The 42,074-nt window shown below is 44.6% G+C and carries 36 protein-coding genes, 1 other RNA gene and 1 pseudogene; 10 read left to right on the top strand and 28 right to left on the bottom strand.

The window, feature by feature from the left end; all coding sequences use genetic code 11:
• The 6 genes and pseudogenes from QUA36_RS24750 to QUA36_RS24725 form a co-directional block, all read right to left on the bottom strand.
• A partial coding sequence (locus QUA36_RS24750) for a transposase (protein WP_333459414.1) occupies positions 1-238 on the bottom strand: 238 nt, incomplete at its 3' end.
• An 89-nt stretch (positions 239-327) separates the two neighbouring features.
• Positions 328-528: a hypothetical protein gene (locus tag QUA36_RS24745; RefSeq protein ID WP_333459413.1), complete on the bottom strand. Its 201-nt coding sequence runs from the start codon at positions 526-528 to the stop codon at positions 328-330.
• A gap of 585 nt (positions 529-1,113) precedes the next feature.
• A pseudogene (locus QUA36_RS24740) lies at positions 1,114-2,309 on the bottom strand (ISAs1 family transposase).
• Between the two features lie 337 nt (positions 2,310-2,646).
• Positions 2,647-4,374 (bottom strand): hypothetical protein, encoded by a 1,728-nt coding sequence (locus tag QUA36_RS24735; RefSeq protein ID WP_333459412.1) that lies wholly within the window; start codon positions 4,372-4,374, stop codon positions 2,647-2,649.
• Positions 4,375-4,533: 159 nt separating this feature from the next.
• Complete coding sequence (locus QUA36_RS24730) at positions 4,534-5,511, bottom strand: SMP-30/gluconolactonase/LRE family protein (protein ID WP_333459411.1); 978 nt, start codon at positions 5,509-5,511, stop codon at positions 4,534-4,536.
• A 265-nt stretch (positions 5,512-5,776) separates the two neighbouring features.
• The gene (locus tag QUA36_RS24725) at positions 5,777-7,501 is read right to left on the bottom strand and encodes a zinc metalloprotease HtpX (protein WP_333459410.1); all 1,725 of its coding nucleotides are present in this window, start codon (positions 7,499-7,501) and stop codon (positions 5,777-5,779) included.
• 226 nt (positions 7,502-7,727) lie between these two features.
• Between QUA36_RS24725 and QUA36_RS24720 the strand changes: the two genes are divergently transcribed.
• Positions 7,728-9,011, top strand: a complete 1,284-nt coding sequence (locus tag QUA36_RS24720) for a glutamate-5-semialdehyde dehydrogenase (RefSeq protein ID WP_333459409.1) — start codon at positions 7,728-7,730, stop codon at positions 9,009-9,011.
• On the opposite strand, the gene QUA36_RS24715 is transcribed toward QUA36_RS24720, so the two are convergent.
• Positions 8,996-10,021: a radical SAM protein gene (locus QUA36_RS24715; protein WP_333459408.1), complete on the bottom strand. Its 1,026-nt coding sequence runs from the start codon at positions 10,019-10,021 to the stop codon at positions 8,996-8,998. The two genes, QUA36_RS24720 and QUA36_RS24715, sit on opposite strands and share 16 nt — an antisense overlap.
• A gap of 46 nt (positions 10,022-10,067) precedes the next feature.
• On the bottom strand, positions 10,068-11,417 hold the full coding sequence (gene tcmP / locus QUA36_RS24710; RefSeq protein WP_333459407.1) for a three-Cys-motif partner protein TcmP: 1,350 nt from the start codon (positions 11,415-11,417) through the stop codon (positions 10,068-10,070).
• Positions 11,418-11,685: 268 nt separating this feature from the next.
• Between tcmP and QUA36_RS24705 the strand changes: the two genes are divergently transcribed.
• Both QUA36_RS24705 and folB read left to right on the top strand, forming a co-directional pair.
• Entirely contained in the window at positions 11,686-13,053 is a 1,368-nt protein-coding gene (locus QUA36_RS24705; RefSeq protein ID WP_333459406.1) for a serine/threonine-protein kinase, read from the top strand.
• Between the two features lie 152 nt (positions 13,054-13,205).
• Positions 13,206-13,562 carry a dihydroneopterin aldolase gene (folB, locus tag QUA36_RS24700; RefSeq protein WP_333070833.1) on the top strand — a complete coding sequence of 119 codons (357 nt, stop codon included), beginning with the start codon at positions 13,206-13,208 and terminating at the stop codon, positions 13,560-13,562.
• A 105-nt stretch (positions 13,563-13,667) separates the two neighbouring features.
• Here the strand turns inward: folB and nuoK are convergent, their stop codons facing one another.
• From nuoK to QUA36_RS24655, 9 genes are all read right to left on the bottom strand, one after another.
• A complete protein-coding gene (gene nuoK, locus QUA36_RS24695; RefSeq protein ID WP_199292736.1) occupies positions 13,668-13,973 on the bottom strand; it encodes an NADH-quinone oxidoreductase subunit NuoK in 306 nt (101 codons plus the stop codon).
• 79 nt (positions 13,974-14,052) lie between these two features.
• Positions 14,053-14,676 carry an NADH-quinone oxidoreductase subunit J gene (locus QUA36_RS24690; RefSeq protein WP_333070831.1) on the bottom strand — a complete coding sequence of 208 codons (624 nt, stop codon included), beginning with the start codon at positions 14,674-14,676 and terminating at the stop codon, positions 14,053-14,055.
• A 116-nt stretch (positions 14,677-14,792) separates the two neighbouring features.
• Complete coding sequence (gene ndhI / locus QUA36_RS24685) at positions 14,793-15,368, bottom strand: NAD(P)H-quinone oxidoreductase subunit I (protein ID WP_333160607.1); 576 nt, start codon at positions 15,366-15,368, stop codon at positions 14,793-14,795.
• Between the two features lie 101 nt (positions 15,369-15,469).
• Entirely contained in the window at positions 15,470-16,588 is a 1,119-nt protein-coding gene (gene nuoH / locus QUA36_RS24680; RefSeq protein ID WP_333075256.1) for an NADH-quinone oxidoreductase subunit NuoH, read from the bottom strand.
• A 621-nt stretch (positions 16,589-17,209) separates the two neighbouring features.
• Positions 17,210-17,600: a transfer-messenger RNA gene (gene ssrA / locus QUA36_RS24675) on the bottom strand.
• Positions 17,601-17,834: 234 nt separating this feature from the next.
• Positions 17,835-19,595 carry a protein kinase domain-containing protein gene (locus QUA36_RS24670; protein WP_333459405.1) on the bottom strand — a complete coding sequence of 587 codons (1,761 nt, stop codon included), beginning with the start codon at positions 19,593-19,595 and terminating at the stop codon, positions 17,835-17,837.
• Positions 19,583-19,726, bottom strand: a complete 144-nt coding sequence (locus QUA36_RS24665) for a hypothetical protein (protein WP_333459404.1) — start codon at positions 19,724-19,726, stop codon at positions 19,583-19,585. The genes QUA36_RS24670 and QUA36_RS24665 overlap by 13 nt, the downstream gene beginning before the upstream one ends.
• Before the next feature lie 4 nt (positions 19,727-19,730).
• Positions 19,731-20,000 (bottom strand): ParE family toxin-like protein, encoded by a 270-nt coding sequence (locus QUA36_RS24660; RefSeq protein WP_333459403.1) that lies wholly within the window; start codon positions 19,998-20,000, stop codon positions 19,731-19,733.
• Positions 19,997-20,215, bottom strand: coding sequence for a hypothetical protein (locus QUA36_RS24655; protein WP_333459402.1), 219 nt, complete (start codon positions 20,213-20,215; stop codon positions 19,997-19,999). Before QUA36_RS24655 ends, QUA36_RS24660 begins: the two co-directional genes overlap by 4 nt.
• Positions 20,216-20,239: 24 nt before the next feature.
• On the opposite strand from QUA36_RS24655, the gene QUA36_RS24650 reads away from it, so the two are divergent.
• The gene (locus QUA36_RS24650) at positions 20,240-20,851 is read left to right on the top strand and encodes a hypothetical protein (RefSeq protein WP_333459401.1); all 612 of its coding nucleotides are present in this window, start codon (positions 20,240-20,242) and stop codon (positions 20,849-20,851) included.
• Here the strand turns inward: QUA36_RS24650 and QUA36_RS24645 are convergent.
• The 4 genes from QUA36_RS24645 to QUA36_RS24630 all read right to left on the bottom strand — a co-directional run bounded on the left by QUA36_RS24645 (position 20,848) and on the right by QUA36_RS24630 (position 24,656).
• On the bottom strand, positions 20,848-21,117 hold the full coding sequence (locus QUA36_RS24645; protein ID WP_333459400.1) for a hypothetical protein: 270 nt from the start codon (positions 21,115-21,117) through the stop codon (positions 20,848-20,850). The two genes, QUA36_RS24650 and QUA36_RS24645, sit on opposite strands and share 4 nt — an antisense overlap.
• A 137-nt stretch (positions 21,118-21,254) precedes the next feature.
• On the bottom strand, positions 21,255-21,782 hold the full coding sequence (locus QUA36_RS24640; RefSeq protein ID WP_333459399.1) for a GNAT family N-acetyltransferase: 528 nt from the start codon (positions 21,780-21,782) through the stop codon (positions 21,255-21,257).
• A gap of 42 nt (positions 21,783-21,824) precedes the next feature.
• On the bottom strand, positions 21,825-23,810 hold the full coding sequence (locus QUA36_RS24635) for a glycosyltransferase family 39 protein (RefSeq protein WP_333459398.1): 1,986 nt from the start codon (positions 23,808-23,810) through the stop codon (positions 21,825-21,827).
• A gap of 267 nt (positions 23,811-24,077) precedes the next feature.
• Positions 24,078-24,656: a hypothetical protein gene (locus QUA36_RS24630; RefSeq protein ID WP_333160622.1), complete on the bottom strand. Its 579-nt coding sequence runs from the start codon at positions 24,654-24,656 to the stop codon at positions 24,078-24,080.
• Positions 24,657-25,017: 361 nt separating this feature from the next.
• Between QUA36_RS24630 and QUA36_RS24625 the strand changes: the two genes are divergently transcribed.
• Both QUA36_RS24625 and QUA36_RS24620 read left to right on the top strand, forming a co-directional pair.
• Positions 25,018-25,350: a DUF565 domain-containing protein gene (locus tag QUA36_RS24625; protein WP_333160624.1), complete on the top strand. Its 333-nt coding sequence runs from the start codon at positions 25,018-25,020 to the stop codon at positions 25,348-25,350.
• 312 nt (positions 25,351-25,662) lie between these two features.
• The gene (locus QUA36_RS24620) at positions 25,663-26,802 is read left to right on the top strand and encodes a glycerate kinase (RefSeq protein ID WP_333459397.1); all 1,140 of its coding nucleotides are present in this window, start codon (positions 25,663-25,665) and stop codon (positions 26,800-26,802) included.
• 232 nt (positions 26,803-27,034) lie between these two features.
• Here the strand turns inward: QUA36_RS24620 and QUA36_RS24615 are convergent, their stop codons facing one another.
• On the bottom strand, positions 27,035-27,403 hold the full coding sequence (locus QUA36_RS24615; protein ID WP_333160628.1) for a hypothetical protein: 369 nt from the start codon (positions 27,401-27,403) through the stop codon (positions 27,035-27,037).
• Positions 27,404-27,730: 327 nt separating this feature from the next.
• On the opposite strand from QUA36_RS24615, the gene QUA36_RS24610 reads away from it, so the two are divergent.
• Positions 27,731-28,258, top strand: a complete 528-nt coding sequence (locus QUA36_RS24610) for an orange carotenoid protein N-terminal domain-containing protein (protein WP_333459396.1) — start codon at positions 27,731-27,733, stop codon at positions 28,256-28,258.
• A 612-nt stretch (positions 28,259-28,870) separates the two neighbouring features.
• On the opposite strand, the gene QUA36_RS24605 is transcribed toward QUA36_RS24610, so the two are convergent.
• Entirely contained in the window at positions 28,871-30,739 is a 1,869-nt protein-coding gene (locus QUA36_RS24605) for a PAS domain-containing sensor histidine kinase (RefSeq protein WP_333459395.1), read from the bottom strand.
• A gap of 397 nt (positions 30,740-31,136) precedes the next feature.
• Between QUA36_RS24605 and QUA36_RS24600 the strand changes: the two genes are divergently transcribed.
• The gene (locus QUA36_RS24600) at positions 31,137-31,856 is read left to right on the top strand and encodes a response regulator transcription factor (RefSeq protein ID WP_333057024.1); all 720 of its coding nucleotides are present in this window, start codon (positions 31,137-31,139) and stop codon (positions 31,854-31,856) included.
• 484 nt (positions 31,857-32,340) lie between these two features.
• Positions 32,341-33,993 carry an alpha-amylase family glycosyl hydrolase gene (locus QUA36_RS24595; protein ID WP_333459394.1) on the top strand — a complete coding sequence of 551 codons (1,653 nt, stop codon included), beginning with the start codon at positions 32,341-32,343 and terminating at the stop codon, positions 33,991-33,993.
• A 108-nt stretch (positions 33,994-34,101) separates the two neighbouring features.
• Here the strand turns inward: QUA36_RS24595 and QUA36_RS24590 are convergent, their stop codons facing one another.
• Positions 34,102-36,711, bottom strand: coding sequence for an EAL domain-containing protein (locus QUA36_RS24590; protein WP_333459393.1), 2,610 nt, complete (start codon positions 36,709-36,711; stop codon positions 34,102-34,104).
• A gap of 426 nt (positions 36,712-37,137) precedes the next feature.
• Entirely contained in the window at positions 37,138-37,941 is an 804-nt protein-coding gene (locus QUA36_RS24585) for a DUF2267 domain-containing protein (RefSeq protein ID WP_333459392.1), read from the bottom strand.
• 546 nt (positions 37,942-38,487) lie between these two features.
• On the opposite strand from QUA36_RS24585, the gene QUA36_RS24580 reads away from it, so the two are divergent.
• On the top strand, positions 38,488-38,946 hold the full coding sequence (locus tag QUA36_RS24580; RefSeq protein WP_333459391.1) for a response regulator: 459 nt from the start codon (positions 38,488-38,490) through the stop codon (positions 38,944-38,946).
• Here the strand turns inward: QUA36_RS24580 and QUA36_RS24575 are convergent.
• The 3 genes from QUA36_RS24575 to QUA36_RS24565 all read right to left on the bottom strand — a co-directional run bounded on the left by QUA36_RS24575 (position 38,915) and on the right by QUA36_RS24565 (position 41,750).
• Entirely contained in the window at positions 38,915-39,349 is a 435-nt protein-coding gene (locus tag QUA36_RS24575) for a DUF2294 domain-containing protein (RefSeq protein WP_333459390.1), read from the bottom strand. The genes QUA36_RS24580 and QUA36_RS24575 overlap by 32 nt on opposite strands.
• A gap of 91 nt (positions 39,350-39,440) precedes the next feature.
• A complete protein-coding gene (locus QUA36_RS24570) occupies positions 39,441-39,818 on the bottom strand; it encodes a BON domain-containing protein (protein WP_333160649.1) in 378 nt (125 codons plus the stop codon).
• Positions 39,819-40,094: 276 nt separating this feature from the next.
• Entirely contained in the window at positions 40,095-41,750 is a 1,656-nt protein-coding gene (locus QUA36_RS24565; protein WP_333459389.1) for an alpha-amylase family glycosyl hydrolase, read from the bottom strand.
• Positions 41,751-42,074 lie beyond the last annotated feature (324 nt).

The following is a 42,074-nucleotide window of genomic DNA, read 5'->3' as shown; positions in this document are numbered from 1 at the left end:
AAAAGCAAGCTAATACGCGTTCTCGAAAATTATCAAAGTTTGAGAAGCCATATCCTTGTCGCATAATTAATTTAATTTGATTATTTATCCCTGACATTACTCCACTTGTTGTGCGATTAATAAAGTAATTACAAATTCCTTCAAAGCGATTAACAATTGTCGAAGCTGATTCTTGGAAAAATATTTCCGCATAATTCAGCCAATCCTTGAACTCTGTCTGAGCTACTGTGACGGTCATATTGGTTTCAGATTTTCTCGAAACTCTTCTTTCATCTCGTAGGCAATTCTTAAGCATTCTGATTTCTTTCTGGGGGGTGACAAAGAAGTCTAGGAGATAGACCGAATCAGGGTTACAGCCCGCATACCTTGTTGACAAAAGCGGCGTTTATTTCGAGGTGATGAAGTTAACTGTTCCACATCCAAAGAATATTGTTCGAGATTATTAACCCACTTTTCTCCATCTTGCGCCAACGCCAAATGTACTCCATCTTCGATATCTTGTTTTAGGTTCTTGACGCCGACATACATATTTTTCTACTTGCTTTTTCCGAAGAGCGGTGCTTTCAAATATTCCCGAACTGTAGGCGAGTGTCATGAGCAGAATCATGTTAATCAGTCGGTTTCCGTTTAAGCTAGTTCCTTCCAGATCCTAGCCTCCTGTTTGACAATTTCTCAACATTTCTTCAATGCCCATCTGTTGCTTATAAGCATCGATAGCAGACGGCAATGAACCTAAATCTGTAAGAATGAACCACGCTTCATCAACTTTCCTTGCCCCCTAGTTTCTTTTCCACTTACAAGCAACATCAAATCCAGTGGCAGGCTGACTTTTTCTGACTCTTTTACCTTGAACATATAAAGAGGTTCCTGGTACTATACCTAATTCATCTAACCGTTGCCAAACTAAATGCTCTATTTCGATTAATACAGGGTAAACGCATCTAAATTAAGTTGACATAAAATCATATTTGTGCATGAGCCATTCTCGGAGAAAACCCTTCTTAAAACTCTTAAATCTGATGCAATTAACCCAGTTAAAATCGAGCTTTAAGAACTTCTAAATTCTCAAAGCTGAATCAATTTAGCTCGGTAATCCGTTTGAGTTTTCGAGCGTTAGCTGGCAGAGTCTAAAATTTGAACTAAATAATTATTATCCATTCCCGCTAGATACCGCTTCATTGTTAAACTTCCTTTAAATCCTTTTTTCTGTTTCAGTAAATTGACAGAACTCGCGACGTAGAAGAGCAAAATTTTCAGGAGAATGATCTTTACGAATGCGACTCTTGTCTGAGCGAAAAAGTAACATCTAATGTCCAATGTAAGCTATTTTCAATGCCCCAATGACTGCGAATTGCTTGAGAAATCTTCTCGGCATTACTCGCTAAACTACTTAAATAAAACCGAACTTCTGTGGTAGTTTTATTCCACAAACGTCTTTCACTTACGAGCATCACAACCGTTTTTAATCCAGTCCATAATGATTGATTATGAAGAGGTAGCAACTCCGAGACTGCCACAGTCCAAATTTGTCTTTTTTCAACTCGATGATGCCCTGCTTCTATTTGTTGATAATAGCTATGCTCTCTGCCAGCAAACTCTTCTTTTCTAGCTAATTCAAACCAGTTTTTTACGTCTTTATGAAAAAGTTTTTGATTTCCCTTTAGAGCTAAAAGGTAATCTCCTTTCTTCTTAATTATGAGCGCTGCTATTTCTTTTTCACATCAATCGAGCATCGAGATTATGCTTTTTTCAATTTTTAGCAGGTCTAACAAAGCAGGAATTGCGGTCACTTCGTTAGATTTATTATTGACTTTTTTTGCCTTAAAACTAATTGATGGGACGCCGACCATGCACTGACTATATGTAACGGTTTTCGGCTTTGATTCCGGTCATAAGATTGTTTCATTGTTTTGCCATCAATGGCTATGACTTCTAGCTCCATTTTTTGGGTAATTGAATTTACCCAAAAAAAAACACTCTTGAAACTGCTTCGGTTCAAGTCGAGCAAATACTCGACTAAATGTATCATGAGAAGGAATTCCATTCGGCAGTTCCAGAAAACCTTTTAGCCATTCATATTTAGCTTTTCCATAGAGTTCTATTGCTCCCCACCCATCCGCACCGCTGATGACAGCTAGAATCGCAATGGCTATAATATCTATTACTAAATGCTCTTTACTTCTTTCTATGCTTGGATTGGTCAATGTCTCAAAATGGTTTAAAAAACTAACGTTCAATAAGTCTGTCGGATTCGATACACCTATTGTTTTTTGTTGGGAAGTTAAAGTCGAAGTAAACCATTTCGCCATCGATCGCCCTTATGACTTACGCACTTGATTTAGCTAATTACTTCATCTTATCATGTTTTAGGTTGAAATTAAGATGCGTTTACCCTGCACCGTCTTAAACTGCCACTCAATCTTATGACAAGGCGACTCAGAATAACAAGCCCCACACAACCGAATCGCTTCCTGTTTCATCCCCCCCAGCAGGCGGTAACATTTGCACTAACAGAATAATTAGGATTTTCTAACCGTTCTAATTCATGTTTGATATCTTCCCCATCCCCTAATTGACTTTTTTTGAGTTCCCATACTCTTCCTGGTAACGCAGATGCTTTGGCTCCGCCTCGCCTTAATTCCCAGCCTATTTCACAATACAAGACGCATCCAACACCACTACAATTTCATTCTGAAAAACAGCACAACTTGTGATTGCTGAAGCTAAGGCGGGAATTTTCTCTTGTTCGAGAGAAAGCCTCGCCTGCGGTGTAGAATCAAATTGATTTAGCCAGCCATCATCCTTTATATACTGAAGAGTCAAAGCATTGCGATCGAGCATCCAAAAATCAACTCCATAGCTATTAATGAAACTTTGCAATACAGCTCGATCTGGAGTGTATTGAGCGCGAATTAAATCGTTAAGTCGCTGCCGATATCTGCTGTAGTAACCTTTCTGATAAGGCACGGCATATTCCTTTGCGACCAAAACAGAACGCTGGCTAAATGTTGGCAAATAATCCGTATTGGTGGCGATCGAAGCAATCAAGATATCTTTAGGTTGTTGCTCAAAAAACTTGTACAAACCCGGCATTTTACCCTCTACATACCCAACTGTGGGAAATTTTTCTACCAAGCAGGGATAAAGGATAACGGCGATAGCGATTGTCGCTGTCGTAATTAGTGCTAGTAGATTTTTTACATCAAATATTGTTGCGGTTTTTGATGCCAAATGACCGACTCCATCGATAATTAAAGTGAGGGCGATCGCAGTTATTATAACCACAATAAATCGCAAGCTGTATGCCGTATAGCGACCTGGTTGATACAGCTTAAAAATGGTAGCGTGAGCAGCAAAAAACATCGCCGAGGATGCTAAAAATAGCTGAAGCAAAAGCCAGATTTGGCGTTGAATCTGATTTGCTAAGGGAAAAGCCGATCGCAAAAACAGCAGCAGCGGAAATAACAGCCCGACACAGTGAGTTACAGGCGTAAACAGCGACTTGGGAAACATCCCGCTACCCCGCCCTGTCAACCAATAATCTTTAGGATTGGGACGAAAAAAAGCATTTCTGCCGCTGGGGAGAAATTCGGCCATTTGCTTCGCTTCTGCTGCGGTATAAGTTGGGCCAAATTCAGAGTTATCTAAGGCATAGGGCAGCATTACTAAAAAGATTACTCCCAAACCTGTAGTGCAAAATAGGTAATTAGTTCGATCGCCCGACAAGCGCAAACCGCCGTTTTTCCAGCATAGCAGCCGCAAAACTAAAATTCCAGCAGCAACCAAGGCGTAAGGAGGATAGAATAGTCCGATCAGGGCGATCGCCCCTAAACAAGGCAGCAAGGAACTGCGCGACAAATAATATAAAATAGCCAGGAATATCGGATATATAAAAGCTCTTGCCGTTGCGGAAGCCAAATCATCTGTCATCCACATATGCTGATTTAGCAGCAAAGAGGCAATAAATCCAGTCATCGGCACTGGCAGCATTTCTAGGCAAAGGCCAAAACAGTAATAAGTGGAGATTAAGCCGAGAAATAGCGGCAATATTTTGTGAAGAAATAGCGGGTGAATACCAACTGTTGCGGCTAATTTGTAGAGGGTGCTGTATCCTGCGGGGGCGACAGATTGAAAGTAATTAGCAATGAAATCGTTGGGGAATAATTCAGGATCGACAAATCGCATCATCCAGAAAACGTGCTGCCTCGCATCGTCTTGCACGATATACTCACCGCTAAAGGCTTGCTTCAACCCTAAAATAGCATAGAGGGCGGCAAATGTCAGGCTCAGAGTCAACCAAAATATTGTGTGCGATCGGGATTTGCGATCGACTGTAGCAGTCAGAAATTTGTGCAACGGAGCTATTAATACCATTGGAGATTTTAGATTTTAGATTAAAGAATTGGGAAGGACTGATTCTCAAAACTAGGATTATATCATGCCCGGTAAATTACCCCAAATAAAAAGTGTTTGTCGTGAAGAATTTAGTGCTCACGACAAACCGCTTTATTTTCAACAGCGCCCTATTTTAGATTATTTTCCAGGACGCACACCCGCAATTTTAAGCCGAATTCGATAAAGACTTGTACTTCCCGTAATATAAAGCGTTTTGCGATCGCTTTCTCCCCAAGCCAAATTAGTCGCCGTCTCAGGTACAGAAATCTTCCCCAAAAGCTTACCATCCGGCGAGAAAATCCACACTCCCCCCGGCCCGGTGCTGTAAACATTCCCCTCTACATCAACTTTTAAACCGTCGGGTACTCCGCTTTGACTGGCATCTTTTAACTCCGCAAAAAGCCGCTGGTTGGTAAAAGTTCCGTCTGGTTTTACATCGAAAACGGCAATGTATCCCGCTTCCGAATTATTGACATAAAGTTTTTGCTCGTCTGGCGAAAAAGCGATGCCATTCGGCAGCACCAAATCCTTAACCAGCAGAGTTAATTTTCCGTCGGGGGCTAGCCTGTAAACACCGTAAAAACCCAATTCTTCCTGCTCCTTACTAACACCGTAGGACGGATCTGTAAAATAAATGCTGCCGTCGGATTTAACAACCAAATCGTTCGGACTGTTGAGCCGCTTGCCCTCGTATCTATCCGCCAATGTGATAACTTTGCCGTCCTTTTCTGTGCGCGATACGCGGCGATTTTCGTGTTCGGCAGTAAGTAAGCGATTTTCTTTGTCTAAAGTATTCCCGTTGGCTTTCCCCGAAGGGCGGCGAAATACCTTAACTTGCTGATTTGAGGCGAATTTATAGATAATATTGGCGGGAATATCGCTGAACAGCAAAAAGCCGTCAGGATGCCAAATTGGGCCTTCTATAAATTGAAAGTCTCCAGCTACTTTTTCTAATTTTGCGCTGTCATCGAGAATACTTTGCATGGTATTTTTGTACCGGTTTTCCGTTTGGGCGGTCAACTTTGTTAAGTTACCCCTGAGTTTTTTGCTGGGGTTGCTGACTGCTAAACTTAATACTATCAACAACAAACTAATTGTAGCAATTTTGAATGTCATGTTTGCTCGTAACTGAATTACTTCCTTTCCACCATAAGATTACCTATCTCTTTCTTTACTTCTTCCTGGTTTTTTCTGTGCGACAAGAGCGCTATCGCCCCGCTTCACTAACACATTGAAAGCAGTTAGTTCCCTCACTATTTTGATAAGAAAAATATAATTGAGAGCGGTATTAAATTATATAGTACCGTATGTAACCAAAAAAATAAGCTCGAAAATGCGAGCTTAATTATATTTAACTTAAAAGGTTTCACCTGGTCAACTGTTAAGCAGGAAATGACACGAATAGAAGTGCAATACCGATCGCGATCGCCCCTATACCCATCACAACAGACCAGAAGCGGTGATAGCTACTAACCACCGTACCGCTATCGCTTTCAAGCTGAATCAAATCTATCCAAGGTGCAACGCCCCGGCGGAACCAACCTAAAGTCCTAACATCCATCCCAATCAAACTTTCAACCCGTTTCATGCCAAACAGAAAATTACCAATTGGCCCAAAACGAGAAGCATAGCGCAGATAAATCATTCCCGTTCTGTCTTGCAATTTCAAATCAGAACCAAACGCATAACCCGCATCGCCGCGACCAATTAATTCGCCATGCAGTTGCGCCGGTTGACCCCGCAAAGGACTTGCATAGGGGTCAGACATTAAGGTTAAAACATCCAAATGTTCTGCTTGTTGGTAATTCGGGAACATCACCAAAGTCTTGAGCACAATTCCCACACCCAAACCGATGAAAGGACAAGCAACCATCATCATCGGGTTTACAGCATACAGGGAAATGCCGATCGCAAAACCCACCGCTAAGCCCAGAGTTTCTGCACTGTACAGCAGCAAATCGAACACAAAGTTTCCGTACAATTTCCGCTTGCTCAAATCGTTGCCTTCGCCGACAATCCGACCCATGTCAAACTCAATATCCAAGCCTAATTGTTCGGCATAAGTGCTCAAAGCGCGAACTCGTTTACCAGTCAGCGGGTGAGTCGAGTTCAACTCCATCCACCAACCCCACGGATTAAACATATCCCACAAAAACACTCGCCCAATCTTTTCTGGTTGCGAAGAAATCCTGTAAGCAGTCCCAGTAGATGTGGCAGCTTTGGCATCGTAAATGCCTAAAGCGCGAGTTCCTTCTAACAAAATGCTGGGTTCTTTTGCCCTTTGTCCTTCTTCCAAAATACCGTAAGCAATTTTTACCAAAGCGCGAGACAAAGCATTGGGGTTGCCAGTAGTTTCGGCGGCAAAATGGTCGGCAAAATATTCTCGTGTCCGCGACAAATACAGCAATAAATAAGTGCCAGCGATGTAAAACAAATAAGCAACAGCAGCTACAGTACCCGCCGCATCTTTAGCTTTGTCGCCACCACTTCGACCCATCCTGTGAGCTGTAGTGTAAATTAAATAAGTAATCTGCACCAAAGTCGAAGCTAAAGTCATTACTGCAAAGTCCCAGTGGACGATGTGACCGAGTTCGTGGGCGTAAACAGTGGCAATTTCCTCGTCGTCTAAATAGGTAAAAAGACCTTGACTGACCACTAAGCGAGCGCTGTTTGGAAATGAACCGTAAGTAAAAGCAGTAGGGTTTTGGTCGTCGATAATTCCTAAACGCGGAGAAGAGAGTTTTTTCTGCTTGCAAACCTTCTGAATAACTTTAGCTGTTTCGGGACTTAGGCTTTCAATTTCTGCTAGGGAAACCCAGCGAGTATTGTAGAGCCAATTTTGGCTTAAGTCCATCAAGTAAGGCGATAGGAAAAAAGCAGCGATGTTAAAAATCAGAGTTATGGGAAGTGCGATCGCCAATCCGGCAACTGGATCGGGACTGTTGAGAATTAAAACTGATGCTAAAGATAGCGCTAGCACCATACCAAACAGCAGGCTGATGGTGACGCCGGAAGCTAAAACGAGATTTCCGCCAGTTTTCTGTATCAGTTTAACGCCGGCTTTGGCGGCTCGCCCTGCCTTGCGTAAAGGGGCATGAGATGACATAATAATCTCCAAAGGTTATTGACAAATGGAAATGACCGTGGGATTTTATCTATACTTCACTGTTTTAACCTGTTAATGCGGATTGCTGTAAGGGGTCTCAACAAAAATATAGAATTTCCTCTAGAATTGTTAAGACTGAAAACCGGCGCGAAATTTATTTGTGCGGATTCAATTCACAACTCAAAATTCAAAACCCAACAATCAAAACTATTTAAAAGTTACTGCCATGTCTATTATTGAAATTGCCCAAAAAACGCGCGTATCTGCTAGAAAATTGGCAGTTTTGTCCGCTGATGCCAAAAATCACGCTATTGAGGCTATTGCGAAAGCTTTAGAAACTGCTGCGCCGGATATTGTGGCAGCGAATGCGGCTGACTGCAAGGCTGCCCAGGCGGATGGAATTGCGAAACCGCTGTACGATCGCCTCAAGTTGGATGAGAGCAAGTTGAAAAGTGCGATCGCAGGCGTGCGCGACGTTGCGAAACTCCCTGAGCCGATCGGTGTCGTGCAAATTCACCGTGAATTGGATACAGGATTAATTCTGAAGCGCATCACCTGTCCTTTGGGCGTTTTAGGCATTATTTTTGAAGCGCGCCCCGAAGCTTTAATTCAGATAGTATCCTTGGCAATCAAATCAGGAAATGGCGTCATTCTCAAAGGAGGCAAAGAGGCAGTCCGTTCCTGCGAAATCTTGACGAAAGTGATACATCAAGCATTAGCAGAAACTGCCGTCAATCCCGAAGTCGTGCAGTTGCTCACTACGCGGGAAGAAACTATCGAACTGCTGAAAATGGATGAATATGTAGATTTAATTATTCCCAGAGGTTCTAATTCCTTCGTGCGGTTCGTGCAGGAAAATACCCGAATTCCCGTGTTAGGACACGCCGACGGAATTTGTCATTTGTATGCAGACAAAGCGGCGGATATTCAGAAAGCCGTAGAGATTTCTGTAGATGCAAAAACCCAGTATCCAGCCGCCTGCAATGCCATTGAAACTTTGTTAGTTCACAGTGCGATCGCCCCCAAATTCCTGCCCGCTGTCGCCGCAGCTTTGCAGCAGAAAAAAGTCGAATTGCGGGGAGACGAAAAAACTCGCGCCATCCTAGAAAATATTGCCGAAGCAAATGAAGCGGATTGGTCTACAGAATACAGCGATTTAATTTTATCAATCAAAATAGTAGATTCTGTGGAAGAGGCAATCAACCATATCAATACATATGGTTCCAGACATACAGATGTCATTGTTACCGAAGACAGCGAAGCCGCCGAAACATTTTTAAATGGAGTCGATGCGGCCGGAGTCTATCACAATTGTTCGACTCGATTTGCCGACGGTTTCCGCTACGGTTTCGGTGCAGAAGTGGGGATTAGCACGCAGCAAATGCCACCTCGCGGGCCTGTTGGTTTAGAGGGGTTGATTACCTATAAGTATCGAGTTGTTGGAGATGGCCATATTGCCGCGAGTTATGTAGGGAAAGATGCTAAGGAATTTACTCATCGAGATTTGTAAGCATTTGAGTAATTCTTGTCCTTGGTGCTACTAGATTTTCCCTTAGTCCGTAAAGCTGTGAGACTATCCCACTTTTCTACTGTCGGTTTATACAACCAATGCTCTAGTTTAGCTTCATCTACATATCCTCTTAGTTCGGGATCGGGCCAAATGTGTAGTCGCTCTTCACACCGGGCATCTTTTGCGGCTTCTTCAATATATTCCCATTGTTTGTTAAAGCATTCTGCCCATGATTTTCTAGTCATAATTGAATGAGCAAAATCTAAACCTGCTGCTGTCATTCGCTTACCATTACTCCCGCGAGCATTAATGGGTTCCCAAAAAATAACCTCTGGATTCACAGTCATGATTTTCTCTAGATATCTTTTAAAGTCATCCAATGTTAGGGTAGGAGGAGTGGGAGCCATTGCAACATACAATCTACATCCAGCTTCATGACCTTTTAGCAAAGCTTCATAGCGTTTAGAAGGTGGAGGTGATTGAGGCTCTATCTTGCGAATCAGCTCGTCATCATCTAGGTATGGCAAACTCATGCCAACTGTCACATTAGGATTTTTGAGAATTTCGAGATCGTTTACCCACAATAAACCACGAGTTAGAATTCTGACTCTTTTGTTATATTTTAAGAGAACCTCGACGGTCTTGCGAGTTATATTTGCCGTTTGCTGGTTTTGATATGGGTCAGTACCCGAACACAGTAAAACAACTCCTTTTCCTTCTGGCGTCTCGCGCCAAGACTTTTTGCGACTTAAGTTTTTTTCTAGTAACTCGGGTATATCTTCACGAACAAAAAGATACTGTCCCCAGTCCATTTGAGGATTGCTTACTCCCCTTTCCCGTAGTTGTGCTTGCTTTGTCCTAATGGCTGGCGTTGAGGGTACATAACAAAAGGTACACCCGTGCAGACAACCAGAGGCTACGTTAATTACATAGTCGCATAGTCCCTTCTTATTAAGCGCACTCTCTTGCAGTGGATTGACAATTTTTTCTGTGCCTTTGACGATAGACATTATATGCCTCTGTTTATGGTTGTGAGAGTTTCGGGAGCTTAGTTATTTAGGAATCAGATGTAAAAAACTTACTCTTATAAAATAATGAAATTTGATATTTTTGGGGTAGTTTTATTATATCATTTTTTTGCAATTTAACTCGCTTACTGCTTAATAACTTATCCTTTCTCCAAACTTCTATTTCTTTATCCTCAATATATCTGTTGATATATTCATTATAGAGCCTTCGGTTAGCTGGATTAAGTACCATTGTTTTTTTCTTTATTTCTCCAAAAGAAATACCTTCGGGATTTTTTCTGATTAAACCTCCCACATCTCGATCTAACTTATCCATACAAACTTCATAGCTATCTTTGGTGATATTCAATTGGAGGGAAATTTGATTCTGATTATAATAATCAGCAGTTTTAAGTCCATATCCATATATTTCATAATGGTATTGATAATCTAGATTGTTCTCTAAATCAAAGCAATCTTTGATAACTTCCAATGCTGTTAAGTTCTTAGAAAGATGCAGTAGATAGTATAGTACATTACTTTCTCCTTTAGGAATCAGTGCAAAAGTAAAAACATATTCTGATTTACCTCTTTCAATAAAGAGTTTGACAGTTTGGTCTCTCAAATAACACTGTTCTCCCATGCTTGTGTCTTCTAAGTTGGCTTTTTCATAATATCCATCTGCTTCAAGAACTTGTTCAAAAGCAGATTTCAGTGTTGTGTATCTTTCAAGAAGAAACCTTTTGATATAAGAAATCATGTAAGTATATAAAATTTCCGAACCCCTGAGATTATTTAAGTCTCTAATAGTTCCCATTGAAACATCTGTCCAACCAAAGGGATCTAGCAAAAAGAAAGAATGACCTCTACGAGTTTCAACTGTAAAAATACAGGATTTTACTAAATTTTCAAATTCTCCCTGTAGAAATTCACATTGCTCTATCCTATCTCCATAACTCTCATTAAATGTATGCGGTTGTTCGTCAACTAATTCTCCTAAATTCGCTTTAATCATTGAATAATTTTTGAGACAACTCAGGTGCGATTTTTTACTATCTATAAAAATAAATTTTACATTTAATGGTTGTGAATAAATTCGTTTGGATTTTTGATGTGCTTTTCTTACAGCTTTTATAATTTTAATAGGAGAACCTTCCCATTCATCACTACCATCTTTATACATACCGCCCCCACAAAAGCCATCTATAAAAGTAAATGTAGTTTCTCCAAAACGAGTTTTTTCATAAAGTGTATATATTAGGTTTTCAATATATTTTTCTATAATTTGATGTTTGGATTTAGTATGAGGATCTATTGTTGGAATATTACTTCCGTCTGCACTCCATTTTGGCTGTGAATCACTCATGTTGATTATCTGCTGAAATAAAATTAGTGGCATAACTTATTTATCAAATATTACCAGATAGGTTGACCAGGTGCAACTACCTCAATAAAAAGTGTTAGCTTTCTTAAATTTCTGGTCAATTCGTTCCTGAATCAAGGTACAAAGTCTAGTGTGTCAATCAGATAAGATTGACCTAATTAGCTGAAGTTGTGCAGGAAGCTTTGGCTAAATCCGGCGATCGCCCTCGCATTCAAACAAACTTAGCTACAATAAGCTATACTGTGCTCGGCGACTCCCCAAATCGAACAATTTGCCGTGGTTTATGTCTAACTCATCTCTCCTCACCCCAGGTTCGACTCTCGAAAAACGCTACCGCATCCTCCGCGAATTGGGCCGAGGCGGTTTCGGCCGCACTTACCTCGCCGAAGATATCAACCGCTACAACGAAAATTGCGTGCTCAAAGAGTTTTCTCCGGTGGTTCACAGCCCGAAAGCGGCCGAATTGTTCGATCGCGAAGCAAGTATGCTTTACCACCTCCAACACCCGCAAATTCCCCGCTTTCGAGAACTCTTGCGAACGGATTTGGGCGGCAATCAATCTTTATTTTTAGTACAAGATTATATCAACGGTCAAACCTACGAAGAAATATTGATATCGCGTCAGCAACAAGGTGAAAATTTTACCGAAGCCGAAGTTACTCAACTGCTATTTCAGCTTTTACCAGTTTTAGAATACATCCACTCGAAAAATTTAATTCACCGCGATATTTCCCCGGATAATATTATTCAGCATGATGCTGACAAACTACCCTTTTTAATTGATTTCGGTTCCGTCAAGCAAATCGCAGCCAATGCCGTACTTCAGTTTAACGGACAATCGGATACGGCGATCGGCAAACAGGGTTATTCGCCCACGGAACAAATGCGGCTGGGAAAAGTTTCTGCTGCTAGCGATTTATACGCTTTAGCCGTCACGGCTTTGGTACTGCTAAGCGGCAAAAAGCCTCAAAAATTGTACGATATCAATAATAAAAATTGGGATTGGCGATCGCACGTCACAGTCAGTCAAAATCTCGGTACTGTATTGGATCGGATGTTATCAGAACAACCGGGCGATCGCTACCAATCTGCAAAAGCAGTCCGCGAAGCACTCAAAGATCCAAAACTCTCTCAAATTGGCAGTATAATTTCCCAAATGGTGACAATGAACTTTGTCGGCCGCCCGTTCAAAAACACCACCCAAACTGCTACCCGTAATCATACTCCTGTTCACCAAAATCCTCAACTGGTTAATAACCACAGCACATTCAAGTTAATTCCTTGGAAAACCCTAGGCAGTTTAAGTGTGATTTTGGTGCCGGGAATTTTAGCTTTTAGTGTAGTCAAATCTGGTTTCACGTTGCCAAATTTGCCTGATTTACCTAAATTTTCTTCGCGCCAGCAACCTCCCGATACATCCTTAGAGGAAGCCGAAATAATTCGTCAAGAAAAGATTGGTAAACGGCGCAAAAATCTCAACATTAATCAAGATATATTCTATCAAAAAGTGGATGAATTATATTACAATAAATATCCAGAATTACAAGGGCGCAGCTTGACAGAAAAGCCAGAAGATGCTGCAATTAGGCGGAAATGGTATGAAGTTGCTGAGGATTTACTGGACAAGTTGGAGAAAGGAGGAGAGTTGTGAAATTTAAGATAGAATAAGAGTGATTGAACCGCAGAGGGCGCAAAGAGCGCAGAGGGAAGCGGAAAAGGGCAAAAAAAGAGAGGGAAGAGAAAAAGAACTTTATCTGGTTTAATACAAATTGGTTAGGCAACGCACTTTTAGTTTATTGCAAAATGGATTCTATTCAACTTACAGGAATTCGCTGCTACGGATATACGGGCTATCTGCCGGAAGAGCAAGTTTTGGGCCAGTGGTTTGAAGTGGATGTTACTCTCTGGCTGGATTTATCGCAAGCTGGAAAAAGTGATGATATTCAACATACTCTTGATTACCGCAGCGCAATTACTCTGATTCAAAAGCTAGTCCAAGAGTCGAAATTTTTATTAATCGAACGCCTAGCAGATACTATTGCTCAAGCGCTTTTACAACTACCCTTAGTCGAGAAAGTTAAACTACAACTCTCGAAACCTGCTGCCCCCATCCCTGATTTCGGGGGTAGAATTACTCTAGAAATTACTAGAAGTCATTAGTCATTAGTTCTTAGTCCTTAGTTCTTAGTCCTTAGTCATCAGTCTTTAATCTGCATTAGTTTGTCGCTAATGACTGATGACTAATGACTGATGACTATTGATTAATTACCACTTCAGCAAGTTAAATTCTTCCATGTCTACGGTATTGCGGTTGCGATAAATCGCCAAAACAATTGCCAAACCCACCGCAGCCTCAGCCGCCGCTACCGTAACTACAAACACGGTAAATACTTGTCCCTTAACTTGTACGGGGTCGAGATAATTGGAGAAACCCATCAAATTGAGATTGACAGCATTCAGCATCAACTCGATCGACATCAACACGCGCACTGCATTTCGGCTGGTAATCAAACCGTAAATACCAATACAGAAAAGAGCGGCGGCTAATAACAGGAAATACTGGAGTTGCAGTTGCATAAATTTTGCGATTTTGTCTCAATCTAAAGTTACTACAAAACTAACACTATGGTGCGCTAAGCGCACCATAATATTACTTAGATTCTGGCGAAGACACATCTCCGGCAGAAACTAATTCGCGAGGTCTTTCCGGCAAACTCAAAGCAGGTGTTTCGGATAGCTTCTTTGACAGTTCATCCGGGAAGAAATCGCGGCGCGCCAACACAATTGCCCCTACCATTGCCATCAACAAAAACACTGATGCTAACTCGAAAGGCAGCAAAAAGTCGGTGAAGAAATGTTTGGCGATTGTGACGATCGAACTTTCCGCTGGTGCTCCTGTCGTTGCCACAATAGCCCAAGGAGTAGACACCACCATCGTACCCAACAGTGCAAACAAGCCTACGCAAACTACCGCTGTTGCTACTTGACGCACCCAAGCGTTGGGAATAGTGCGGAAATCTTCGCGCTTGTTCACCAACATAATCGCAAACAAAATCAACACGTTAACAGCGCCAACATAAATCAATACCTGCGCTGCTGCTACAAAGTCGGCATTCAGCAACAGGTACAAGCCGGCAATGCTGGTAAATACGCCGCACAGCAAAAATGCTGAGTAAACGATGTTGGAGAACAACACTACTCCTAGTGCTCCTGCAATCATCATTACGGACAATATTCCAAACGAAACAATTTGAACCCCTTCAGCTAGATTCACAATTTTTTATCCTCAATTATTAGTTTTCTATTGTTCGTTTTTACTCATTAGTTAGCAGTCATTAATAATTGGTTATTTCACTAATAACTGATGACTGCTGACTAATGACTAATTACTTACTTTTCGATAATTTCCTCGGGACGCAGACCGGCGCGGCGATCGGTGTAGGAAACTTCATGGGGGTCGATCGCACCTTTCGGCAAATAAGCGAATTCCCGCATCGGTGTCACCATCGGATCGTCTGTAACCTTGTAGGGCAAACGTCCGAGGGCCACGTTGTCAAAATTCAATTCATGACGTTCGTAGGTGGCTAACTCGTATTCTTCTGTCATGGACAAACAATTAGTCGGACAATATTCTACGCAGTTGCCGCAGAAGATACACACTCCGAAATCGATACTGTAGTGCTTGAGTTGTTTCTTCTTAGTTTCTTTGTTAAATTCCCAATCCACCACAGGCAAATTGATCGGACACACCCGAACGCAGACTTCGCAGGAGATGCACTTGTCAAATTCAAAGTGAATTCGGCCCCGAAAACGTTCGGACGGAATCAATTTTTCGTAAGGATACTGCACCGTAATCGGTCGGCGTCTCATGTGGTCAAAAGTAACAGCTAGACCTTGACCGATATACTTAGCAGCTTGAAAACTTTCTTTGGCGTATTCGCCTACTTGATTGAGGAATTTTAGCATGGTGTTCTCTCTCTGTACTTGAGTTTTTGGTAATTGCTAATTGATAATAGGTAATTGGTTAACAGCTATTTTTTTTACTGTTGCCATTTACCTATTATGAATTAACCGCCAAAAGCAAAAGGAAAGGCAAGCTTCAAAGCTGCGGTCAATAGCAAATTAACTAAAGCAACGGGCAGCAAAAACTTCCATCCCAAATCTAGCAATTGGTCGATCCGAACTCGCGGCAGAGTCCAGCGGAGCAGAACTGCCAGAAACAGGAAAAAGTAGGCTTTCAGCATGGTCATCGTAATGCCCAGCAAGCCGGTAATTACCTGCAACCAAGGAGTCGTCTCGCTCAATCCCAGGGCATTTGTCAGCACTTCGACCGGAATCGGGCATTCCCAGCCGCCGAGGTACAAAACTGCTACTAGCAGGCAAGAAAGGACGAGGTTAACGTAGGAAGCGATATAGTACAAAGCAAATTTCATGCCTGTGTACTCAGTCTGATATCCTGCTACCAATTCTTCTTCTGCTTCCGGGAGGTCAAAGGGCAACCGTTCGCATTCTGCTAGTGCTGCAATCCAGAAAATTAGGAAACCTGCTGGTTGCCGCCAGATATTCCAGCCGACAATCCCGTAGCCAGCTTGCTGGTGTACGATGTCGATCGTACTGAGGCTGTTGGACATCATCACAACTGCCAATACTGCCAAAGCTAGGGGAATTTCGTAGCTGAGGGATTGAGCTGCGGCTCTGAGTCCTCCGAGGAGGGCGTATTTGTTGTTAGAAGCATAGCCGGACATCAGCAAGCCGATCGGCTGAATACTAGACAGGGCAATCCACAGAAATATCGCCGTCCCCATATCGGCGATCAGCATATGCTCTCCGAAGGGCACGATTAAGTAGGAGAGAAAAACTGGAATCACCACAATTACCGGGCCTAGGGTAAATAGCAGCGCGTCAGCTTTGGCCGGTACGATGTCTTCTTTGAATACCAACTTCAGACCATCAGCAACGGGTGCTAAAACTCCCAGAGGGCCGATGAATTCCGGGCCTACCCGCTGTTGAGCGGCGGCGGAAATTTTCCGTTCTAGCCAGACGCTAGTGAGTACCCCGAAAACGGCAGCGACAATCATCAGCAACATTGGCAGCGGTAGCCAAAGCACTTGGGCGATGTCCGCCGGTAAGCCCAAATTCATGAGGGCTTCTACGAAACTTCCTTGTAAGTCAATTCCTGGGTTCATTTGTCCAGCTTTTGAGCGATCAGCATATAATTTTTCACCCGTCCTTTGTAGGAGTAGGCTTAGAAATCGGGGTCTTTGTAAAGATTTTTAATGCTTTACCGCCTAATAGTATATCGCCCGACAGGCTCCAAGAACGCACAGACAAGGTGAAGTTCTAATTATATGAGCCCGCAGCGTAGCTAATGGGTGGGTAACTTATGGTTGATGGTTGACTGTTGAGTGTTGAGTGTCCGATCGATTTTGAGTAAGAAATCAATCTGGATTTATGCACTCTCGTGTCTCAAACCTCGATCCCCCCGACTCCCTTTAATTAATTATGGGGATGCGAGGCAGGGCTGTTTCATTCTCGCTCCGGGGCCAACCCCCGTCGTTGCCCCGATGCCTGAAACGCCCCTTCGATGATCGTCGGTGGGGGGTAGGAACGGGGAGTAGGGGTAGCACTACCCCTACAAAACCCTGATTTTCCTGAGAATGAAACAGCCCTGGGATGCGAGGGGGATCTAGACTCAGCTATAAGCCAGATTTAGGCCAAACAAAAGGGCCCAGAGTTAACTCTGAGCCCTTTTAATACTTTAAAGTAACTTTCAAATGGCTTAAACCATTGATTTTACGCTACTTTTTTTATGGAACTGGGCAGAATCGAACTGCCGTCCAAAGCGGGTATTTACCTTCCGATCGTTCACAGGTTTATCCCCTCTAATCCTCGGGGCGGGAACCATCTTTATCCTAAATGGGAGGATTTTCTAGTGATTGCTTTCCTAGCTAGCCGACTAGAAACGTTTAGCTAGGGCATCCGTTGGGGGTTGTTATGCTACCTTTAACGGAGTGAGGTGGCATACACTCTAAACCAAGCTCAAGAAGTTTTTAGGCTACAGCTACGGCTTTGCGAGCGAAAGGAACGATGTTGTTCGCATTTACTATTTTTTTTGAGCCGATATTAACGAGAGTAGACTCCCTCTCGACCTGCATCACGGAGCAGCTTTCGCCACCCTGTCGAAACCATTACAGCCCCTCGTGTGTTCTTTTATGATAGACAATATTTCGTGTTGCGTCAACTAGATTTTAGATTTTAGATTTTGGATTTTCGATTTGGGCACAAAGGTGAGTCGGGAATATTTACATCGTGCACCATTTTCTTGAACAGGCTTTCGGGCTTGTTCCACAAGAGTTGAGTTTTCCTGTGGGGTGGGCCGAAGAACCCGCCCAGGTTTATTGACAGTGGTCAAAAATGTCAGCGCTGCCAAGTTTAATGCAAGTTGTCGTCCCAGACGCCGATGTAAATCCGATCGCGCTCATTGCGTTCGATCGTCCCTTCCAGCGAACCCTTCCTAAACGTAAACTGATTACTCCGGCGCTGCTGCACGTCGCCGAGCCCTTGCAAAATCTCCCGGCTGGCGCCGCCCACCATCCCGTTTAAGGCGGTTCGCACCACCAAATCGTCCACCGACGGGGCAAAAGAACCCTCTGTTTGTACTAGCTCGCCCGAATCGCGATCGTAAATGTAGCCGAGAGTAATCCGATTTGGCAATATTTCGTAAAGTGCGGTGCGAGTATTTGGCCAATAGCCCCGCGCTTGAGAGTCAGTCGGTTCTCCCAATTCCGATAAAATCTGACTTTCCGCCGTACCAACGGCATACCCAGGGATTGTGGGAGTCTTTCGATCGTTGGTTCCCGGTTGTTCGCTGGGTGCGGGCGATCGATCTGGCGGCAACTCTTTGTCAACCAGTTTTTCCGTTGGTGTGGGTTCGACAGCTTCGGGAGAAGGCGCTGGAGTTAGCTCTGGGGCTGGTGTTGGAGTTTCAGCAGCAGGCGCTGGAGTTTCAGCAGCAGGCGCTGGATTTTCAGCAGCAGGTGGCGGAGTTTCTCTGGGAGGCGGCGAGAAAGGCGTTGGTGTCAGCGCGGGAATTGGTGCGGAGTTTGAGCGCGCGTCTGGATCAGCAGGGGCCGAATTGCGATCGTCCTGGGCCACCGGTGCGGGTTCCGAAGACGGCCGGTTGAGGAAAACCCTAGCAATTCCGACCAAACCTGCCACAATAAGTGCGATCGCCACGAACCCCAAAATCCACCAAACCTTGCGGTTGCCTTGCCCAGAAGACACCACAGCAGGCGCTGTTCTGGAACCTGCAGGCGACTGAGGCCCGTGTCCCGGAATCACCGCCACTGTCGGCCCGGTGCTCGGCGACGCTGCACCATGAGGCTGCCCGTGCAGCAGCGACAGCCACTCATCGACGCTAGCAGGGCGATTTTGAGCTTCTACCGTCATCCCCCGCATCACCGCTTGGCTGACAGCAGCACTTAGCTGAGGCTGCAAGTCGCGGGGTGAGGGCATCGGCTGACTGGTACGCAAAATTGCAGCCACAGGAACCTGTGCTGTCAGCAGAGTATAAAGCGTCGCCGCCATACCGTAAACATCTGTGGCGGGCGTATATTTTCCTTGAGCGAAATACTGTTCTGGCGGCGCGTAGCCGTCGGACACCATATTAGTGTGACTTTGAGTTGCACCGGGAGTAAACTCGCGGGCAATACCAAAATCAATCAGCACGACTTCCTGAGTACCTTGGCGCAAAAGAATGTTTTGTGGCTTGACATCTCGGTGCAGCAAACCCTTTTGATGAACAACTTTTAAAGCAGCGCCAATTTGAGTGATGTAGAGAATTGCAAGATTTTCTGGCAGCGGATTATTTGAACCGACTACATCGCCCAAATTCTGACCGGCTATGTAGTCCATCACCATGTAAGGCTGTCCGTCTTCCACAAAGAAATCGCTGACGCGGACAATATTCGGATGAACGCAGGAAGCCAACCGCCTCGCTTCGTCTTGAAACTTGCGATCGAACTCAGCAAAATTGGGTTGCTGCCGCAGAGATTCGTTGAGGGTTTTAATGACTACAGGCTGTCCTAAATAGCGGTGATTTGCCCTGAAAGTTATTCCAAAGCCGCCGCGGCCCAATTCTTGTTCGAGGGTGTACTTTCCACCCTGTAAAGTTTTGCCGATTAGCGCATCCATAGGTTCAGGCGATCGCGTACCAGAGAATATGGCTGATTATGGCACGTATAGTGGGATCTCCTCACCAGTCCAAAGAGCGATCGCAATCCTCGATCGGCGTTGCCATTCCTTCCCGAATTGATTCCCGCCATCGTGCTACAACTGCCCCAGCAATTTATCGTAGTCTGTGTGTGAACCAACCCAAAACCAGATCGCAGTGTCTCCATCCAACTGACCAACTGCTCGATAGTTTTTGCTAATTCGGGCTGAGTAGATTGGTAAGTCTGGATGCACCTTCTTGAAACGCAGGCTTGGATGACTTGGGTTTTCCTTGAACTGGCGATACGCAGCGCGCGTCTGCTGTTTAACTTGTTGGGGTAAATCAGCAAATAATTTACGGAACTCGGTTGTAGTGCGTGAATTCACAATGTTTCTGGATCGAGTTCTTGGGTTTTGCCTGCATGATACTCACCCATTGCGGTCGCTGCGAGTTTAGCAAGAGCATCGGGGGAACGGGAGAATGCTTGATCCCAGCGCCTATCGTCTTCAAGTTCTTCCAGAATCATTGAAGCGAGGGCATCTTGCTCGCTGGCAGACAATGTTTTCAACTTGGCGATCGCACGTTCGAGTAACTCAGTCATGGCTACCACACTTTTACAATGAAAATGGCATCCTATCCATTATCCCTTGTTTCAGGCAAGTTGAGGGTAGGTCGAACAAATGGCAGGCTAATTATCATCATTAATAACTACGGGAGACGCACTTCTATGTTTTTTACTAGCTTTTTCATGCACTTCAATACATCTCTATATCTCGCCAATGCCGGAATTCCACTATTCAGTCAGAGTGTTGTCTATCAAATTGTTTTGCTAATTCCCATTATCGCGATAGAAGCTTATATTCACAAAAAACTACTCAATGTGAGTATTCTAAAAGCAATTTTTATTGCTTTTATAACAAATATCATATCGACGATTGGGGGAGGTTTTATTATCCTATGTATTGGGGCGTTTATTGGACATATCGTCTTCCACACAACCGTGCCTGTACAGCCTGGTTCTTTTCCATTTCTGCCGTTGGAAATTATGATTACACTCATTCCTATGTTTTTCTTTTCCGTTTACCTAGAATTATTAATAGGGAGTTTGGGACTGAAAATAATTGAAAAAGGCAAAGTTAATAAATCATTTTTCATAGCTAATGTATTCACTTACTTAATGCTTGAGGTATTAGCTTTTACCCAACTTGTCAAGGGATATATTGAAGGGCGTGGCTAACCAAAACGTTCTATATCGTCGGATCGCTGATTGACATCTTGAGCCGCCATCATTGCATTGATGTGGGTAAAGATGCGATCTAATTCCCCAATGGCATCGAGTTCGGCTCCCTCTTCTGCTATTAGTTGGTCTGCCTTCTTCTTCTCTAACAAATTTTCCATGCGCTGTTGGAGCGATTCACTAAATTTGAACAACTTCCACCGATCGACTTTTTCAAGGCAAATCTCATTGATTAACGAGGAGGGTTTGTTGAGAATTGAAACCATTGTAGGCTCCCAGCTTCGGGTTTTAGGTAGTGACTAGATTATAGCTTTTATTCAATCTGGCAGATTTAATGCTCCAACCGAGAACCTTCAAATTACCACCAAAACCAGTGACTTAAACAGCCAAACGGCGTTACAGTTCAAGTCGGATAATATTCATCCCTGCTTATTTGCCATCGCCATATCTTGCCTTCTTCAGGATCGTCCACCTCTGCAATGAACTTCATTCCCACTTTTTGCAACACCCTATTCGAGGCATTTTTTTCAGCTAAAGTGTGGGCGATGACTGCTTTAACCTCCTCGTGAGCGAAAGCATAATCGATCATTCCCTGTGCCACCTCCGTTGCCAATCCGCGATTCCAATATTCGGAAGCAATTTCATAACCTATCTCTACAGTCCCCGACTCATCAGGTGAGCCTGTGAAACCTCCGTTGCCGAGGAGCACTTCATTTTTTGGATGAATAAAGAAGTAGTTTCCCCAGTCAGTTGGAGGCGGATTGGATTCGCAAGATTTGTCAGCAGGGAGGGAAAATGCTTCCGGGAAATGAGGCCAGCTATTAGGCACTACGACATTTAAAATTGCTGCAAGCTCGCTTTTATTGCGCGAGAAAGCTTCTAGGTGAATCCTTTCGACGGGAAGTAGTTGAAGATTCGTAGTTTTAATCATTTTTCTACCTTGTTTAACAAGGATGAGATCACACTATAGGCCCTATCGAAACGCTTGTCTCGGAACCCTTGCGAGTTGGTAAGCCCCCCGACTGTCCAACAATTGATATTGATTTGGTTGCAATCCTAATTGCACAAATTTCTCTGGATATCCCAGCACCAAAATAGAGGGAGAATTTGGGTTTTTAGATTCCTTAATGTAGTCGATCGCCTTTTGGACAGCTCGGTAGTAAGTCACCGGCTCTTGGGTATAAAAAACCAGACTTGGTTTCCAGAAACCAACCATAATAAACTCTTCCCCCGGCAGTTTTTGTTGAACCGCAACCTGCGCTAACTGTCTCAGAGGTAACTGGCGGTTGATATCGACCACTTTGTAGGCTGGAGTAAGACCAAAGATGATAAATGCTACTAACCCAATGAAGTTAGCAACCAAAATCCAGCGCTGTTGCCGCTTCCAGAGTAAAAGTGCGATCGCCACCGCTGTAGTTATCCAAATCGTACCGCCGACAATCAGCAATCCCGACTGCTGAATTGCTTGGGGAAAATTGGGCATTGCCGGGTCGTCTCCCAGCCAGTTGTAGCTGTAGAAAGTTGCTCCGGCTATAATTAGTAAAAATACGACATTGAAAATGTATGTAACTAACAGCCCTCGCGGTAAAGAATTCGGTTTTTTTTCTAACTTGGCCCGCCTGTTTTCGGGCTCATAGCCTGCAATAATATCGCTCCACAGCAGCGTTACCAAAATCGCAGCGGCGGGGATTAAAGGCAATACATAACTCGGCAATTTGGTCACGGCGATCGTAAAAAAGCCAAAGATGCACCCGAACCAAAATAGGGCAAATAAACTCAACTGAGCCGATCGCGGTTGACGGCGCCAATAACTGCGCTGCCAAAAACGGGTGCGGGCGATCGCCACCGGCAAATAAATCGACCAAGGTGCAAAACCAACTAGCACTACAAAAAAGTAAAAATACCAAGGCGCGGAGTGCTTGTTGACTACTCCAGTAAAACGCTGGAAATTGTGATAGCCGAAAAAACTGTCAATATAAGTTTGACCGTTGTCTAAAATAACCAAAATGTACCAAGGCAGGGCGATCGCCAGAATAATTAAGATTCCCGACACTGGACGCATTTCGCGCCAAAGTTGCCGAAAATTTCCCAAATAAAGCCCGAAGCTGCCAACAATCAGCGCTGGCACGACAATTCCCACAGGCCCCTTAGCCAGAATTGCTAAAGCAATTAGTACGTAAAAAGTCAGATACCACTTATTAGGAAATCGGGAAGTGGCAACGGTGGAAAATTCTGCTTTTGCTCTCTGTTCTTCTAAAGTGTAACCGAGAAAAAATGCCAGTAGTGCCGAACACATACAACCGACTAATAGCATATCTGAAACGCCAGTCCGTCCCCAGGCAATAGTTTGGGGATTTAAAGCTATTAGGGCCGCACCAATCCAGGGAGTAGAAAGAAAAATAGGAATACTAGGAGAGGGGGAGAGTGGGGGAGTGGGAGAGTGGGAGAGCGAGGGAGGAAAGACAGTTACATTCATCCGTGTATCCGTGTCCGAATCAGTGTCGTGCCCTTCTTCCTCCTTCCTTCTTCCTTCTTCCTCCTTCCTTCTTCCTTCTTCCTTCTTCCTTCTTCCTTCTTCCTTCCATAAGGTATAAAATCCGAGGCAAGTCAGACCGATCGCGCACAAAGCCGAGGGAAGACGCACGGCCCATTCGTTAACGCCCAGAGTGCGGTAAGCCACCGCCATCAGCCAGTAAATTAACGGCGGCTTGTCAAACCTCGTTTCGCCGTTGAAATAAGGAGTGATCCAATCCCCTGTCACCGTCATTTGACGGGCGGCTTCGGCAAACAGCGGTTCGGTTTCGTCAACTAAACCGATGTTGCCGAGATTCCACAAGAAACCTACCCAGGCGATCGCGCACAGCCATAAAATCGATAGCAGCAAAGGTGCGATCCTCTTCGAGGGCTTCGCTAACGGGCGATTTCTAAACTCTGACAAATTTTTAATAACTTCCTTCACCCAAACTTCCTGCGATTTTAGATTTAAAATTTTAGCTCGCTTAGAGAGTCTACCGAAAGATTCGCATTCTCGAAACTCCCAACTCGATCGAATCTGGTTAAACTCAGATGTTGCACCATTCTCAACAAGCCTTTCATGAACAGGCCGGAAAGCCTTTTCTTTAAATGATGTGGCTATGTGAGGTTAACTCACATAGCCACACCCTTCTCAACAAGACCGGATCAATCGGCTTTCTCGACCAAAATCTCCGCACCAGCAGCTAAGCGTTCACGGCTGCAAAATTAATTGCCATTCTCCGGCTGTGCTGTTCCAAGCCGGCGAGGGTGTCTCCCCGGCGACGAAAGGCCCCCAGTAGCGGCGAGAACCATCCTGAGCAAAAACCACCAGAATGTCTCCCCGTTTGACTTTTAACTTGCCCTCCGGCAGCGATAGCATCAGTCCCTTGCCACCGCCTTCCCCCGGCGCAAAATCCCAGTGCGCTGGTTTTCCATAGGATTCCTTGGCTTGCCGTTTCGACAGCAGGGCCACTCGCACTGGGTGTTCGCTGCGGTTGCTGACGCGCAAAAGACCGGAGGCTTTAGCATCTACAGGGATTGAGGAAAGCAATTCCTCCTCTGACTCTGGGGGGGTTGGTGTTGAGTCGGGCTTGGGCTCGCTGGCGGTGTCTGCAGAAGCTGTCGCAACTGGGGAAACGGGGGGTGTGGGGGGGTATGCGGTGGCTTGTGAGGGCCAATCGCTCGACTGATTTGAACCGTTGGAGATAGTGATTTCAAAACGTCCTAGAAACATTCCTGTAATTAGGACGATCGACACTCCAATTACGATCTGGTAAATTTTAAGATTCATAAATTTTAGGCTTACAGGATAGACTGCACCGATAATGAGTCTTAACTATTTTTAATGTAAAACCAGGGGCTGCTGTGCCACAAGATACAGTTACACTTAATTACTTGACCGTTCTCGGCTATAAGTCCGCGATCGCTCAATACCATCTTAGATGTTAAATTTTAGATTTTAGATGGCGACATACTGACCCCGGTAAGAATTTGGAGTTGGTAGGGAGGGGCATTTGTTTACTCATCGGTATAGCTTTTAATGCCAGTTGAAAAAAAGAGTGCCATTGTAGACCCGTACTCCCAACCCCAATACTCATCAGTAATTCGACATCTCAAATCTCACATCTCAAATCTCAAATTGTATAACTTTTATGCAGAATACCCGAATTAACCGATTGATTGATGTTCTGGGCGATCGCTTCCGAGGCTGGCTCAACAATCCTTGGCGACGGATTTCGCTCCTGCTAATTAGCTTGCTGTTCGGCACTTTTTTGGGAACTGCTATTTCGACGATCGCCGGACAATCTGCGGATTGGGATATTATCGCGGCCGGGCTGTTGGTGTTGTTGACCGAGATCGTGAGCTGGCTGGTTTACGGCAGCCCGCGGCCTGTAGCCCGTTCTTTTTCGGTGGATATGCTCTATGCTCTGAAAATTGGCGTGACTTACAATTTATTTGTGGAGGCTTTCAAACTAGGCTCTTAAAAAGAGGGAAAATATTGGTCGGTTGTAGATAATATTTATATAAACCTACGCTTAAAAATTTTTGAATCTGTAGTGCCGAGTTGAGTGTCAGTCTATGTGATATTTTAGACTTCGGTCTGGGCCCTCAGTCGAAGGATTTTAGATTTGAGGTGTATTCCACAGATGAATTTGGGATTTTGAACTAGGGTCTAAATTTGGGATCTCTCCACGACAGGAGTTGGGGTTTGTATCCGTTTTGGGTGGGGTCAAATATTTGTCAATTGCAGATAGTATTTGTACAAAACCCGCCCCCGCATAGAGAGTTTTTAGGATATGGATCGATCGACTGTAACCCCTGTTGAAATTTTACATCGGTGGCAAGCTGGCAATCGCCCGATCGCTCCCGACTTAGATCGACTGGCTTTGTGGGAACTTGCGGATGATGTGCGCTCGCGCGCTTTTGGCATTACTCCTGACAGTGTAGCCGAGGTTGTCCGCTGCAAAACCGATTTATTCTTTTCTATTCTTGACGAGCTGCATACTTTCCCGCTAAAGTCAACTGTTTTCCTCGAAACTTTGTGGAATCTTTGGCTACCGCTGGCAATGCAATTATCGACTGCCAAACAAAGTGTAAACCGTCCTTTAATCCAAGGAATTTTAGGAGGGCAAGGAACCGGAAAAACTACTTTATGCCAAGTTCTGAGGCTGATTCTGGGAAAATTGGGATATTCTACTGTCAGCCTTTCTTTAGACGATATTTACAAGACTTATGCCGATCGCCAACAACTCCAAAAAGCAGACCCGCGTTTAATTTGGCGCGGCCCCCCCGGCACTCACGATATTGACCTGGGAATCGCAGTTTTAGACAAGTTGCGCGGTTCTCAAACTCGCAATTTAGCAGCAGTTGAAAATCCCCAATCTGATGCCTTCAAACCGGATATAATTAAAAATATAGAAATTCCCAGGTTTGACAAATCTGCCTATGGAGGTGCTGGAGATAGAAGTCAACCCGAAATTATTTCCGGTGCGGATATTGTACTTTTTGAAGGTTGGTTTGTCGGCGTGAATCCGGTGGTTGATGCCAAATTAAACGAGTTTTTGGCAGGTGCACCGTTTCCGATTTCCACAGAAAGCGACTGTCAGTTTGCGCGCGATATGAATGGGAAGCTTTACGACTATCTACCGCTGTGGAACCGATTAGATCGGTTGATGGTTTTGTATCCCCAAGATTATCGCATTTCTCGAATGTGGCGCAATCAGGCGGAACAGGAAATGATGGCGACGGGGAAGTCGGGAATGTCAGAGGCCGAAATTCATCGGTTTGTCGAATATTTTTGGAAAGCGCTGCATCCCGAGTTATTTATTAAGTCGATGGTTGAAAAGGGCGATCGGGTGGATTTAGTAATTGAAATTTTGGACGATCACAGTGTTGGCAAAATCTGTCGGGCGATCGACTTAAAATTAAGCGATTAGGGAGACTTAAAATTAACGGTTTAAGCACACAACAATGTTGTCTCGTTACCGTATTGCAGCCCTTAAGGACACAACAATGTTGTGTCCCTACTGTATTGCAGATTATCGTTCACTCACTTGACAATTCAGGACTTATACGAAAAGTAATTTGACGCGCGAATTATAGGGGTAAGGCGCGCCATAAGCACCCTACAATACAGAAGTTTTGTATCGAGGATGGAGAATTTCTAAATTAACTGCCGGGAGTACCACGATCGATCGCTTTCTGCATCAAATCGTCGGTAACTTCGCCCGGTGTACCTGTGGGCTTAATTTCCTGAGCCATCGAACGAAAATCATTGGGATTGCCGCTTGTATCTGCCGGCTTTGCAATATTATCTTGAGCAGCGGGAATAGGAAACTTAGGTGCAGTTGCAGCCGCGGCAGCTTGAGCGCCGGCACCTGTGCGATCAATTTCACTAACGCTGAATTCTTTAGAAGCTTCGTAGTCTGCTGATACATTAACTGTCGGCAACTTTTGTTCTCCAGCTTCCGCGCTTTCAGTGATCTGCTGAGCGTCAAAGTTTTCAGTATTATTGACTTCTGTATTGATTTGAGACATAGCCGACTCCTTGCTAGTTTTATTTAACAATTCACTGTATCAATTATTACTTTACTCCCCGGCTTTTTCATCTACCCGCAGATGTATCGTTGGCTTCTATCTTAAGGATGGTTTATTCTAGGTTAGTGCCTTAACATTACATCACTTTCCGAAAAGAATGCAGCTTTAGGCAAGCTCCTAACCCTTACATACTAAGGCATTACCCATTGTTTAATCTAAAATCTAAAATTGGAAATCTAAAATCGTATTACCTCTTGGGGATGGTGACGGGCACTTACAAATCTTGATATTTATATATTCTGGAAGCATTTTTAAGGAATTTTGTTTATGAACTCACCCGCCGCGACCAATCCTCACTCTCTCTCCAACGAGACTCAAAACATCCTTCAGACAATCAACGGGTTGGGTACAGATGAAAAGCTGGCACTGCTCTACTTTGTTTATGAAAAAATGGGAGATTCAATTACACCAGCAGCTCCCACCGCCGCCGACCCACAATTAGCTCCCATGCTGCTGGATGATTTTTACAAGCTTTCCCATGACCAACAACTGAATATAATGCGAGGGATTGTCAACCGCGACGACACGCCCTATTCTCACGCTTACGGAGCTTTAACTGCTAACAATCAGTTGGTGGTTTGGTATGCTTGGGCTATTGGTATGGGGGAAACAATTGTCGATATCCCCGAAGGATATGAGGCAACTGAGGCTGTCAATGGCGTGTTGGGTCAAATTGAAGGTCTTGATTTTGAACAGCAAATTTCGGTGCTGCGCGACGTAGCTAATAATATGGGCTACACCGATGTTAAACCAATTTCTACTCAGGCGGAAGTAGGGAAAACTTCTAGTCTTTAGAGAAGACTCGGCGGTTCAAACCGCTGCTAAGAGCCAAACGCAGCCTGCGGTGCGACTGAGCTTCGCCTAACGTCCTCCGCAGACTGAAGAATAAAGGAGACATTAAAACCAGGTTTTCTAGGATGAGCGGACATAAATAAACTTCATTATGTCCGCAGGTTTGTATACTAAATCCGGTTTTAATACTTGCTTTTTTTAGTTGGATGGGTATAGTATGTCATTGCGAGCGCTCGCGAAACAATCGCTAACAATAACTATTATATCACTCTTGATCTCAGCAATTTGCTGTAAAAATAATACCAGTTTAACAAAGTCTTGCTACAGCAGATTTCAACTGAGTGCAAGTGAAGTATATTCACTCCACCCGCCCTATCGGGAACACTCCCCTGATACAAGGGGAGGAGAGGAAGCAGGATTATTCTTGTTTCCCTCTTTAATAAGGGGGGACTTGCGGGGGGGTGAATTGGACTTTTGCAAGAACTCTAATCATCAATCTTATACCAATTGTTAAAAATCGAAGCACCCCACGCCGGACTTAGGTCTTGCGATTTCCATACAGATACTCCCGTATAATCTATATGTAAATTTATTTTTTAGCAACGGAAAATTGGCTCAGGAAGTTAGTTTTTTCGGATAAATTTTTTGCGGGAATTCTATCCGAAATGTCGAACCTTTTTTGGGTTGACTTTCGACTCTAATTCTGCCGTTCATCATTTTGACTAAAGAGGCAGTAATCGCTAGTCCTAAACCGGTGCCTGGATACTGGCGAGTTGTGGTTTGGTCGGCTTGATGGAATTTGTCGAAAATGTGGGGAAGATCGGTTTCACAGATGCCGATTCCTGTATCCCGAACGGTGATAATTAGCCGATCGCGATTAAATTCCCGCACCTCAATGTAGATGCTGCCCTGATGTGTGAATTTAACCGCGTTGGAAACGAGATTGACCAAAATTTGCCGCAGGCGCAACTTGTCATTAACTATAAGCTGATTCTGCAAGCAGACGCTGACGGACATTGCCACGTTCTTATCGGTGGCTTGATTTCCGAATTCCAGGGCGACATCCATTACTAAATGCGCTAAATCAAATTTTTCAATTTTTAATTCTGTGCGGCCACTCTCGATTTTGGAGAGGTCGAGGATATCGTTAATCAGCAGTAGCAGATTTTTGCCGTTATCTAAAATGCGCCCCACCATTTGTCTTTGCTGGGCGGTCAGCAGTTGTTTGTGCTGGCGCAGCAGCAATTGGGAAAAGCCGATAATCGCATTCATGGGTGTTCGCAATTCGTGGGACATAATGCCCAAAAATTGCGATTTTAACTTGGCTGCTTCTAGCAGTTCCAATTTTTGCTGTTGAATGCGTCGCCCCTGATTTTCTAGTTCTTCCTGCTGACGAATTAGCAGCTCGTTTTGCAAGTCTAAAAGCTGTTCCTGCTTTTTTAATTTTTCGATCGCCAGCGCGTTGTTAATGGCGATCGCAGCTTGTTTTCCCATCACCCCCAGCAGTTGCTGAGTATGCGCGTCAATCGCCGTGCTGTCTTTCCCGTTGCCGATGGCCAACACACCCAAACGCCCGCTTTGCCCCGACTCGATCGCCGCTGCACAAGCCGCCGCAGGCAGCAAGCCTTTGCGGCACTCCGACCGCCACAGTAAAGACTCTCCCGTCGCAAATGCTTTCCACAGCAGCTTGTTTTGCACGTGCGGGGTTTGGCCCCCACCAAAGTTTTCCGTGCCCCCGACAGCGCTGAGTTTGAGGCCGCTGCAATCGGACTCCAGGAGAGCAACTAGGCAAAATTCCGCTCCTGCGATCGCCTCCACAGTCGCGTCCGCGATGGCTTGCAACAATTCACCCCAACTACCCGCCCGCTGGCTCAATATATTTGTAAACTGCTCTATCACCTGTAAATCCCGCCCAGCCTCTATTACCGTCCGGGCTTCGCACAATTTTTCTGGTTTGAAGTTAGCTTCCGAGCACGCTTGATGGCGCCAAAACTCTGGTTCTGCTTGGGGCTCGGCTTGACTTTGTTTGATCTGCTCCATATATATGTAGGTTCCCAGCCCTTCCAAAACTTCCTGACTGTCTAGATTAGCGGGCCCTCCTCTGGCCAGGTTCCATCGGTAAGTGTCTTCTCGCGTCTGCAGACGAAATATAATTTCGTAACTTGGTGGTTTGAACTTAGAAGTGTGCGATCTCGCCAATAAACGAGGGCGGTCTTCTGGGTGGACGCGCGCCAGATAGCCGAAACCCAAAGCTGCTGCTGCTGGTACCCCGGTGTACTCTTCCCAGCGCTGACCTAAATAAGTCGCCCAGCCGTCGGCATTTGTTTTCCAAACTATGTGAGGAATTGCCGACCACAGGCGATCGCCCTGAGTTTGGCAGTCGCAAACTTGCGGTTGGGGGGATTTTATTTCAGATACTTTGTGTATGATTTCCGAGTCGGAAAACTCCGACTCAAAAGACTTATTGGCGTGATACTGAGTCATAAGAGGTTTTATCAATAAGCATTAGACTTGAGCCCTAACACCGGTTAAAGACTCGTGCTGCTAGCTTTATTGATTTTGACGACCCAAGTGCATCAAAATTTTTTATACTTTAAATCTATCTGGGTAGTGGTATCTTTACCTCTATCAAGGGGCGGACAATGAGATAATTCAGTTAAACTGTTAAAACATTGAGAGCTTACCGGTCCCGATCGGACTCGTGCAGGCATCGCCGCAAAATAACTTAAAAATTAACTTGCATTCTTGGCGGCTGCATGAGTATGCTTTAAAATGATGTGCGACCTGTAAAACCCTAAATCAGGACACATTCTCAAATTTTCTCAGTTTAGCTGAGTCAGTTGACGATATTTTAAAAGTTTAGCGGACTATTGGAAGAAAGATGAGTAAAATTCGCGTTGCTTTGGTAGAAGACCATGACCTGACAAGAGTCGGCATCCGCACAGCTTTACAACAGCGTGACACGATAGAAGTTGTCGGCGATGCAGCTAACGCTACAGAGGGATTGAAACTGCTTCAGTCTTCAAAACCTGACGTGGCAATTGTAGATATTGGCTTGCCGGATTTTGATGGCATTGAACTGACACAAAAGTTTAAAAAATCGGTAGCGGAGTCCGATCCCGATACAAAAATTTTGATTCTGACTTTTCAGGACAATGAAGAAGAAGTTCTGGCAGCTTTTGCCGCCGGAGCTGACTCTTACTGCATGAAAGATATTAGCTTCGATCAGTTATTAGATGTAGTAAAAGTAACTCACGAAGGTAACTCTTGGATCGATCCCGCGATCGCCCGTATCGTCCTGAAACAAGCTCGCACTCAGGAACCTGCGCCGGAAGAACCGAAGGCTGAGGGCAAAAGAGTCACAATTAAGGCTGCCGAACCAGAGTTTAGTCACATCATTGAGACTTACCCTTTAACCGAGCGAGAATTAGAGGTTTTGGAACTGATCGTGCAGGGTTACAGCAATGCTGCAATCGCAGAAAAGCTGTACATTACTGTCGGTACAGTCAAGACTCACGTCCGCAATATTTTGAACAAGTTGTGCGCTGATGACCGCACTCAGGCAGCCGTTCTCGCCCTGCGTTCTGGCTTGGTTGGATGAAGCCTTATCATCAGGCAAAATCAAGTTAAAAGTAGGGTGCGCTGGGCGCACCTTACGGCCACTGATTTAGGGTGTGCAGTGTACACCGACTGACTAATTGTTACCCAAAAATTAGGGCAGGCAGTGTGCACCAGCCGAGCAATTGTTTGTTGTTAAAAAAGGATAAATTTTAAAGCCGCATCTATCCCAGTACAGATATTTTTTTCAATATTTAAAAAAGAAAATCTACCTTAAGATAGATGCTAAAAAAGTATCATATTACTAATATTTATTATTGATCTATCCCCAGTTAGATAAATTTCGCTCGCCCTGCCAATATTGCGCGATTTCACTTCATAAAAGGCGCAGGCAGAGACCAGATTACGATACTTTTAGGAATAGTTAAGCCTTAAATAAATTATATCCGTAGAGTGATGCTGAGTTCGCTTAAATTTGCGAAATTAAAAGTATCAACTGCTACTGAAATATTTTAGAAAGAGGTATTATGGTCGCTCCAATTGAATTCAAGTTATTTGCTCCATACAACAAAGGAGCTGCCTTGATTGGCTCTTTTTCTAATTGGGAAGAGATTCCGATGGAAAAGGACGAAGAAGGTTATTTTCGCACGCGAGTTAAGTTGGAAGATGGCGTTTATCAATACAAATTCCGCGTTCAGTCGAAAAGCTGGTTTGTGGAAGCAGATCAGTGGGTAGATGTGGTCGATCCCTACGCGACTGACATCGACAATCCCACTCAAAACGGCGTTGTTCGGATCAAAGATGGCGATCGCATTGTCGATACCTACGTCTGGAAACACGACGACAAACCGCTGCCAGCCGATCGGGAATTAGTGATTTATGAAATGCACATTGCTGACTTTTCCGGCGGCGAAGATGATCCCTTCGCCCGCGGCCAGTACAAGCACGTCGTCGAAAAACTCGATTACCTAGTGGAACTCGGCGTCAATGCGATCGAACTCATGCCCCTCAAAGAATACCCAGGCGACTACAGTTGGGGCTACAACCCCCGCTACTTCTTCGCTGCCGAGTCCAGCTACGGAACCACAGAAGAACTCAAAAACCTGATAGACGAGTGTCACGGGCGCGGTATTCGCATCATCATGGACGGGATTTACAACCACTCGGAAGCATCGAGTCCCCTCACCCAAATCGATCACGATTATTGGTACCACCATGAACCCCGCGATCCTGACAACAATTGGGGCCCGGAATTTAACTACGAATTCTACGACGAAAACTTAGGAACTTTCCCAGCGCGCAAATTTGTTGGCGATACAGTCCGCTTCTGGATTCAAGAATATCATCTCGACGGCATTCGTTTCGATGCGGCGCGACAAATTGCTAACTACGATTTCATGCACTGGATAGTTCAAGAAGCCAAAAATGCCGCCGGCCCAAAACCGTTTTATACCGTTGCCGAATACATTCCCGAAAATCCCAGCATCACCAATCTAGACGGGCCGATGGACGGCTGCTGGCACGACAGTTTCTATCACTCCATAATTCCACAACTCTGCGGGGACAATTTTGATTTAGAACGGCTCAAAGAGGTAATTGACTGCAAGCGGCAAGGTTTCTTGGGTGCTACGAATGTAGTCAATTATTTGAGTAATCACGACCACGATCGCGTTTTTGCCGAATTGGGCGATCGCGGGATTTTGGATGAAGCCGCCTTCAAGCGGGCGAAGTTGGGAACGGTGGTGTTAATGACAGCAGTTGGCGTGCCGCTGATTTGGATGGGCGAAGAATTTGGCGAATACAAAGCCAAAACAATTGAGCAATCTAAAATTGACTGGACGCTGCTAGGAAATGACCTCAATAAAAGTTTGTGGGAATACTACAAAGGCTTAATTCACCTGCGTAAAAATAACCAAGCACTTTACACAGAAAACATCGATTTTTTCCACGAAGACCCCGACTCTAAAGTTTTTGCTTACACTCGCTGGAACGATGAAGGTTCGAGAGTTGTAGTAGTGGTGAATTGGTCGGAAAATTATCTAGCGGGTTACACCGTTCCCAATTTCCCGGCCAACGGAACTTGGCACGAATGGACGGGGAATTATGATATTGAATCTGGCGAGGATAATATTATGATCGACTTGCCGGAATACGAAGCAAAAGTGTTGGTTTGGCAGTAATATCATTTCCGGTTACACCGGAATGATGTTGACTGTTGACTGTTGACTGTTGACTGTTCACTGTGAGTCAACAGTCAACAATCATGAGGAGTGCAACCGGAATCGATATTATTTCCCAGATTGATTTTCTAGACACAATTGGGTTATAGCCGCCGCCGGTATTGGTTTGCTAAAGAAGTAACCCTGGCCCATATCGCACTGATGCGATCGCAAAAACGCCAACTGTTCTGCTGTTTCCACTCCCTCAGCAATCACCTGTAAATTCAGGCCCTGTCCCAAGGCGATCGCCAGTTTCACAATAGTAGCACCGTTGCTGCCCGTCACCAAATCTGCCACGAAGGATTTGTCTATTTTTAAATTATTGAGGGGAAAGTTTTTTAGAGACCACAGCGAAGAATAACCGGTGCCAAAATCGTCCAGAGCAATGTGAATTCCCATGTCCTGCAACTGCTGCAATACCGACACCGTAAAGCTCACATCTGTCATGGCAATGCTCTCGGTAATTTCTATTTCTAAATACTCTGGATTTAACTTGGTTTCTGATAAAATTTCAGCGATGATTTGTACCGTGTGAGGTTGCAGAAACTGGCGGGCTGATAAATTCACCGCTATCCGCATCGGCGGCAATCCCAGTAACTGCCACGCTCGATTTTGCAAACAAGCAGTCCGCATCACCCATTCGTCAATTTGGCAGATTAATCCTGTTTCCTCAGCTAAGGGAATAAATCGATCGGGAGGAATCAAACCGCGTTCGGGATGCTCCCAGCGAATCAGAGCTTCCATGCCCACTATTTTGCCAGTATTTAAATTTATTTGCGGTTGATAGTGCAGGACAAACTCTGAATTTTTTAGAGCTTTGTAAAGATGATTTTCTAAGTTAAGATCCTCGGAGACTTTACTGCCGATCGCCTGCGTGTAAAACTGATAATTATTGCGACCTTTCTGTTTAGCTTTGTACATCGCAGCATCAGCATTTTTTAGCAAAGTTTCTGCATCTTCTCCGTCATAAGGAGCCAAAGCAATTCCCAAGCTAGCCTTAATATAAAGTTCCAGACCTTCAAAATCAAAAGGACTGCTTAAACTCTGGATAATTAGCTGGCAAATTTTAGTTGCTTCCTCCGGGGTGTTGATATTGTACAGCAGCACAGTAAATTCATCCCCGCCCCAACGAGCCATCGAATCGCCCACGCGCAAACAGTTAGTCAAACGCCGAGATACACTTTGCAGCAACAAATCGCCCACTGGGTGACCGAGAGTATCGTTAACATTTTTAAATCTGTCCAAATCTAGAAAGATTACCGCCAGCATTTCTCCCTTTTGGTGAGCGCTAGCTAAAGCTAAAGACAGCCTTTCATTAAACAGTAATCTATTAGGTAAACCAGTTAATGGATCGTGAGAAGCTTGATGTCGGATCATCGCCTCGACACGCCTCTGCATTGCAGCCATGTACAGGTGAGTTCCTAAAGATTGCGCTAGCTTCTGTTCTTCGCTAGTCCACTTTTGAGCTTCGCCTGTTTTGATTTCTTTCCAAGCTGCAAAGGATTGTCGGGGACGATCGTGCCGCGCGTCCGAACTGCAACGGCCCGCCCACAAAATTTCGGTTTGTATAGGGCTGCGAAAAACGGTGAGACAGCCGATGCACTGTTGGCGATATTGCAGCGGTACTGCCAAAAATGATCGAATGGAAGCTGCGACTAAATTGGCAGATACAGATTTAAGTTGAGGTTCCTTAGAAATATCGGAAATTGGGTACAAGTGCGGTACGATAAAACTGGAAACATTGCTGTCAATTGAACTGTAATGCTGGGAATATAGATTTTCAAAAATACCTAATTGGCCGGTATGATTAGCAGTTTGTGCTTGATCGTCTTGGTTCGCCATCCCCATGATCTGCTGCCAAAATGGGCTGAGTTCAAGGTCGATGTCGGCGGGCTGCTGGCCACAGGTATAAAGCAAAGGCGGCCGATCGCCAAACTCGGCTGCAATGTAGAGTCGCCCTCCTGAACCACGCAAATGCTTGACAGTTTGTTCGAGAACTGCTTTCCGAATTTCGTTTAGTTCCAGAGGAGAATGCAGCAAACTGGTAATTTGGTTGATAACGGCTTCGTCGCGCGCTTGCTGTCTAGCTTGAGTGAGTAGAAAAGATTGGGCGATCGCAATTGAAAGTTGATCGACAAGCAACTGCACCATTTTCAATTCTCGATCGCTAAACCGTTTCGGTTGGCTATGGTGAGACACCAACAGTCCCCAAAGGCGATTTTGATGCAAAATCGGCACCGTCAGAGAAGAACGTGCCCCCATAGCCTTCAGATATTCAGCGTGACAGGGGTCTACAGGACGATAGCTAATATCTTCAACTGCTAAAGTTTTGCCGGTTTCTGGACAATCTAACCGATTAATTGTTTGATGCTTCAATTCCACATCTACAATCACTCGCTGCCGCGCTTTGAGAAACATTTCCCGAGCACTCTGGGGAATGTCGCCTGCTGGAAAGCGCAAACTCAGCATAGATGGCAACTTGTCGCCGTCGATCGACTCAGCAATCACCTCGCCACTACCGTCGGCCTCAAAGCGATAAACTTTTACTCGATCGCTTTCTAAAAAGCTGCGGATTTCTCGGGCAGTTGTCGTCAAAATCTCTTGCAGTTCTAAAGAGTTGCGGATGCGATTAGTAATTCGATTGAGTAAAATCTCTTGTTCTAAAGTCGATCGTGACATTTGTCTAACTTTGTTGCGGGTCATGCCTTTTGATCTCCCGGGCTGTTGACAGCATTTTTGCGAGCCACAGTCTTAACTTGCCCTGTATTATACATTACAATATTTTCGCTCCGTCTAGGGGCTTGACCCAAAGCAAGAGCGCGAAACTCGGTTTATGGGGATATTTCCGCTTTTTCGACAAATTTCGGTGATAAACCGATTTTTTCACAGCACTTAGAAGGCAAGGAAAGAGCGATCTGACAATTAGTGAGGACGAAAGTCCGATCGAGTTCGATCGGGACTTTCCTCCTCACTAAAAAGCAATTGCAGAGCTACAACACAAAAGGTATAGAGAAACCGGGTTGACCAACCAGTATTCTGCCCTTATGAGGGATAATACTGGTTGGTCAACCCGGCTGGTAAGTATTTATACCTTAAAAGGTCTCGTTAAGCCGACTCCCAAAGGCCCCGAATTCGGTCGGGCAAAAAGCCAGCTATTTCCTGAATTCGCTCCTGCGACAGCTCATCCTTCGTTGCCGAAAATACAGCCGCGATCGCAGTTTCCGGCTTTACTCCCGAAGGAAGTGAGCCTTCTAGTTCCACCCTCCGTGCAAACAAATTGCCATCGATCCCCGCAGGTGCAGGCGGGCCGGTCAAAGGCTGACGTATCCGGCTCAGCAATCCCACCAGCGGATTGGTATCTTTCCAGAGGTCTGCTATTTCTTGTTGCAGGGTTTTGTCATCCGTAGGCAAGACTTCTTTGTGCAATTCAGATTCCACGTGCTCGATGGCGTCTTTTGTCATCACATCACGCATGACCCGGTACACTACTTCGGTAATGTCGCGGGCATCAAAAATATCCTCCAAGTGACCTTTTACCATCACTTTTTCCAAAAACGGCATATCCTTTGAAGCGATAGGAACTGCCGATCCTTCCTGGTGGAGCGATGTCGGAGGATTCGTCTCCATTTTGTGTAACAGTTTGCGGCCTTTGTCTGTTAAGTCAGCTTCTTGAAATGCCACTAAAGGCGGCACTAACTCAGCTCCTCCATAAGGCTCGCCACTAAACTGAGCTTTGATAAATTCTCTTTGGTTGAGGTAGTCCAAATGACCGAGCAAGTCCGCTTCGGCCACCGGGTGACCGACATATTCTTCGGCTGCGTTCCTAATTTCCGACTCTCCCCTGCCGTTGCCGCTGCCAATCTTTTTCAGCAAAATGTAAGTCAGGTCGTCTCTGATTGGAATTGTCATTAAAACCTCCTAGGTTAATATCCGGTAAAGCTCATGTAAAAACTTAATTTTTTTACTGGCTTAAATTGTGATAATTACTACTTAAAAACATTGAAGTCTAAAGTAGAGTAATCAAGTATCTCTCAGCAGGTGGAAGTTATTAAAATTAAATGTCAGTTAGAATCTTCCTTTAGGTAGATCCTTGTATGGGAGCCCATGTTTAATGTGGTTAATATCCTAAAAAGCTGTCGCCACTATTCAATGCTATTAAGCGAGGATGCTTTATTGGTAAGATTTTTCGTCTTTATTGCGTATTTTTACCAAGGCTGAGGCACCCAGAGGGGCTGAGCCTTGGTAGTTGGCGCTGGGAGATGTAGAATTAAGCAGATGCTATGGGGTCAATCAACTGCCGTCATTTTGCCTGCAGCTTGTAGCGATATTGTATCGGCTTAGACCAAAAACTGGTCATGGGAGAGCTAGAAATACGAGCCAATCTGTGTCAAGTGCCGCAGCGCCACTTGAAGAATGCCTCGGTAACAAATTTTTTGAGCGTTTCGATCGGCATTTATGAACTACCCTAACTGGAGCAATGAATTGGAATCCTCGTCTCTCAGTAGCGGTCAACCCCCGGTTGACAAGCGTCCTGTAATTTTGGCTGTAGACGACAATCCGGACAACTTAGAGCTGCTGACACAAATACTCGATTTATTCGGCTGCGACTGCGTGGGAGCAGTTGACGGGTACGCGGCTCTTTCAGCAGCAGTCGATCGACAGCCCGACCTAATCGTACTCGACATTTGCCTGCCGGATATAGACGGTATGGAAGTAGTAAAGCGCGCCCAACAAAACCCCGAGATCAGACATATTCCGATTGTTGCTGTCACAGCACTAGCAAAACCAGAAGACCGCGCTCGAATTCTCGAAGCAGGCTGCGTGGAATACCTTTCTAAACCTTTTAACATCAAAGATTTAGAAACAGTTATCCGCCAGCACATCAACTCTCCAATGGTTTTGGTTGAGTTTTAGATTTATAATTAGAATCACGAACTTGAGGTGCAGAGTCCAAAATTGCGATCGTTCCAGTGCGGCCTGTCTCCAAGGTCGCATCGCGGAGCAAATCAGTCACTCCCACGCCCAAAACCTTTTGGATTAATTCTTTCAGTGGCAATTCCAGAAGAGATTCTAATTCTGTCCGCACCTGCAACGCCAAATCTTGCTGACCGTTCTGAGCCAGAAGTTTTTCCGGTTGAGTAAGCCCATTTTCGACAACAATTATCAATTTGTTATCCAAAAGATTGCAGAGCGCCTGACTCGTTGGGTGTCCGAGTTGAGAGCGGTACAAAGCTTGAATTCCCTGCGAAAGAGTCCGTTCTAATTTACCCCGAGTAGGTTCTAAGGTTTCCCCTGTCATATATTTTATTGAAACCATGAAAGATAAAAAAAGACTGTTAGGAGTTAACAGTTAGCAGTTAAGTTAACTGTTAACTCCTAACTGCTAACTATTAGAAATAACCGTCGCGTTAGCCGACAGTAACTTCATTAGTTTCTACCCCAGTAGCACCCTTCACACCTTTAGCAATTGTCACCAACTTGTTGACAATTTCCTGACTGGGAACTGTACCTTTGAGAACCACCGTAGTGCCAAGTTGAGCCACATAAACAGTCTCAATATCCGCCACATCTGGATTTGCATCGAAAGCCTGAGCCACCCGTTTAGCTAAACCGCTTTGATCGTATTCTCCGTTCAATCCCATGCGTTCCGGCGGGATTGTCTGAGCGCTCGCAGCAGGTTGAGCTTGAGCTTGAGCTTGAGCAACAGGTGCTTGGTAAGCAGGAGCGTCAACAGTTTCTTGATTTTCTAGTTTTTCTAAACCAAACAATCTTTTTAACCAGCCCATAGAGTTTGTCCTCCGACAAAGTTTGTGTTAATTGACGTGTTAATTGACGTGTTAATTCACGGTTGGCAAATCGCCCTGTAATTGTTATTCTCAATACCAGGAATTACGATCGCACTTTTGGATGCAGAAACCGAGTTTTTTACAAAAAAGTATCCTTACAGCCATCCACCTAGGTATAAAAACCCGGTTTGTTGAGTTTGGTGCGCCCGTTCTCAATACAATTTACTGTTGTACAACTACGCCGATCATCTGCCTGGAGACATAATTCTCCGGCTCTCAAACAAATACTTGGGCTGACCATTCCGGCAAATCAAACTTAAACCCTTCCTCCCCAACTTCTACTATTTTGTTAGACATCCACTCGTGCCAAGTTCCCCCAGCCGGAAACTTAGGAATGCTGTTACCAGATAGATAAGTATCCGAAAAATTAGCGACAACTACTGCTCGCGTTCCCTCATCGCTCCAGCGGTAATAAGCCAGCACTTTGGCTTCGGGATTTTCGTGGATGAATTCAATATTTTCGGTATAAAGTGCCGGCAAATGTTGCCGCAGCCGAATCACGTGTTTGTAGTATTCCAACAACTCATGATTGGGCTGATTTTTCAACAAAGACCATTGCAGTTTATTCGGCTGGTTGGGAGTTTGCCGAGTAGATTGCCCCAACTCTTCGCCCATCCACAGCATCGGTATTCCTACTGCTGTCACTAACAAAACCGCTGCCAATTTAGCGCGTTTAAAAGCCGCTTCTGGGTCTAGAGTCCGAAAGCTTTCTTCTGCCAGCAAGTGGTCGCGGTCATGACTGGCTAAATAATTGATAACATTAGTTGTGTTTTGATAGCCTTGTTGTTTGGGTTCCAGAACTTGCTTGAGCTTTTCGATATCGAAAGTATCCCCCGCGAGATTTTCTATGGCAAAAATGCGAAAACTTTCGTGCCAGCACCCGTCCATCGGCCCGTCCGCAGCCACGAGTTCGGGAAGTTCGGGAATGTGTTCTGCTATGTTGTAAAATGGCTTGTCGCCTGCGGTTTTTTTCGCTTCACGAGTTATCCAGTGTAGGAAATCTCGATTGTCCAACTGCCGCACAGCATCGTAGCGAATGCCGTCGATATGATATTCTTGAATCCAGAAATTAACGACATCGCCGATGAATTTCCAAGCAGGACGAATGCCGAGTTTGGGGTCGAAGTTTTCGTAGTTAAACTCCGGGCCCCAGTAGTTAGCGGGATCTTCGGGATAGTGTTTGTCGCGGTAGTACCAATAATTGCGATCGATTAGCAATAAGGGACATTCTTCATCGCAGTGGTTGTAAATCCCGTCCAGAATCACCCGAATGCCCCGTCCGTGGCACTCATCAATCAATTGCTTCAAATCTGCCGTTTCACCGTAGCTGGACTCTACAGCAAAGAAATCACGGACTTTGTAGCCCCAGCTATAATCGCCCGGATATTCATTAACTGGCATTAGTTCGATCGCATTTATTCCCAAATCGCACAGATAATTTAATTTCTCCCTCACATCCTGGAATTTACCGCGACTGTCGGAACCATCCGACCCGGAAAAATCAGCAACGTGCATTTCGTAAACGACTAATTCTTCATTATTGGGGAGCTTTTTGTCGTCGTGCTGCCAAACATAGGTATCAATAATTCGTTCCCCGGCTTTGATACGAACTGTACTTGTATCAGTAGTGCGGTCAATTTCAGTCGCGTAGGGGTCATTGACTTCTACCCATTCGTCCGGTTCAAAACATGGACTTTGCGACTGAACTCGGAATTTGTATTGATAAATACCGTCTTCTAACTTAATGTTAGTGCGGAAATAACCTTTATCATCTTTTTCTAAGGGAATTTCTGCCCATTTGGAAAAGGAGCCGAGCAGTGTAGCTGCTTTGTTGTTCGGAGCGAAGAGTTTGAATTCAATTGCAGCGGCCATGAATACCTTGTTTGCAGAACTTATAAGTGTGATTAGTATTGATTTTTACAATTTTGCAAATCTGCCGCCATCGTTCTTAAGAGTTAAACCTCTAACTCTTATGTTGTAACGTGCTTGGGGGCGCACCCGGAGGATTTAGTAGTGCGAACTCTAGCGAGTAAGGTGCGCCCCTAGTCACTCGGAAACCTGATTTTAATCAAAAATGTAGTTAAAGTAACTAAAAATTATTAAGTGCTATTTATGAAAAATAAGTAGCTAGACAAAATTAATTACATAGTTTTCTCCAAATTCTTTCAGGATTTTTTCCACAGAGGTAACAAAAGT

Source organism: Microcoleus sp. Pol10D4 (assembly GCF_036701555.1).
GTDB lineage: Bacteria > Cyanobacteriota > Cyanobacteriia > Cyanobacteriales > Microcoleaceae > Microcoleus.
This window is presented reverse-complemented; position numbering and strand designations above follow the sequence as displayed.

Coding starts and splice junctions, on each gene's coding strand:
- QUA36_RS24615 (WP_333160628.1), bottom strand. CDS start 27,403: ATGTCTCAAATCAATACAGAAGTCAATAATACTGAAAACTTTGACGCT.
- QUA36_RS24570 (WP_333160649.1), bottom strand. CDS start 39,818: ATGGGCTGGTTAAAAAGATTGTTTGGTTTAGAAAAACTAGAAAATCAA.
- QUA36_RS24745 (WP_333459413.1), bottom strand. CDS start 528: ATGTATGTCGGCGTCAAGAACCTAAAACAAGATATCGAAGATGGAGTA.
- ndhI (WP_333160607.1), bottom strand. CDS start 15,368: ATGCTAAAATTCCTCAATCAAGTAGGCGAATACGCCAAAGAAAGTTTT.
- QUA36_RS24610 (WP_333459396.1), top strand. CDS start 27,731: ATGAACTCACCCGCCGCGACCAATCCTCACTCTCTCTCCAACGAGACT.
- nuoH (WP_333075256.1), bottom strand. CDS start 16,588: ATGAACCCAGGAATTGACTTACAAGGAAGTTTCGTAGAAGCCCTCATG.
- QUA36_RS24585 (WP_333459392.1), bottom strand. CDS start 37,941: ATGACAATTCCAATCAGAGACGACCTGACTTACATTTTGCTGAAAAAG.
- QUA36_RS24665 (WP_333459404.1), bottom strand. CDS start 19,726: ATGGCGGGAATCAATTCGGGAAGGAATGGCAACGCCGATCGAGGATTG.
- QUA36_RS24580 (WP_333459391.1), top strand. CDS start 38,488: ATGAACTACCCTAACTGGAGCAATGAATTGGAATCCTCGTCTCTCAGT.
- folB (WP_333070833.1), top strand. CDS start 13,206: ATGGATTCTATTCAACTTACAGGAATTCGCTGCTACGGATATACGGGC.
- QUA36_RS24730 (WP_333459411.1), bottom strand. CDS start 5,511: ATGACATTCAAAATTGCTACAATTAGTTTGTTGTTGATAGTATTAAGT.
- QUA36_RS24575 (WP_333459390.1), bottom strand. CDS start 39,349: ATGGTTTCAATAAAATATATGACAGGGGAAACCTTAGAACCTACTCGG.
- QUA36_RS24640 (WP_333459399.1), bottom strand. CDS start 21,782: ATGATTAAAACTACGAATCTTCAACTACTTCCCGTCGAAAGGATTCAC.
- QUA36_RS24625 (WP_333160624.1), top strand. CDS start 25,018: ATGCAGAATACCCGAATTAACCGATTGATTGATGTTCTGGGCGATCGC.
- tcmP (WP_333459407.1), bottom strand. CDS start 11,417: ATGCCACTAATTTTATTTCAGCAGATAATCAACATGAGTGATTCACAG.
- QUA36_RS24650 (WP_333459401.1), top strand. CDS start 20,240: ATGGCATCCTATCCATTATCCCTTGTTTCAGGCAAGTTGAGGGTAGGT.
- QUA36_RS24645 (WP_333459400.1), bottom strand. CDS start 21,117: ATGGTTTCAATTCTCAACAAACCCTCCTCGTTAATCAATGAGATTTGC.
- QUA36_RS24655 (WP_333459402.1), bottom strand. CDS start 20,215: ATGACTGAGTTACTCGAACGTGCGATCGCCAAGTTGAAAACATTGTCT.
- QUA36_RS24720 (WP_333459409.1), top strand. CDS start 7,728: ATGTCTATTATTGAAATTGCCCAAAAAACGCGCGTATCTGCTAGAAAA.
- QUA36_RS24705 (WP_333459406.1), top strand. CDS start 11,686: ATGTCTAACTCATCTCTCCTCACCCCAGGTTCGACTCTCGAAAAACGC.
- QUA36_RS24735 (WP_333459412.1), bottom strand. CDS start 4,374: ATGGTATTAATAGCTCCGTTGCACAAATTTCTGACTGCTACAGTCGAT.
- QUA36_RS24725 (WP_333459410.1), bottom strand. CDS start 7,501: ATGTCATCTCATGCCCCTTTACGCAAGGCAGGGCGAGCCGCCAAAGCC.
- QUA36_RS24600 (WP_333057024.1), top strand. CDS start 31,137: ATGAGTAAAATTCGCGTTGCTTTGGTAGAAGACCATGACCTGACAAGA.
- QUA36_RS24630 (WP_333160622.1), bottom strand. CDS start 24,656: ATGAATCTTAAAATTTACCAGATCGTAATTGGAGTGTCGATCGTCCTA.
- QUA36_RS24590 (WP_333459393.1), bottom strand. CDS start 36,711: ATGTCACGATCGACTTTAGAACAAGAGATTTTACTCAATCGAATTACT.
- QUA36_RS24565 (WP_333459389.1), bottom strand. CDS start 41,750: ATGGCCGCTGCAATTGAATTCAAACTCTTCGCTCCGAACAACAAAGCA.
- QUA36_RS24715 (WP_333459408.1), bottom strand. CDS start 10,021: ATGTCTATCGTCAAAGGCACAGAAAAAATTGTCAATCCACTGCAAGAG.
- QUA36_RS24595 (WP_333459394.1), top strand. CDS start 32,341: ATGGTCGCTCCAATTGAATTCAAGTTATTTGCTCCATACAACAAAGGA.
- QUA36_RS24670 (WP_333459405.1), bottom strand. CDS start 19,595: ATGGATGCGCTAATCGGCAAAACTTTACAGGGTGGAAAGTACACCCTC.
- QUA36_RS24605 (WP_333459395.1), bottom strand. CDS start 30,739: ATGACTCAGTATCACGCCAATAAGTCTTTTGAGTCGGAGTTTTCCGAC.
- QUA36_RS24620 (WP_333459397.1), top strand. CDS start 25,663: ATGGATCGATCGACTGTAACCCCTGTTGAAATTTTACATCGGTGGCAA.